This window comes from Kitasatospora sp. NPDC029367 (genome assembly GCF_055569135.1).
The window spans coordinates 1-52583 of record NZ_JBVHYH010000066.1; the positions used below are offsets into that span (position 1 = coordinate 1).

A 52583-nucleotide genomic window follows, 5' to 3' on the forward strand; every position below is an offset into this window, starting at 1 on the left:
GCAGGTACCGTGATGGGGAAGCACGGGTCGACGACCTGCTCTCGGAGAGGCCGCTCTAGACCGGGTGAGTCGTCGTGGGGGGGGGGGGGGCGGGGTCCCCCCCGCCCCCCCCCCCCCCCCAAAAGACCCCCCACCTCCCCACCCCCCCCCCCCCCCCCCCCCCCCCCCCCCCCCCCCCCCCCCCCCCCCCCCCCTCCCCCCCCTCCCCCCCCCCGCTACTTCGGGCTCTCCGTCGGCTTCATCTGGTAGATGTCCGAGGCCGGCGGCTCGGCCGCCTCGACCGGCTTGCCGAAGTCCGACAGGGCGGTGGTCGAGGTGACCTTCACCTGGTCCTTGGCCTCCTTCGAACCGGCCACCCCGGCGAAGGTGAACACCTCCACCACCTTGTGCAGCCGCCCCTGGTCGTCCAGCCAGGCGTCGTACGGGACCTCCTTGACGGTGAAGGTCTGCCCGCCCATCCGCAGGCCGTCCCCGCCCCGGCCACCGGTGGCGTCGGCCGCCTTGGCCAGGTCCAGGGTGCCGCGGTAGTGGTGCAGCGGGGTGCCGTCCACCGTCTCGGTGCCGACCAGGTCGGCCTTCTGCACCCCGCGCAGCGCACCCGCCGCCGTGGCCGGGTCGGTGGCGCCGCTGCTGACCAGGTTGCCGTCCGGCAGCTGGCGCACGTCCAGCTTCACCCACTTGCCCTCGGGCACCTTGGCGCCGCTGTTCTGCAGGTAGACGGTGCCCGGCAGGACCACCTCGACGATCTTTCCGGTGGTCGCCGCCCCCGGCGGCACCTGGACCTCCAGCCGGCCGATCCGCTTCACGTAGTCGTAACCACCGGTGCCGGAGAAGGACGCCTTCTTGTCCGCGGACTCCGTGACCAGCTCGGTGGCCGCGTGCGCGGAACCGGTGCGCCCGGTGATGTCCGCCGCGTTGCGCACCGCCGTCACCGGGTCGGTGGCCAGCTGGTCGGGCGCGTTCGACTGCTGGTCGGAGGAGCCGCCACCGGAGTGGGCCGAGCACCCGGCCGCCCCCGCGGCCAGCGCGGCGGCGAGCACGGCGGCGCCGGCCGCCGAGCGCAGGCGCGGCCCCGGACGGCGCGCCGGCCGCCCGGTTCGCTGCTGGTCGGTCATCTTCATCCTCGCGACAACCCCCTCGGGACCGACTGCCCCGCCGACTGCGGCACCGGCTGGGGTGCCGGGAGGGCAGAGCTCTTTCCGGGCAAACGAGTTGGATCGCGAAGGGTTACGGGTCCGGCGGGAACCGGCGGGTGTCGCGTGCCGGTCGCCCGGCGCGTTACGGTGAATCCCGTGCACAGTGAGCTGCCGGTCGCCCCCGGCACCACCCCGATGCCCGAGCACCGCGTCGCGCTCAGCGAACGCGGTTCCTTCGCCTTCGCGACCTGCAGCTGCGGCTGGTACTCCGCCGCCCGCCGCTCCCGGGACCTCGCCCGCCGCGAGGGGGCCGACCACCTCGCCGAGTACGGAGCCGACGCGTCGGCCTAGCCGGCGCCCGGACCGACCGTTCGGTGCGTTCGGTGCGTGTTCGGTGCGGCCTATGGCCCCCGGGCCTCAGGCCGCGAGGTCGGACTCCGGCGGCCGCTCCTCCCGGCGCGCCGCTCCCCGTCCGCTCCGGCGGCCGCGCCGCTCGGCGCCCCGGCCGGCGGCGGCGCCGCGCTCCGGCGCCCGGACCAGCGGGGCCACCGCCGTCCGGGTCAGCGCGTGGCAGAACGGGACCAGCACCGCCATCGCGATCGGCGCCAGCAGCAGCACCACGGCGACCGCCAGCGCGAAGCCACCGATCACGTCCGTCGGGTAGTGGACGCCCATGAACATCCGGCAGAAGCCCTGGAGCAGGGCCAGGCCCCCGGCGATCCAGCCCAGCCTCCGGTTCACCAGGAACAGCGACACCGCCACGGCCATCGTCATGGTCGAGTGGTCGCTGACGAAGGAGTGGGTGCCGGCCTTGCCGTCCACCAGCACCAGCAGCCCCGGGTGGTCGACGAAGGGCCGGGGCCGGTCCACGATCGCGGCGATCGGCAGGTTGGCCAGCTCGGCGACGGCCACCGAGAGCGGCACCCAGAGCAGCCCGGCGATCGCCACCGGCGCGTCCGGCCGGCGTCTGGCCTGCAGCCAGCCCACCAGCCCGAGCAGCGCGAGGCCGATCAGGATGCCGTACTCGCCGATCCACGACACCGCGTGGTCGAGCCACTGCGGGGAGCGCTTGGCCAGGCCGTTGACGGCGTAGAGCAGACCGAGGTCGGGGTTGGTCGTGTCGGCAAGCGGCGTCGACACGCCGCACCTCCTTCTGGTCCGCTGCACCTGTTCGATCCCGCCGGGGCCCGCCCGGCGCGCGAAGCTGACGAGGGGCCACCGGACCCAACGTCATCGCCGGGACCCAGCGTTCCACGGAAACGCGCGGTTATGGAAACTTGACTCAGCGTCCACAGGCCGCACACAGATCGGTGGACGACTCAGCCGGTCCCACCGGTTCCGGCGGCCCCGTTGACCCGCCCCGCGGCCGTCGGGGCGGGCGGGGCGGCGGCCGCGGGCCGGCTACCGGGGGCGGTCGGGGTCGGCGCCGTCGTGCCCGGGCGGCTCGGGGCGTTGACCGCGCCGTTGCCGCCGCCACCGCGCGTCGGCAGGGCCTGGGCGCCGTCCGAGGTGACCCGGGTCGCCCCGATGTACTCCCTGGTGTCGATCTTGTCGTAGCGGATCACCGCCCCGGTGTGCGGCGCGTTGAGCATGTAGCCGCCGCCGACGTAGATCCCCACGTGGTGGATGGTGCGCGGGTCGCCCAGGTCCGTCGCGAAGAACACCAGGTCCCCCGGCCGCAACTGATCGCGCGACGGGTGCGGACCGGCGTACCACTGGTCGTTGGCCACCCGGGGGAGTTCGATCCCCACGGTCTCGAACGCGGCCTTGGTCAGCCCGGAGCAGTCGAACTGCCCGTTCTGCGAGGCCAGCCCCTCGCCGCCCCACAGGTACGGCGTGCCGAGCTTGGTCTGCGCGAAGTAGATCGCGGCGGCCGACTGCGCGGACACCTCCACCGGCGCGGTCGGCGCCGCGAAGCTCCGGGCCATCGCCTGGATGTTCCGCACGTACCCCTGGGTCTCGCGGTACGGCGGGATGCCCCGGTTCGTCGTCACCGCGTACGGGCCGGCGTTGTAGGCGGCCAGCATGTTGGCCTGCGGATCGCCCGGCACACCGGCCACGTCCTTGGCGAGCGCGCAGTCGTAGGCCGCCGCGGTGGCGATCGCGTCGTACGGGTTCCAGACGTCCTTCCTGCCGTCCCCGTCGCCGTCCGTGGCGTACATCGGCCAGGTGCCCGGCATGAACTGCGCCATTCCCTGTGCCCCGACGCCGGATTGGGCCTTGGGGTCGAAACCGCTTTCCTGGTACAGCTGCGCCGCGAGCATCGGCGGGGAGATCTCCGAGCAGAGCGAGCCCCACTTCTGGATCGCGTCCTGGTAGGCCGCCGGAACGGTGCCGGGGGAGAGGGCGGAACGATTCGCCGCCAGTTGTGGTGTCCCACCCGCCGCATACGTCCCCATCGTCACCAGACCGAGGAACCCGAACGCGACAACTCCCGCCGCAGCGGCGGCCGTACCGGCCTTCCGGAGTACCATCAGCACCATCCCGACGAATCGTCAGTCGAAGTGTCCCGGAAGGCGTTGCTCACCGCAATCATCAGAGATACAAAGAGTGAGCGCTATCCTTCGTACGGTGGACATCCTCGCGTACGTGTCCGATGCCTCACGACCAATCCGCGAGAAGTAGCCAAGTCGACATCAGATCTGGCCAAGAATAGGCACCGACCCTTCGCGCGGGCGGGGTCCGGGCCCTTGAATTTGCCTGATCGGGCGGTGAGATGGAAATGAACGTGAGCAGCGTGCACACCTATGCGGTCGGCCACCTGGCCGAGGACCCTCCCAAGAAGCCGAACATCGACACCATCATCGGCGGGATCGCCCCCGACTGGGGCCCCTTCGCCAGCCTCGGGTCGGAGGCCCGGGTGATGGTCGAGGTCATCATGGCCGTCGCCATCCTCGTCTGCCTCGGCATCGCGGTGTGGGGTGCGGCCAAACAGCGGATCGGCGCGACCGCGATGCGGGACAGCTTCGGCGCCGAACAGGGCAAGGGGCTGATCATCGCCGGGCTGACCGGCGTGTTCATCATTGGATCACTCGGCACTCTGTTCACCATTGTCTACGGCATGGCTATCTGACGATCGGACAGCAGTGACCCGGCCCGCCTGAGGACAGGTTCCCGCCCGGACCTCCCCAGCGGGCCGACCCGCCAGGAGTCCACCCCCGTTCCCACCCCCCGTCCGCGCCCGCCCCCGGACGGAGGGCCCCCGGAGCCGCCCGGCTCCCCGCACCAGGAGGGCCGCCGTGCCGTTGTCCGACGACCAGCCGCACACCCGTACGCGGCTGCCGGTCGACGAACAGCCCTCCGCACTGCCGACCTCCCGTCAGTCCAGGCCGCTGCGCACCCTGCTGACCGTGCTCGTCGTCGTCACCCTGCTCGTCGTCGCCATCTCCGTCGCCAACCGCGGCAAACCGGGCTCCGGCAGCGGCGGCAGCTCCGCCGACCGGGCGGCCCCCAGCGCCGGCTCCGGCGCCGGCCCCGCCCCCAGCGGCGACCAGCCCGTCGGCACCACCGTCAACGGCATCGCCTCCGGCTACCCGCACAGCGACCAGGGCGCCCAGTCCGCCGCCGCCAACTACGCGGTGGCGATCGGCTCCGCGGACATGTTCCGCGCCGACAGCCGCCACACCATCGTCGCAACCATCGCCGACCCGGGCTCCGCCGCGGCCCTGCAGAGCCGGCTGGACCAGGGGTTCACGCCGGAAACGGCGGCTCGGTTCGGAGTGGACGCCCAGGGCAGGCCGCCCAAGGGTTTGACCTTCGTCAGCCGGACGATCCCGGTCGGGACCAGGAGCGTTGGGTACAACTCGGACAGCGTCAAGGTCGACGTCTGGTGCACGGGCCTGTTCGGCCTGGCCGGCGAGCGGTCGACCAAGCCGGTTTCCGATGAGTGGTTCACGCTCAACCTCAGTCTGCGCTGGACCGGGAGCGACTGGAAGCTCACCGACTTCAGCCGAGCATCGGGCCCGGCTCCGGTCCCGCAGGACCAGCAAGCCGCGACCGCGGAGGAGATCACTGGTGCCGTCGAGCAGTTCGGAGGCTTCCGCTATGCCCGCTGACGGTAACTCGGGTCTTGTCCGGAGGATAGTCGGCCGGGTGGCCGGGGCAGCGCTGCTCGGGGCCTCCTCGGTCGTGCTGGCGGCCGGTCGCGCGATGGCCGAGCCGTCGCCCACCCCCAGCACCGGGACGACCAACTCCGCCTGCCCCGGAGTTCCGCTCCCGGGCAACGACGTCTACTGTGCGCCACCCGGCGGTGGCGCCCTCCCCGGGAGCGGTGCCGTCAACAACGTGACCGATCCGCTCGGGTCGCTCGCCAAGGGGTGTGCCCAGGCGGCGGCGTGGGTGGTGCGGAACCTGTCGGGGGCGATCGACGGGACGACGTCGGTGGACTTCACCAACCAGTCGTTCCTGCAGCAGTACGCCGTGGTGTTCGCCGTGTCGACGGTGATCACGCTGGTGCTGTGGCTGCTGGCGGTGACCAAGCGGGCGGTGCGCGGGGCGCCGTTGACGACGGCGATCTCGGAGGCGGTCGGCTTCCTGTGGCTGACGGTGGTGGCCTCCGCGTTCACGCCGTTGATCCTGTTCACCGTGGTGAGCGTGACGGACGGGCTGACGAAGGCGATCGCGGTCGGGACGAAGTCGGACACCGGGACGTACCTGGGCGGGTTCGCCGACACCCTGGAGAAGGGGAACGTCGGCGGCGGCCCGCTGATCCTGGTGCTCGTGTCGCTGGTCGCGGTGCTGGCGGCGGCGGTGCTCTGGATCGAGCTGGTGATCCGGGCGGCGATGCTCTACGTGGGGGCACTGCTGGGGACGGCGGTGTACGCGGGGCTGGTGGACCGGCAGTTGTGGAAGCACGTCCGCCGGTGGGCCGGGATGATGCTGGCGGTGGACCTGGCGAAGCCGATCATCGTGATCATCCTGGGGCTGGCGGGCGCGGTGGCGACCGGCGCCGGGGCCAACGACGACTTCGCCCGGGTGCTGTCCGGGCTGGCGATCCTGTTCCTGTCGATCTTCGCGAGCGCCGCGGTGTACCGCTTCGTCCCGACCTTCGGCGACGAGATGCTGAACATGCGCCGGGCCCGGGCCAGCGCGGTGCAGGCCGGTTCGGCGATGATCAACGGGACGGCGAACCTGATGAAGCAGGGCATCTCCACCCACGGCGACCGCGGTCCGCAGGCGGCCGGGGGCGGCGGGGGCGCGGGCGGCGGCTCGGTCGCGCCCGGCATCGCCGCGCACGCCGGCCGGACGCCGACCCCGCCGCCGCAGGCCGGGCCGCCGCCGCAGGCCTCGGTTCCGAACCGCGACAGCAATCCAGCGAAGGGAGGGTGACGGGAAGTGAGCAGCGAACCGCTCGGCCGGTACGGGGCCCAGTACGCCCAGCCGTATGTGCACCAGCGCCGCACCTACCTGATCGGCAAGGCCCGCCCGAACGCGGTGATCGGCCGCAACCGGGAGTCCGGGGAGATCCTGCTGATCATCTTCGGGGCGTTCCTCGGGATGCTCTGGGGTCTGCTGATGCCTGTCCTGGCGCTGCGGATCGCCGGTCTGATCGGCCTGCCGCTGCTGGCCATCGCGGCGGTCTACGTGCCGTACCGCAAGCGGACGTTCTACCGGTGGGTGGAGATCAACCGCACCTACCGGCGGACGGTCCGCAGCGGGCGCGGGCTGTGGCGTTCGGACGCGATGGACGCGGGCACCCGGATGGACGGCCGGGAGGTGGAGGTCGGTCCGCCGCCCGGGGTGGGGCGGCTGCGCTGGCTGACCGCGCCGTTCGGGCCGGACGAGGTCGGGGTGCTGATGCACCTGGAGCGGCGGACGGTGACGGCCGCGATCGAGATCGAGGGCCCGGGCGTCGGGCTGCGCGACTCGGAGGACCAGGAGGCGCTGGTCGACCGCTTCGGCACGCTGTTGAAGCACGTCGCCAACGGGGACGGCTTCGTGACCCGGCTGCAGATCCTGGCCCGCACCCTGCCGGCCGACCCGGACGCCCATGCCAAGGACGTCGAGCGCCGCGGTGACCACGACGCGCCGCGCTGGCTGCAGGACTCGTACGACCAGTTGCAGTCGATGGTGTCGACCTCCTCGGAGCAGCACCGGGCGTACCTGGTGGCCTGCATGCACTACACCCGGGACCTGGCCGCCGAGGCGCACGCGATGGGCCGCACCGCGACCGGCGGGCGGGCCCGGGACGACGACGGGCTGGCGGCCGTGATGGCCCGCGAGCTGACCGACATCTGCGCCCGGCTGGCCGAGGCGGATATCCGGGTGCGCCAGCCGCTGGGCCAGGCCCGGCTGTCCTCGCTGCTGCATTCGATGTACGACCCGGACCACCCGATCGACCACATCCAGGCGATGTCCCGGCGCAACGCCTGGCCGGCCGAGCTGGACGCGACCCACCCGCAGTACCTGACGGCGAAGACCAGGGAGTCGGCGACCCGGGAGCCGTGGTGCCACGCCACCGCCTGGATCAAGGAGTGGCCGCTCACCCCGGTGGGCGTCAACTTCCTGGCGCCGCTGCTGGTGCACACCCCGGACGTGATCCGGACGGTGGCGGTGACGATGGACCTGGAACCCACCGACGTCGCGATCGAGCGGATGCTGACCGAGAAGACCAACGACGAGGCGGAGGCCAGTCGTGCGGCCAAGATGAACCGCACGGTCGACCCGCGCGACCTGGCCCACACCGGCCGGGTGGACCAGCGCGGTGACGACCTGGCCTCCGGTGCGGCCGGGGTGAACCTGGTCGGCTACATCACGGTCTCCTCGCGCAACCCCGAGGCGCTGGCCCGCGACAAGCGGACCATCCGGGCCTCGGCCGGCAAGAGCTACCTCAAGCTGGAGTGGTGCGACCGCGAGCACCACCGGGCCTTCGTCAACACCCTGCCGTTCGCCACCGGCATCCGCCGCTGACCCCCGCCCCGGTCCTCCGGGACCGGGCCCGTCCGCCTACCCCGCCCGACCACCCACCGCGCCCGACCACCCCTAGCCGGCACCAGGAGGCCACCCATGGCGATCGGCAACCTCACCGACGCGTTCACCAGCCTGATGTTCGGCAAGGTGGAGACCACCCGGCTGCCGGTGCGCACCTCCACCGGCCAGGCGCAGGCGGTCTACCTGCCGACCGCCGCACCGGGCCTGGGCGACTCGGGCGTGATCATCGGGCGCGAGGTGTACAGCGGCAAGGGGTACGTCTACGACCCCTTCCAGCTGTACGGGCAGCAGCTGCCCGCCCCGCACTGGCTGGTGCTGGGGGAGTCCGGCAACGGCAAGTCGGCGCTGGAGAAGACGTACGTGCTGCGGCAGTTGAGGTTCCGGGACCGGCAGGTCGTGGTACTGGACGCGCAGGGCGAGGACGGCGTCGGCGAGTGGAACCTGATCGCCAACGCGCTGGGCATAAAGTCGATCCGGCTGGACCCGATGGCGGCCCGGGACGGCGGGGTGAAGCTCAACCCGCTGGATCCGGCGATCACCCAGACCGGCCAGCTGTCGTTGCTGCGCACCATCATCGAGGTGGCGATGGGGCGCGGCCTGGAGGAGCGGGCGGGCTTCGCGTTGAAGGCGGCGCACGCCCATGTGGTCGCCTCGGTGACGGACCGCCAGCCGGTGCTGGACGACATCATCGACACCCTGCGCAGCCCCGAGCTGTCCTCGGTGGAGTCGCTGGGCGTGGCGGTGGACGAGGTGCAGTCCTGGGGCCTGGACGTGGCGCTGGTGCTGGACCGGCTGGTCGACGGCGACCTGCGCGGCATGTTCGACGGACCGACCACCGACGGCATCGACCTGGACGCGCCGCTGATCGTCTTCGACCTCTCGCACATCGACCGCAACTCGATCGCGATGCCGATCCTGATGGCGATCGTCGGTGTGTGGTTGGAGCACACCTGGATCCGGCCGGACCGGAAGAAGCGCATCTTCCTGGTCGAGGAGGCCTGGCACATCATCAACAGCCCGTTCGTGGCCCAGCTGTTCCAGCGGCTGTTGAAGTTCGGCCGCCGGCTCGGGCTCTCCTTCGTGGCGGTGGTGCACCACCTGTCGGACGTGGTGGACGGCGCGGCGGCCAAGGAGGCGTCGGCGATCCTCAAGATGGCCTCCACCCGGACGATCTACATGCAGAAGGCCGAGGAGGCGCGGGCCACCGGCCGGGTGCTGGGCCTGCCGCGCTGGGCGGTGGAGATCATCCCGACCCTGTCGCCGGGCATCGCGGTCTGGGACGTCAACGGCAATGTGCAGGTGGTGAAGCACATCATCACCGACACCGAGCGGCCGCTGGTGTACACCGACCGCGCGATGACCGAGGACGCGGTGGCCGAACGGGTGCGGGCCGAGCGGCAGTTGGCGTCCGAACCGGGGGTCTGAACGCCCGGCCCCGCCTGAGGCCGAGGGATCGTCCGCAGGCGGTCCGTCCTGGTCCGACGGTGGTGGTTCGTCAGCAGGTAATCCTCTCGTTACGTTCGACATCCTGACAGCTACGCGCGTTGACCCTAGGCTGCACTCGCGCAACACATTGCGCACGCGCCGGCGCGCTCCGCCGCCCGCGTGCTCCTCCGAGGTGCAGGGGATCCCTCATGCTCACCGTCAGATCCCGACGGGCGGCGTTCGCCGTCGTCGCCGCCGCAGGTCTGTTCGGCACGGTGGTCGTGCCGACGGCCGCTCAGGCCGCCGACGCCAACGCCAAGCGTCACAAGACCGTCAACCTCCAGCTGCTGGCGATCAACGACTTCCACGGCAACCTGGAGCCCCCGGCGGGCTCCTCCGGCACGGTCAAGGAGATCGACCCGGCCACCGGCAAGGAGGTCTCGACCCCGGCCGGCGGCATCGAGTACCTGGCCACCGAGCTGCGCAAGGCGCGGATCCCGGCCGACGACTCGATCACCGTCGCGGCCGGCGACATCGTCGGTGCCAGCCCCCTCACCTCGGCGCTGTTCCACGACGAGCCGACCATCGAGGCGATGGACAAGCTCGGACTGGACGTCACCTCGGTCGGCAACCACGAGTTCGACCAGGGCGCAGCGGAGCTGCTGCGCAAGCAGGAGGGCGGCTGCCACCCGACCGACGGCTGCTACGAGCCCGGCCGGACCTTCAAGGGCGCCAACTTCAACTACCTGTCGGCCAACGTCACCGACGAGAAGTCCGGCAAGCCGCTGCTGCCACCGTACTGGGTGACCAAGTCGCAGGGCGTCAAGATCGGCTTCATCGGCGTCACCCTGGAGGGCACGCCGAACATCGTCACCGCCGAGGGCGTCAAGGGCCTCAAGTTCGCCAACGAGGTCACCACGATCAACAAGTACGCCGCGGAGCTCAAGGCCAAGGGCGTCAACTCGATCGTCGCGCTGGTCCACGAGGGCGGCTACCCGGCCAGCGGCGTCTACAACTACGACTGCGGAGCGGCCGGCCAGGGCATCTCCGGCCCGATCGTCGACATAGCGAAGAAGATCGACCCGGCGGTCGGCGCCATCGTCACCGGCCACACCCACAACGCGTACGCCTGCAGCATCCCCGACCCCAACGGCGTGCCGCGCTCGGTGACCAGTGCCGCCTCCTTCGGCCGGCTGTTCACCGAGATCGACATGAAGCTGGACAAGACCACCGGCGAGATCGTCCGCCCGTCGGTCAAGGCCGAGAACCACGTGGTGCGGCGCACGGTCGAGAAGGCCCCGGACATGACGGCGCTGATCGACCACTACGCCAAGCTGGCCGCCCCGAAGGCCAACCGGCCGATCGGCTACATCTCCGCGGACATCAACGGCCGCGGCAGCAGCGACCTGGAGAAGCCGCTCGGCGACGTGATCGCCGACGGGCAGCTGGAGGGCCTCGCCCCGGCCGACAAGGGCGGCGCCCAGGTGGCCTTCATGAACCCGGGCGGGCTGCGCTCCGACCTGGTCCACAAGGCCTCGGGCAGTGAGGGCGACGGCGTGGTGACCTACGGCGAGGCGTTCACCGTCCAGCCGTTCACCAACATGATGCAGGTCAAGACGCTGACCGGCGCCCAGCTGGTCCAGCTGCTGCAGCAGCAGGTGAGCGGCCCCAACGACGCGGCGCCGAAGATCCTCCAGGTGTCCTCGAACCTCCACTACACCCTGGACATGCGCAGGACCGGCGCGGACCGGGTGGTCCTGGACTCGATCCGGCTGAACGGCGCACCGGTCGACCCGGCCGCCAAGTACCGGGTCGCCGCCAACGAGTTCCTGGCCGGTGGCGGCGACGGCTTCCCGGCCTTCGCCGCCGGTACCGACAAGCTCGTCGGCGCCTCCGACCTGGACGTCTTCACGGTCTACCTGGCGGCCCACAGCTCGGCGGCCTCGCCGTTGAAGCCGCCGGCGCAGGACCGGATCAAGGTCCTCGGCCCGGGCAGCGACATCGACTGACCGAGAGCCGGACACCGGCCCCGGTGACGGGGCCCTCGGACGGGCGGGGCGCTGTCGGGGCGCCCCGCCCGTCCTGCTGTTCCGGGCGGCTACTCGGGGGCGGGGCCGCCGGGAAGTCGTACGGTCGCCAGCGCGCCCGGTCCGCCGTCCTGGGCCGGGCCCAGGGTGACCTCGCCGCCGGCCTCCCGGACGCTCTGCGCGACGATCGACAACCCCAGGCCGGAGCCGGGCAGTTGGCGCGAGGACGGGGAGCGCCAGAACCGGTCGAAGACGTACTGGAGCTCGTCCGGCGGAATGCCGGGGCCGTGGTCGCGGACGGTCAGCACGCCGTGCTGGAGCCGGACCTCGATGGTCCCGCCGGGCGGGCTGTACTTCACCGCGTTGTCCAGCAGGTTGATCACGGCCCGTTCCAGGCCCGCCGCGTCGCCGTGCGCGTACCAGGGCTCGACGGTCGTCTCGAAGACCAGTCCGGGACCACGGAGCTTCGCCCGCTCGACCGCCCGTCCGGCGATCTCGTGCAGGGCGACCACCGTCAGGTTCGGGCCGGTCTTGGGGGTGTCGGGACGGGAGAGCTGGAGCAGGTCGCCGATCAGCACGGTGAGTTCCTGCATCTGGGCCTTCATGTTGCCCAGCAGCTTGGTCTTGGTCGCCGGGGGCAGCGGGCGGCCGGTGTCGTTGCTGCGGATCAGCAGGTCGACGTTGGTGCGCAGCGAGGTGAGCGGCGTGCGCAGCTCGTGGCCCGCGTCGGCGATCAGCCGGGTCTGGCGCTCGCGGGAGTTGGCGAGGGCGGTGCTCATCGAGTTGAAGGACGTGGACAGCCGGGCGATCTCGTCGTCGCCGTGCACCGGGATGGTGGTGCCGACCTCCTCGGTGCGGGCGATGTGCTCGACGGCGTCGGTGAGTTGGTCGACCGGCTTGAGGGAGGAGTGGGCGACGAGGCGGCCGGCGACGGCGGCGAGCAGGATGCCGCCGAGGGAGACGGCGCCGAGGAGGATGGCGAGGCCCTGGAGGGATTCCTCGATGGACTTGGTGGGGGTTGCCACCATCGCCAGGACCGGGCCGAGGTTGTGGCTCTGGAGGGCGGAGATGCGGATGACCGCCGGATCGCCGTTGGCGTAGGTGCCGTCACGGATGATCGACTGGCCGGGCTTGAGGTGGTAGGCCTGGGTGTCCTTCGGTTCGGCCAGGACCGCTCGGCCGGTGCGTTCGAGGAAGCAGACCTGTCCGGTGTCGGCGATGACGAACTGGACGTCCCGGAGCGGATTGCTGCCCTCGGACGGCGGGTTTCCCTGTGATGTCGGCGTCTCCTGCGGGGAGGAGGCGCAGTACAGGACGGACGGGACACCGCGGGGCTGCGGCGCGTTGAGCAGTTCCGTCCGGACCTGGCCGTACAGCTGCTTCTCCACGATGAACCAGCAGGCCAGTGCCGACAGGGCGATGGCCACGGCCACCGCGGCCGCGCTCAGGAAGGTGAGACGGCCGCGCAGCGAGCGGGAGCGGTACCACTGGACGACGCGCCGGCGCCTGCTGGGCACCACGCGCGGTGGGGCCAGCGGCGGGGGCGGAACAGCGCTCACGCGTTGGTGCCGGCGGCCGGGCGCAGGGCGTAGCCGACGCCTCGGACGGTCTGGATGAGGCGCGGCATGCCGCCCTGCTCGGTCTTGCGGCGCAGGTACATCACGTACACGTCCAGGGAGTTGGAGGAGGGCTCGAAGTCGAAGCCCCAGACCGCCTTGAGGATCTGCTCGCGGGTGAGGACCTGGCGGGGGTGGGAGAGGAACATCTCCAGCAGCATGAACTCGGTGCGGGTGAGTTCGACCGGCTTGCCGGCCCGGGTGACCTCGCGGGTGGCGGTGTTCATCCGCAGGTCGGCGAAGGCGAGGACCTCGCTGTCGTCCTCGGCGGCGGCGCGGGCGGCGGCCTCGGTGGCGAGGGCGTTGCGGCGCAGCAGGGCGCGGACGCGGGCGAGGAGTTCGTCGAGTTCGAAGGGCTTGGCGAGGTAGTCGTCGGCGCCGACGTCGAGCCCGGTGACGCGGTCGCCGACGGCGTCGCGGGCGGTGAGCATCAGGACGGGGACGGTGTCGCCGCGGGAGCGCATCCGGCGGACGGCGGTGAGGCCGTCCATCCGGGGCATCATGATGTCCAGCAGGACGAGATCGGGCTTGTCGCGCTCGACGGACTCCAGGGCCTCGTAGCCGTCGGTGGCGGTGGCGACCTCGTAGCCCTCGAAGGCGAGGCTGCTCTCCAGGGCGTCCCGGAGGGCGGGTTCGTCGTCGACCACGAGGAGCCGGGCGGAGGGGTGGCCGGCCTCGGCGGGGGTGCGGTCGTCGGCGGACGGGGTCATGGGCTGCTGCCCTTTCTCGTCGGGTGGAGGGCTCGCTGTCGGGTCTGCTGGGTCTGCTGCTGGTGGCAATTGTCCGCCTCGCGGACGTTCACCGGTTGCTACGGATTGTGGCTCACAGGCTCTGGCCGGATTCCAGCTTCGGCAGGACCTGCTTGATGTCGTTGATCGGGATGGCGAAGCCGAGGCCGACGCTGCCGGCGCTGCTGCTGCCCGAGGAGCCGGAGCCGCTGGGCGCGTACATCGCGGAGTTGATGGCGATGACCTGGCCGTTGGCGTTGATCAGCGGGCCGCCGGAGTTGCCGGGGTTGAGGGCGGCGTCGGTCTGGAAGGCCTTGTAGGTGGTGCTGCTGCCGCTGTTCTGCTGCTGCTGGGCCGCGCCGCCGCGCAGGCCGGGCACGCCGGGCAGGAACGGGAGGCCGAAGCCGCCGTTGCCGCTGGTGGAGCCCTCGTCGAGCTGGACGGTGACGTCGCGGTTCTCGGCGCTGATGATGCCGGAGGTGACGGTGCCGGTGAGGCCGTCGGGGTTGCCGATGGCGACGACCGGGTCGCCGATGGCGACGGTGGAGGAGTCGCCGAGGACGGCGGGGGTGAGGTTCTTGGCGCCGCTCGCGGTGATCACGGCGACGTCCAGGTTCTTGTCGGTGCCGGTCACGGTGGCGGGGGCGGTGGAGCCGTCCTTGAAGGTGACGGTGATCCGGCCGCCGTTCGACGCGCCGTCGATCACGTGGTAGTTGGTGAGGATCCGACCGTCGGCGTCCAGGACGACGCCGGTGCCGGTGGCGGTGCCGTTGCTCTCCTTGACGGTGATCTGGACGACGCTGGGCGCGACGGCGGCGGCGATGGCGGGCACGTTGGCGGTGCCGTCGGTGCGGGCGGAGACGGGGCTGGCGATCGTTCCGACCCGGGTGTCGGAGGACTGCCGGTCGGCGGCGATGACCCCGCCGGTGACCCCGCCGATGACGGCGGCGATCGCGGCGACGGCGGTCACCAGGGCGAGCCGTCCGCGCAGCAGTCCGCGCCGGGCCCGGCCGCCGTGGTGGCCCGGGCCCTCGGGGCCGGAGGGGTGGCCGAGCAGCGTGGGCGGCTCGGGCGGCATCAGCGGGGGAGGCGGCGTCGCGCCGAAGGCGGCACCGTGGTGGTCCTCGTGGTGGCCGTACCCGGAGTACGGGTCGGTGCCGTCCTCGTGGTGGCCGTACCCGGTGCGCGGGTCGGTGCGCGGGTCGGTGCCGCCGGTGTCGGAGCCCAGCACGGTGCCCTCGATGACGCGGGGCTCGTACGGACCGTACTGCTCGCTGGGGTTGTGCCGCTGTTCGCTCATGCCGACCAAGCTCCGCCCGGTGGATGAGGACCGGATGAGAAGCGGCTCAGAACGGGGCGAGAAGCCCGTTGACTTCTCATAAAGCCTGGTCAGGCAGCTCTTGGGGCGGAACGGGAAGTTCCGCTCCGGCTAGTCCAGCGGGGCCCGGTCGGGCGCGGCCCCGTCGCAGCCGCAGGAACGGCGGATGACCAGGCGGGACGGGAACTTGCGGACCCGCTCGGTGTCCGAGCCGGGCACCATCAGCGAGTCGTCCAGCACCAGGTCCACGGCGGCCCGGGCCATCGCGTCGCGGTCGGAGGCGACGGTGGTCAGCGGCGGGTCGGCGAGCGCGGCCTCGGGCACGTCGTCGAAGCCGGCCACCGCGAGGTCCTCGGGGACCCGCAGGCCGACCTCGCGGGCGGCCCGCAGCACGCCGATCGCCTGGTCGTCGGTGGAGCAGAAGACGGCCCGCGGCCGGTCGGGCGAGCGCAGCAGCCGGAGCGCGACGTCGTACGCGCCGTAGCGGTGGAAGGGGGCGTCGATCAGGTGCGGCTCGGTGGGGATGCCGTGGGCGTCCATGGCGCGCTGCCAGCCCTCGACGTGGTCGATGACCGGGTCGCCGGGGGCGGGGGACTCCACCGGGCCGCCGAAGCACGCCACGTACGGGTGCCCGTGCACCTCCAGCAGGTGGCGGACGACGGCCTCGGCGCCGCCCACGTCGTCGGTGACCACCGCGACGTCGTCGATCGCCTCGGGGCGGCGGTGCAGCAGCACCACCTTCGCGCCCTCCATCGCGGCGAACTCCTCGGCGGCGCGCTGCGAGGGGCCCTGGCTGACCAGGATCAGGCCGGAGACCCGCATGCCGAGGAAGGCGCGGACGTAGTGGACCTCGCGGTCGTCGACGTAGTCGGAGTTGCCGATCAGGACGAGCTTGCCGCGCTCGGAGGCGGCCCGTTCGACGGCGTGGGCCATCTCGGCGAAGAAGGGCTGGCGGGCGTCCGGGACGACCATGCCGATCAGGTTGGTCCGGCGGGAGGCCATCGCCTGGGCGACGCTGTTCGGCCGGTAGCCGAGCTGTTCGATCGCCGCGAGGACCTTCTCCCGGGTCGCGGGCGCGACCGGGCGCGGACCGTTGTTGATCACGTAGCTGACGACCGCGGTCGAGGTCCCAGCCAGTCGGGCTACATCGTCGCGCGTCACCTTGGCCACGGATGGAGTCTACGCGTGTGGTCCCCGGGACGGCAGTGGGAGCCGGGGCCGCTCCCGGGCGGGACCGGGAGCAATCCGGACGAGCCGGACGGGCCGACGGCCCGCCCGACCCGCCCGGCTCCTCCGGGCGGGCCCGTCAGGCCTCCAGCGGGGCCGAGGGGCGCTGGGCGAGGTCCGGGCGCTCGCTCTTGTCGGTCTTCTCCGGGACGACGAAGCGGTAGCCGACGTTGCGCACGGTGCCGATCAGCTGCTCGTTCTCCACGCCGAGCTTGGCGCGCAGCCGCCGGACGTGCACGTCCACCGTGCGGGTGCCGCCGAAGTAGTCGTAGCCCCAGACCTCCTGGAGCAGCTGGGCCCGGGTGAAGACCCGGCCGGGGTGCTGGGCGAGGTACTTGAGCAGCTCGAACTCCTTGAAGGTGAGGTCGAGCGCCCGGCCCTTGAGCTTGGCGGAGTAGGTGGCCTCGTCGACCGAGAGGTCGCCGTTGCGGATCTCCATCGGGCTGTCGTCGGTGGCGACCTGGAGGCGGCCGAGCGCGAGCCGCAGCCGGGCCTCGACCTCGGCCGGGCCGGCGGTGTCCAGCAGGACGTCGTCGATGCCCCACTCGGCGGTCACGGCGGCCAGGCCGCCCTCGGTGACCACCAGGATCAGCGGGGAGCCGATGCCCGTGGAGCGCAGCAGCTGGCACAGGCTGCGGACCTGCGGCAGGTCGCGGCGCCCGTCGACCAGGATGACGTCCGCGCTGGGGGTGTCGACCAGGGCCGACCCCTCGGCGGGGGCCACCCGGACGTTGTGCAGCAGCAGGCCGAGGGCCGGTAGCACTTCGGCGGACGGCTGCAGTGCGTTGGTGAGGAGGAGGAGTGAACTCATACCCGGGGGTCCCCTTTCCGGGTCGTCGCGGTCGCGCCCCGGCTGCCGCCGCAGTCGGTGGGCGCAGGTGCTGAGGGCAGGGGGGAGGACGCCCGGGGGGTGCCGCGGGAGCACTCGGCGCACCGGGGGTCCCGCAACCCGCGGCGCACCGTTTCTGCCCTGTTCATCCCGCGAACCCTCCGGTCTGGTCCGGTCCCGGGTGGCGGCCCGGCGCCGGGGTGGCGACACCCCGTCGGCCCGGCACGTCCTTGTGCCGAGAGAGCGGGGCGGTTCCCACGAAGCGTCGGGGGTGGGCCGACGAATCGCACGAACGTCCGTACTGGCGTCCTGAAAGCACAAAAGGACCCGGGGGCGACTCTGCCCGGATCCCTCTTGGAGGTCGAGGATAGCCGACCGCTCTGCGCGCCGGGAGTGCGTGAATCCGACGGTTCGCCCAATCCGGGCGTGCGCCGGGTGAGCCTGGCCACAGCTTCGAGCCCCGCTCCGGGCCGGTCGGGCCAGGGCGATTGCCGCTCGCACCGGCGGACACGCCATCATGGGACGCACATCGGCGGCGCTGCCCGGGTCCATCGTTCGGGTGGTCGGGGCACGCTCCGGTGGCGAGCCGGACCGGGTCACCGGGGCCGGGCGAGGACGAACGGAATGGGGTGGCCCGATGGGCGCGACCACCGAGCCCGCGAGCGGCGCCCGGGCGCGCGGGACGATCCGCTACTGGGCGGCGGCGAAGTCCGAGGCCGGGCTGGCCGAGGAGCCGTACGAGGCGGCGACCCTGGCGGAGGCGCTGGCGGCGGCCAGGGCGCGGCACGCCGACCGGCCGAAGCTCGTCCAGCTGCTCGGGCACTGCTCGTACCTGGTCGACGGCGCGCAGGTCGGCGGCCGGGACCACGCGACGGTGGCCCTGACCGAGGGCGGGACGGTCGAGGTCCTCCCGCCGTTCGCGGGAGGCTGAGCGGCGTGACGGACATGAACGACCCGAACAACCCGAACCACGGCGGCGGCTACGGCAACTGGCCGCAGCACCAGCCGCAGCAGCCCTATCCGCAGCCGCAGCAGTACCGGCCGCAGCACGCGCCGCAACCGCCGCAGCACCCGTACGGCTATCCGGTGGACGACGCCGACGCCACTGCCGTGCTGCCGCCGGTGCCCGCGCTGGACGACGCGGCCGCCACCACCCTGCTGCCGCCGGTGCCCCCGATGGACGACGCGGCGACCACGCTGCTCCCGCCCGTCCCGCCGCTGGACGACGCGGCGGCCACCACGCTGCTGCCGCCGGTGACGGTCTCCGGCGCGATGCCGGTCGCCCCGCCGCCGCAGCACGGCCGACCGCCGCAGCACGGCCGGCCGCCGGTGCACCAGCCGCCGGCGGCGCAGCCGTACCCGCCGCAGGGGCCGGCCCAGTCGTACCCGCAGCAGCCTCCGGCGGCGCAGCCGTACCCGCCGCAGGCGCCGCAGCAGGCCCCGCCGCCGCCCTCCCGGGCGCGGCACGCGGCCCCGGCCGGGGCGCCCGCTCCGGCGCCGCGGACCGCCCCGCAGCAGGGCGCCCCGCAGCAGGGCGCCCCGCAGCAGGGCGCCCCGCTCGGGCACCCCGCGGCCGCGGTGCCGCCCGTGGGCACGCCGCCCGTGGGCACGCCGCCCGTGGGGGCGCCCGGTGCCGGGCCCGGCCTCGACCAGCCGACCATGACGCTCAAGCGCCCGGACGCGCCCGCGGCCCCGCCGTACGGCGCCGTCCCGGTGCAGCCGGTGCCGGGCGGCGGCCCATTCCCGGGGGCCCCGTCCCCGGCTGCGGCCCCGGCTGCGGCCCCGTCCCCGGGCGGCCGGACCGGTTCGCCGATCATCGACCCGGGCCTCCAGCCCGCCCTGATCACCGCCGCCGTGGCCGCGCTGCTGGCCGGCGGTGCCGCGCTGGGGCAGGTGGCGCTGGCCCTGGTGGTGGCGGCGCTGCAGCTGCTCACGGCGGCCGGCTGGTTCCGGCTGAACGGCATGTGGCCGGCCCGGCAGGGCATCCTGCTGGCCGCGCTGGCCGGGCTCACCGCCGACGTGGCGGTGCTGCTGGCGGGCGCCGGCAACGGCGTGGCGGCCGTGGTGGGCGCCCTGGGCGGGTTCTTCCTGCTGGTGCTGGTGCTCCAGACGTTCCGTCCGTCGGACCCGAAGGAGCGGTTCTACGCGCTGACCGTGCTGGGTTCGGCCACCGTGGTGACGGCGCTGTGCACCACGCTGCTGCTGGCCGACTGGGTGCCGGCGGGGGTGGGCGCGGTCGCGCTGGCGACCCTGCTGGCGGCGGCTCCGCTGCCCGGGCCCAAGCAGCTGGGCCCGGTGCTGGGTCTGGTCGCTGCGGTGCTGCTGGGCCTGCTGGTGGGCGCGCCGGTGGCGCTGGGTGCGCTGGCCGGGCTGGGTGCGCTGGTCGGCCGCCGGGTCGCGGCGTACGACTTCCCGTCCCGCTTCGTGCACATGACGGCGGGCGTGGCGCTGCCGCTGGCGGTGGCCGCACCGCTGATCTGGATGGCCACCGGCCTGCTGGCCGGCTGAGTCGGGTACGTCACGACCGCGTCCCGCCCCGGAACCACCTTCCGGGGCGGGACGTCGTACGGTCGTGCGGGAGGGCCGCGCCCGGCGCGGCTCCGGGACGGACGACGGCGACCGGCGACGACGGGGGACACGATGCGCGGATGGCTGAAGGCGACGATCGGCCTGGTGGTGCTCTCCGGGCTGCTGGTGGGCGCGGACCGGATCGCGGTCGGCGTGGCCGAGGACGAGGCCGCCGACCAGTTGGTGAAGAACGGCCGGATGGGCCAGCGCCCGGACGTCACGATCGAGGGCTTCCCGTTCCTCACCCAGGTGGTCTCGAAGAAGCTGGACGACGTCCGGATCTCCTCGGACGGACTGACCGTCCAGAACAACGGGCAGCAGGTGGCGCTGCACTCCTTCAAGGCGAAGCTGTCCGGGGTCGAGGTGAGCGACAGCCTGAACAGCGCGACCGTGGACAGCGGCGCCGGCAGCGGCGTGATCAGCTACCAGGACCTCGCCCAGCTGCTGCCCCCGGCCTCCCAGCTGATGGGCGGCCCGCTGCCGGTCGGCGGCAACGCCCGGCTGAGCCTGTCGTACGGCGGCCCGGGCAAGGTCAAGGCCTCGCTGGGGCCGGTCTCGGTGGGTGAGGCCACCGTGCACAACACGGGCAACACCATCACCGTGGACGGCCTCAAGCTGAGCTCGCTGGCCGAGATGGTCGCCGGGCTGGGCAACCGGAAGATCGAGCCGGCCGCCTTCACCCTGGACTCGATGCCGGCCGGCCTCCAGCTGGCCGCCAAGGACGGCGTGGCGCCGCTGCCGGAGGGCCTCCAGCTGTCCTTCGAGGGCAAGGGCGTCAAGCTGCTGGGCTGACCGCCCTCCTCCTCCGGCCGCCGCCGGCCGGTCCGAAAGGGCACCCTCCGTTCCGCTCCGCGAGACGCGCTGTCCAGCGCGGCCCGCGGAGCGGTGTCGTTTCCGCCCGTTGTGCGCCGTCGGCGGGGGCCCGCCCGCCGCCCGGCGGGCCGCACCGAGGGCGAATCCCAGCATCCGGTCGTTCTGGTCTCGGCATTCGATACGCTGATGACAGCGGGCCTCCGGTGTCCCTAGCATCGTCGGCATGAAGCGACAGACGGATCTCACGAAGCGGCGGGCGGTCGACCTGTGCCGCGTGGCCGCCTGTCTGTGTCGAATGCGCTGAGTCGGCATTCCGGCAGGGCAGTTCGTGCCCGCCGCCGACCTTCCGGTGACCTCGTCCGGCCCTCGGGGCCGATGGTCCTCCGTACTCCGCAGTTCCCCGCCCGATCGCCCCGGCTTCCCTCCCCCGTCCCATCATTCGGACAGGATTTCGGACCGCCTCCGTTCGGGTACCCCGGCACCACCCCGGCAGCACCCCCGCTGAGCAGCTGAGCAGCACCTTCCGCAAACCGCCCTCGGATGGAGAACACCACCATGAGCCGCAGCGACGTCCTGGTCGACGCCGACTGGGTCCAGGCCCACCTGGACGACCCGAAGGTCGTCATCGTCGAGGTCGACGAGGACACCTCCGCGTACGACAAGAACCACATCCGCAACGCCGTCCGGATCGACTGGAAGCAGGACCTCCAGGACCCGGTCCGCCGCGACTTCATCGACCGGGCCGGCTTCGAGGCGCTGCTCAGCGCCAAGGGCATCGCCAACGACGACACCGTCGTCCTGTACGGCGGCAACAACAACTGGTTCGCCTCGTACGCCTACTGGTACTTCAAGCTGTACGGCCACGGCGACGTCCGCCTGCTGGACGGCGGCCGCAAGAAGTGGGAGCTGGACTCCCGCGACCTGGTCGCCGAGGTCCCGGCCCGCCCGGCCACCGAGTACAAGGCGCAGGCCGCCGACTCCTCGATCCGCGCCTTCCGCGACGACGTGATCGCCGCCATCGGCAGCCTCAACCTGGTCGACGTCCGCTCGCCCGACGAGTTCTCCGGCAAGCTGCTCGCCCCGGCCCACCTCCCGCAGGAGCAGTCGCAGCGCCCCGGCCACGTGCCGAGCGCCCGCAACATCCCGTGGGCGAAGAACGCCAACGACGACGGCACCTTCAAGAGCGACGACGAGCTCAAGGCCCTCTACGAGGCCGAGGGCATCGACCTGGCGAAGGACACCATCGCCTACTGCCGGATCGGCGAGCGCTCCGCGCTCACCTGGTTCGTGCTGCACGAGCTGCTCGGCCAGGAGAACGTGAAGAACTACGACGGCTCGTGGACCGAGTACGGCAGCCTGGTCGGCGTGCCGATCGAGCTCGGCAGCAACTGAGCCCCCGGCTCGACCCGTAAGTCAGAAGGAGACAGACATGTGCGGTGCGAAGGCCGGCGGGCCGGACCTGGCAGGAGTTGACGTGGCGAACGAGACGATCATCCAGGGTTCGGTGACCCGCGACGGTGAGCCGGTCAACGGCTACGTCCGGCTGCTGGACGAGAACAACGAGTTCACGGCCGAGGTGCCCACCTCGGCGACCGGCCAGTTCCGGTTCTTCGCCCGCCCGGGCAAGTGGACCCTGCGGGCGCTGGTCCCGGGCCAGACCGTGGACCGTCAGGTGGTGGCCTCCCAGGGCGCCGCCGTCGAGGTCGCGATCGCGGTCTGACCGGCACGGACGATCACGCCGAGGGCCCCTGCCGTGCGGGGGCCCTCGGTCGTACCGTGGAAGACGTGCAGACGAGGCGCCGGCGGCGCTACTACTACGCCATGATGGGCGTGTGCCTGGGCCTGTTCGTCCTGGCCTGGGGCGTGGTGCGGTTCTTCTCGGTGGGAGCCGCGGTCGGCCTGTGCGTGGTCGCGATGGTCATCCCGCCGGCCGCCGCGGTGTTCGCCAACAAGCGGGACCCGGACGACGACTGGTGGAACGACCCGCGCTGGGAGGACCCGAAGTGGGACGAGCCCGGCCACGACCGGGACCGCCCCGACCACGAGGAACGCCCGTAGGGCGTCAGTAGACCAGCGCCTGGACGCCGTCCGCCATGATCTCGCTGACGAAGACCTGCGCGCCCGCGATCCGGACGCCCTCGACGGTGTCCTTCTGCTCGATCCCGCGCCGGGCCGCGCACTGGGTGCACAGCGTCACCGAGCCGGCCGCCAGGATCGACTCCAGCAGGTCCGGCAGCGGTGCGGCGTGCGGCAGCTCGAACTCCGCCGCCTTCCCCGGCAGGGCGAACCAGGAGGACTCCCCGGTCAGCCACAGCGAGACCTCGATCCCGCTGGCGACGGCCACGGCCGCCACCGTGAAGGCCTGCGAGCACCGCTCCGGCGCGTCCGCACCGGCGGTCACCTTGATGACGAGCTTCTTCGACATGGCGCCACCTTAGAGGTCCCGCCGCCCCCGTCCGCCGTCATCGTGGAATCCCATGGGCAAACCTTGAACGGCGCCCCGGGGAGGCGGTGCGGCGGCTGCGCTGCGGCGCGGAAGCCGACGTGGTGGGGCTCACCGCGACCGACCGTAGCCCTCCGGATAGAGTGAGCGCGAGCAAAATCCACCACACTGTCGCCGCCTGGGAGCCCCCCGTGTCCGGTCTGGAAATCTTCTTCGACGGTCTGCTGGCCCTGATGGCCGTGCTGATCACCTGGTTCGCCATCTTCTCGGTGATGAAGCTGTACCAGGGCCAGCGCTGACCCTGCCGTACGGTTGAGGCAGACCGCACCGACCACGACAGCGACCAGGAACATGATCGAGATCCCTTCTGACCTCCACAGGGACGTCGTCCCGCTCGCCTTCCTCCTCGGTACCTGGGAGGGCGCGGGCGTGTACGACTTCCCCGGCACGGAGAAGTGCAACTTCGGCCAGGAGATCGTGATCCGCCACGACGGCCGTCCCTTCCTGGAGTTCCGCTCCCGCACCTGGGTGCTGAACGAGGAGGGTGAGAAGGTCCGCCCGCTGGAGAACGAGCACGCCTTCTGGCGCATCACCAGCAACCACGACGGCACCAGCGGTGTCCGCGGGATCGAGATCTCCTCCGTCCGCGACGACGGCACGGTCGAGATCTGGTACGGCGAGCTGGCCGACGGCAAGCCGCAGGTCGACGTCTCCACCGACGCGGTGGCCCGGATCGAGGGCTCCCCGGAGTACACCGGCGGCAAGCGGCTGTTCGGCTTCGTCAACGGCGAGCTGCTCTGGGTCGGCGAGAAGGCCGCCCCGAACGTGCCGCTGCGCCCGTACATGTCCGCGCAGCTCAAGAAGGTGCTCAGCCCGGCCCAGCTGATCAAGGACATCAACGACCTGCCGGACGACGGCATCGCCTTCTTCAAGTAGGCACGGCCCGGGCTGGCACAGTCCGAGCGGCCGCGGCGAGCAGCCACGGTTCAAGACGTTCCGTGCACGAGTAGGGACCGGCCCGCGGCCGGTCCCTACACTTGCCACAGGACCCCCGACCTTGGCAGGGACAGAAACCGTGGCGGACACCGGCACCACCGACTGGCAGCTCTCCGGCGACTGGAAGGCCGACCTGCGCGAGCGCGGCTACCGCCTCACGCCGCAGCGGCAGCTCGTGCTGGAGGCCGTGGACGCCCTCGACCACGCCACCCCCGACGACATCCTCTGCCACGTCCGCAAGACCGCCAGCGGCGTCAACATCTCCACCGTCTACCGGACCCTGGAGCTGCTGGAGGAGCTGGGCCTGGTCTCGCACGCCCACCTCGGCCACGGCGCCCCGACCTACCACCTGGCCGGCCGCCACCACCACCTCCACCTGGTCTGCCGGGACTGCGAGAAGGTCACCGAGACCGACACCGAGATCGCCCAGCCGCTGATCGACCGGCTGCGCGAGCAGCACGGCTTCGACACCGACCTCAAGCATTTCGCCATCTTCGGCCGCTGCGCCGACTGCGCCGCCGGGCCGGCCGCCGAGCGGTCGTAAGCTGGCCGGTATGACCGGTGTGAAGAGCCCGCTGCTTGCCCTGCCCGGAGCCGTCCCCGCCGAGGGGGCCGACGAGGGCGTCGCCGCCCACTACGGCGACATCTTCCGCGAGCAACGGAACCTGTCCCGGGGCACCGGCTTCGTCGACCTCTCGCACCGCGGGGTGGTCACCGTCACCGGCGCGGACCGGCTCGCCTGGCTGCACCTGCTGCTCACCCAGCACGTCAGCGGGCTGGAGCCGCAGCACGCCACCGAGGCGCTGGTGCTCTCCCCGAACGGGCATGTCGAGCACGCCCTCTACCTGGTCGACGACGGCACCACCACCTGGGCGCACGTCGAGCCCGGCACCCAGGAGGCGCTGGTCGGCTACCTGGAGAGCATGAAGTTCTTCTACCGGGTGGAGGTCGCCGACGCGACCGCCGACTACGCCGTGGTCCACCTGCCGGCCGGCTCCACCGGCTCCGTCGAGGGCGCCGCCGCCGTCCGCGAACTCCCGTACGGCCGCGACCTGTTCGTGCCGCGCGCCGAGCTGGCGGAGCGCACCGCCGGGTACGGCCCGGCGGCCGGCGTCTGGGCCTACGAGGCGCTGCGGATCGAGGGCCACCGGCCCCGGCTCGGCTTCGAGACCGACCACCGGACCATCCCGCACGAGGTGGACTGGCTGCGCACCGCCGTCCACCTGCAGAAGGGCTGCTACCGCGGCCAGGAGACCGTCGCCCGGGTGCACAACCTGGGCCGCCCGCCGCGCCGGCTGGTCTTCCTGCACCTGGACGGCACCGAGGAGACGCTGCCCCCGCACGGCACCGAGGTGCGGCTGGCCTCCGACCCGGACGGGCGGGCGCTGGGCGTCGTGACCTCCTCGGCCCGGCACCACGAGCTGGGGCCGATCGCGCTGGCGGTCGTCAAGCGGAACGTCCCGGTGGACGCGGTGCTGCTGGCCGGCACGGTGCCGGGCACCCAGGACGTGATCGTCCCGCAGTAGGCGCCGGGCAGAGGGCCAGGGCCGGGCCGGGCCTCAGGGGTCCGGCCCTCGGGCCCGCCGGGGCCTCAGACCTCGACCAGGACGGTGAACGGGCCGTCGTTCACCAGCGCCACCTGCATGTCGGCGCCGAACCGGCCGGTCTCCACCTTGGCGCCCAGCGCGCGCAGTTGGGCCACCACCTCGTCCACCAGCGGCTCGGCGACCGGCCCGGGGGCGGCGGCGGTCCAGGTGGGCCGACGGCCCTTGCGGGCGTCGCCGTAGAGGGTGAACTGGCTGATCACCAGCAGCGGGCCGCCGATGTCCGAGCAACTCTGCTCCACGCCCTCGCCGTTGACCGGCAGGATCCGCAGCGTCCAGAGCTTGCGGGCCAGTTGGGCCGCCTTGGCCGGGGTGTCCTCGTGGGTCACGCCGACCAGGACGCAGAGCCCGGGCCCCTCGATCGCGCCGACGGTCTCTCCGGCCACGGTCACCCGGGCCTCGGTCACTCGCTGCACCACTGCTCGCATGCCGCCATTGTGCCGGAGCGCACGAGCGCCCCGTGGGGTCTCGGGGGAATCCGGGGGCGTACACCCGGGGCGCGCGCAAGGGTGGCGCACGCCGTGCAGTGCGCGCCTGCGCAGGTTCGGGCGCTGCTCCTGCTGCGGAAAGGCCCGGTCATATCAGCCACCCCCGTTCGCCAGGGGGCCGTTCGGGTGCACGGGCGGTGCGCGCGCGCCGGGTGGGGTGGCACGCTGGGGGACCGTACGAAGGGCCCGGCGCGCCTGGAGGTCCGCCGCACCGGGCCGGGGTTCGGCCGGGCGGTCGAGCCGGTAGGTCAGGCGTTCTGTCGGGGTCGCCCCGGCGGGTGGTCCCGGCCGGGGAGTGGAACCCTTCGGGGCCCCCGGGCGTGCCAACGGACGGGACGCACGAGCCCGTCGGGGGACGGGCCGGGCCGGCGGCAGGGACGGAGTGCCGCGAGCGGGCGGGATCGGACGACGGCAGGTGGGTTGGATGATGGACGCGAGCAGCGCGGCGTGGAGCCGTTCCGGACCGGTGGCGCAGGCCTCCGGGGACCGGCCCTGGACGGCCGTCCAGGACGGTGAGCCCGACCTGGAGGCGCTGGGCCTGGACCAGCTGCGGATCCTGCGCCGGGAGACCCTGGCCCAGGAGGCCGACCTGTCCTACCTGCGGCGGCTGCTGCACGGGCGGATGGACATCCTGCGCGCCGAGCTCGACCGGCGCCCCGGCGGCGGCCCCGCCCACCCGGCCCCGGCGGCCGGCGAGGGGCCCGGCGGCGACCTGCTGGACCGGCTGCCGGCCATCCTGACCGACGCGCCCTCCACGGTGCGGCGCTCGGCCCGGCACGTCACCCTCGGCCCGCCGCGCACCCAGGAGTCCCAGCTGGAGGCGGACGCGCTGATGGGCGACGTCCAGCTCGCCGACCTGGCGGCCCACCCGGCGGAGGAACTGCTGGCCGCCCTGGAGCGGCTGCGCGCCCACGAGCGCGAGGTGTCCGGCCGGCGCCAGCGGCTGCTGCGGACGGCGGACGGTTGCAATGCCGAGATCACCCGCAGGTACCGTGATGGGGAAGCACGGGTCGACGACCTGCTCTCGGAGAGGCCGCTCTAGACCGGGTGAGTCGTCGTGGGGCGGGTGGGTCCGGCTTCCTCCCGGCCCACCCTCGCCCCCGGAAGGCTCCGCGATGTCCCAGTCCGCCACCCCGCCCGTGCTCGCCGAGGTCATACGCTCGGGCTTCACCGAGGGCAGGCACCACGGCTCCCTGGTTCTGCTGGCCGCCGACGGTTCGGTGGAGTTCGCGCTCGGCGATCCCGAGGCGCCGGTCTTCCCGCGCTCGACGGCCAAGCCGTTCCAGGCGATGGCGACCCTGCGGGCCGGGCTGGCGATCGAGGGCGAGCTGCTGGCCCTGGCGGCCTCCAGCCACTCCGCAGAATCGTTCCACCTCGAGGGCGTACGGGCCATCCTGGGCTCCGCCGGCCTCGACGAGTCGGCCCTGCGCACCCCGGCCGACCTGCCCCTGGACGAGACCGAGGCGGAGCTGCTGCTCGCCGCCGGCGGACGGCGCGCCCCGATCCTGATGGACTGCTCCGGCAAGCACGCCGGCTGGCTGGCCGCCTGCGTCGCCAACGGCTGGGACACCGAGGCGTACCTCGACCCGGCGCACCCGATCCAGGGGCTCGCCCGCGAGGCCCTGGCCGAGGGCACCGGTGAGACCCCGGTGCACACCGGGGTGGACGGCTGCGGTGCCCCGCTGCTCGCCGTCACGCTGACCGGCCTGGCCCGCGGCTACCGCAGCCTGGTGCTCGCCGGGGAGGGCACCGCGCAGCGGCGGGTGGCCGACGCGATGCGCGCCCACCCCGAGTACGTGGCCGGCACCCGCCGGGCCGACACCCTGCTGATGCGGGCCGTTCCGGGCGCGCTGTCCAAGATGGGCGCCGAGGCCGTCCAGGTGGTCGCGCTGGCGGACGGCCGGGCGCTCGCCTTCAAGATCGACGACGGCTCCGAGCGGGCCCGCGGCCCGGTGCTGGCGGCGGCGCTGCGCCGGCTCGGGGTGGCCGGCGCGGACGACGTGGTCGAGCGGATCGGCGCGGCCCCGCTGTTCGGCGGCGGCGTCCCGGTCGGCGAGGTCCGCGCGGCGTTCTAGGACTCCTGGCCTGCGGTCGGCCTTCGGTCGGCCGTCGTCGGGGTGCGGGCGGGGCGGGGGCGGTGCACGGTGGACGGGGGCCGTCGTACAGCTGAGGGAGTCCGCCATGACCGACCACGTGTACCGGGTGACCGAGATCGTCGGGTCCTCGACCGAGAGCGTCGCCTCGGCCATCCGCAACGGGGTGGAGCGGGCCTCCCGGACGCTGCGCAACCTCGACTGGTTCGAGGTCACGGAGATCCGCGGCCACATCGAGGACGGCCAGGTGAAGCACTACCAGGTCGGGTTGAAGGTCGGCTTCCGGCTGGAGGACTGAGCCCTTCGGAGCGCCTCCCGGCACGCCTCCCGGAACGGCAGGGGCCGGGGCCCGCGGATCGGTCCGCGGGCCCCGGCCCCCTGGCTGTCCCGACCTAGATCGGAACGACGGATCAGTGGCCGCCCTGCTCCGCGAGACGCTTGATCGAGGCGGTGACCTCGGCCTCGGCCTCGACCCGGCCGACCCAGTTGGCGCCCTCGACCGACTTGCCCGGCTCCAGGTCCTTGTAGACCTCGAAGAAGTGCTGGATCTCCAGTCGGTCGAACTCCGACACGTGGTGGATGTCGCGCAGGTGCTCCCAGCGCGGGTCGGTCGCCGGGACGCACAGCAGCTTGTCGTCGCCACCGGCCTCGTCGGTCATGTGGAACATGCCGATGGCGCGGCACTTGATGAGGCAGCCGGGGAAGGTCGGCTCGTCCAGGATGACCAGGGCGTCCAGCGGGTCGCCGTCCTCGCCGAGCGTGCCCTCGACGTAGCCGTAGTCGGCCGGGTAACGGGTCGACGTGAAGAGCATCCGGTCGAGCCGCAGACGGCCGGTCTCGTGGTCGACCTCGTACTTGTTACGAGAGCCCTTCGGGATTTCGATAAGGACGTCGAATTCCAACGGTTCCTCCAAGGTAGGGACTGACAGAATCCAAGTGTCTCCTACGGGAGTGAGTGCTGGGGAAAGGGGCCGGTCGGTGGGAGCTGGGGCGGGGGCGGCGCGGCGTCGCGGGGGTAGGGCCGCAGGGCTGTTCGGAGCGGCCCTCCTGGTCGCCGGGACGGTGCTGGGAGCGGGCGGTGCGTACGCGCAGCCGTCCCCGTCGCCGGGCGGGCACAGCGCGGGGCGGGGCGAGGACGACAACGGCCGTGGCGACCAGGGCGAGCAGGGTGACCAGGGCGGCCGCGACGGGCGCAAGGGCGAGCAGGGGAGGAGCGGGCCGACGCCGGACCGGAGCCCCGCCCGCCGGGCCGAGCCGCCCGCCGCCACGCCCGGTGGCAGCGGTGCCGGCGGCGGCAGCGGATCGCCGGTCGCGCGCCCGGTGCCCGCGGCGGGCGCCGTCCTGGCCGTCGCCGGGGACGGCCAGGAGGCGGCCGTCCCCACCACCCAGGGCCTCCAGCAGGCGCTGGCCGCCGCCCTCGCCGACAAGAGCCTGGGCACCGTGAGCCTCGCCGTCGCGGACGCGGCCGGCGGTCAACTCCTGTACGGCTCCAACGAGAACACCCCGGCCACTCCGGCCTCCACCACCAAGCTGGCCACCTCGATCGCGGCCCTGTCGCTGATCCCCGCCGACACCCGGCTCAGCACCCGGGTGGTCCGCGGCGCGGACCCGGGCAGCGTCACCCTGGTCGGCGGCGGGGACCCGACCCTCACCGTGCTGCCCGCCGACCAGGTGCAGATCGGCGGTCAGCCCGCCGACGCCGACACCGCGCCGGCCTCGCTGGAGTCGCTGGCCCGGCAGACCGCCACCGCCCTCAAGGCGGCCGGCACCACGACCGTCCGGCTGGACTACGACCTGTCGCTGTACCCCGACAGCACCCAGCAGCGGAAGCCCGACAACGAGAACCTCGCCCTGGTCGTCCCGCTGATGGTGGACGAGGGCAGGGTCGACCCGAAGAGCAAGGACGAGGCCCCGGCCCGGGTCGCCGACCCGGCCGGCGCGGCCGCCACGGCCTTCGCCACGATGCTGGCCGCCCAGGGCGTCACCGTGGAGGGCAGGCCCAAGCCGGCCGCGGCTCCGGCCGCCGCCGACGCCCCCGTCCTCGGCAGGGTCGACTCGCCGACCCTCGCCCGGCTGGTCGAGCGCCTGCTCACCACCTCGGACAACCAGCTCGCCGAGGCGGTCGCCCGCCAGGTCGCCCTCGCCGGGCACCAGCCGGCCACTTACGAGGGCGCGGCGACCGCCGTCACCAAGGAACTCGGCAGGCTCGGCGTGCCGATGACCGGCGTGGTCCTCAACGACGGCAGCGGCCTGAACACGGACAACCGGATCCCGCCCGCCGTCCTGGTCCGGCTGCTCGCGCTGGCCGCCTCCGACCAGCACCCCGCGCTGCGCCCGGTCCTCACCGGCCTCCCGGTGGCCGGTTTCACCGGCACCCTCGCCAAGCGCTACGGCTCGGGCTCCGGCGCCGCCGACGCGGCCGGCCTGATCCGCGCCAAGACCGGCACCATCAGCGGGGTCAACACCCTCGCGGGCACCGTGGTGGACGCCGACGGCCGCCTGCTGGCCTTCGCCGTGATGACCCGCACCACCGCGTCGGCGGACACCGCCCGCGCCGCCGTGGACCGGATCGCCGCCCGCCTCGCCTCCTGCGGCTGCCACTGACCCCGCTCCCCGCCGCCCGCCGCTGCGCCGACCGCCGCGGTGTCCGCCGCGGTGTCCGGCCCCGGCGGGATCAGGGGGCGTCGGGATCCGGGGGCGGTGGCCGGGTTCGAGCGGGCGGGCCCACGGGCAGGCTGCCCGGAGAGCGGGCGGCCCTCGCGTCGACCTCGCCCGAGCCGGTGCCGGCGGCCCACGCCGCGGCCCGGACGGGGCGCGGCGGGCGGGGGGAACGGACCGTCCCCGGCCGCCGCCACGGCCGCCCCGGAGGGGGCGGAGGTGTTCGTGGCGGGTGGCTGCCGTTGACGGTGGGGAGCACGTACGGTGAGGGCATGACGAGCGCGAGCGGCGGGGCTGACATGGTCGACTGGAATCTCGCGGTCGCTACTGCGACCAGGTTGGTGCGGCCGGGGCCGGAGGTGAGCCGGGCCGAGGCGGCGGCGGTCGTCGCCGAGCTGCGCCGGCACGCGCTGGAGGCCGAGGAGCACGTGCGGGCGTTCACCGGGATGCGGTCGAGCAGTCTGGCCGCGGCCGCCGCGACGCCGGTGCTGGTGGTGGACCGCCCGGGCTGGGTCCGGGCGAACGTGGCGGGCTTCCGCACGGTGGTCCAGCCGCTGGTGGAGAAGCTCCAGGCGCGGCGGGCCAACAGTGCGGCGGCGGGCGTCTTCGGGTCGGTGGGGGAGAAGGCCACCGGGATCGAGGTCGGCGCGCTGCTGGCGTTCCTGGCCACCAAGGTGCTGGGCCAGTACGAGACCTTCGCCCCGGCCGAGCCCTCGCTGGAGGCGCCGGACAGCCCGGCGGCGCTGTTCGACAAGCCGCGGCTGGGCCCGGAGGGCGCGGGGCCGGGCCGGCTGCTGCTGGTGGCGCCGAACATCGTGCACGTCGAGCGCGAGCTGGACGTCGACCCGTCCGACTTCCGGCTCTGGGTCTGCCTGCACGAGGAGACCCACCGCACCCAGTTCACCGCGGTGCCGTGGCTGCGCGACCACATCCAGTCCGAGGTGCAGTCCTTCCTGGCCGAGACGGACGTGGACCCGGGCGCGCTGCTGGAGCGGCTGCGCGACGCGGCGGGCTCGCTCGGCGCCGGACTGCCGGGCACCGGCACCCGGGAGGGCCGGGACAGCGCCCCCGGCGGGAACCTGCTGGAGATCGTCCAGTCGCCCGCCCAGCGCGAGATCCTCGGCCGGCTGACGGCGGTGATGTCGCTGCTGGAGGGCCACGCGGACGTGGTGATGGACGGCGTCGGCCCGGCCGTGGTGCCGACGGTGGCGGAGATCCGGGAGAAGTTCCAGCAGCGCCGCGACCGCGGGGCGAACCGGCTGGACCTGATGCTGCGCCGACTGCTGGGCATGGACGCCAAGCTGCGGCAGTACCAGGACGGCGCGGTGTTCGTCCGGGCCGTGGTGGAGCAGGTCGGCATGGAGGGCTTCAACCGGGTGTGGACGTCCCCGAACACCCTGCCGACCAAGGACGAGATCCACGACCCGGCCGCCTGGGTCGCCCGGGTCGGCCGCTGAGGCTCCTGGGAAGAGCCCGGAAGGGCCCGGGGAGGGCCCCGGGAAGGGCTCTGGGGAGGCCCCTGGGGAGGCCCGGATCGGGCATTCCCGGAGTGCCGGGGGACCGCCGGCGGTCGGCGGCGGTCAAACCCGCTCGTACGAGTGGTCCAATCGGGCAGGTGATGGGTGAAGATACGTTTCTCCATTCACCCGTACGTGGGACGGTGGTCGTACTGGTGGCGCGGGTGGCGTAGCGGCCCGCCACTTTCTGCCACCATCTGTGAGCGCCCGGTAACGCGGCGCTATCCAGGTGCGCGGCTCCGGCCGCCCGCCGCAGTCCTGTCCCCTCCGTCGAGGAGTCGTCCGCCGTGGGCCCTCACCCCGCCGTCGCCGCGATACGCCTGGCCGTTCGCCGTACGCTCACCGACCTCGCCGCCGAGGCCGGTACCACCTTCACCGCGCCCGTGCGCGAACCCCGTGAGCGCCCTGCCGGGGCGCCGCTGGTCGGTGCCGCCGTCGGCACCACCCTGATCGGCAACGCCGCCCGCCACCCCTCCGGGCTGCCGCGCACCCCGGCAGCCCCCGGCTCGCCGCTGGTCCTGGTCGCCGTCAGCGGCGGCGCGGACTCGATGGCGCTGGCCATCGCCGCCGCCTTCGAGGCCCCCAAGATCGGCCTGCGGGTCGGCGCCGTCACCGTCGACCACGGCCTCCAGGACGGCTCCGCCGACCGCGCCGCCCAGGTCGCCGAGCGCCTGCGCTCGCTGGGCCTGGACCCGGTCGAGGCCGTCCCGGTGCGGGTCGGCCGGGCCGGCGGCCCCGAGGCCGCCGCCCGGGACGCCCGCTACGCCGCCCTGGACGAGGCCGCCGAGCGCCACGGCGCGATCGCCGTGCTGCTCGGCCACACCCGGGACGACCAGGCCGAGACCGTGCTGCTGGGCCTGGCCCGCGGCTCCGGCTCCCGCTCGCTGGCCGGGATGCCGGCCCAGAAGGGCCGCTACCGCCGCCCGCTGCTGGAGCTGGACCGGGCGGCCACCCGGCAGGCCTGCTCCGCCCAGGCGATCCCGGTCTGGGACGACCCGCACAACTGTGATCCCGCCTACACCCGCTCCCGGGTCCGCCACGAGGTGCTGCCGGTGCTGGAGAAGCACCTGGGCGGCGGCGTGGTCGAGGCGCTGGCCCGCACCGCCCGGCTGTTCCGGGACGACGCCGACGCCCTCGACCAGTGGGCCTCGCTGGCCGAGCGCGACCTCCGTACGGGCGAGGGCACCCTGGACGCCGTGAAACTGGCCGAACTGCCGTCCGCCGTCCGGCGCCGGGTGCTGCGGCGGGCGGCGCTGCGGGCGGGCTGCCCGGCCGGGGACCTCTTCGCCCGGCACCTGGAGACGGTGGACCTGCTGGTCACCGGATGGCGCGGCCAGGGGCCGCTGCACCTACCCGGGGGCGTCGAGGCCACCCGTAGGTGTGGCACGCTGGTCTTTCGGCGGCAGGGCGACTGAGGGCGAGGCACGTCCCGGGGGAGCCGGCCGCCGGCCACACAGACCCCGAACGTTTGAGGACGTATCCCCGGTGGACCAGAACGACATGGGCGCTGACCTCGCGAAGGTGCTCATCAGCAAGGACGAGATCGACGCCAAGCTCCAGGAGCTGGCCGAGCGGATCGACCGGGACTACGCAGGCAAGGACCTGCTGATCGTCGGTGTCCTCAAGGGGGCCGTCATGGTGATGGCCGACCTGGCCCGGGCCCTGCACTCGCAGGTCACGATGGACTGGATGGCCGTCTCCTCCTACGGCATGGGGACCAAGTCCTCCGGTGTGGTGCGCATCCTGAAGGACCTGGACACCGACATCGCCGGTCGGGACGTCCTGATCGTCGAGGACATCATCGACTCCGGTCTGACGCTGTCCTGGCTGCTGGGCAACCTGGGCTCGCGCGGCCCGGCCTCGCTGGAGGTCTGCACCCTGCTGCGCAAGCCGGACGCGGCCAAGGTCGAGATCGACGTGAAGTACGTCGGTTTCGACATCCCCAACGAGTTCGTGGTCGGCTACGGCCTGGACTACGCGGAGAAGCTGCGTAACCTCCCCTTCATCGGGACCCTCGCCCCGCACGTTTACGGCGGCTGAGGGCTCCGTTCGGGCTATGGGCGGGAACAGAGGGTTGTTCCCGCCCGTTGGACCGGGGGACAAAGAAGCTAAGCCGTGTCGCCGTGCTCCCGCCATGGGTGGGTCGGACTGCGGTACGGTCCAATAAACCGCTCTTCACATGAGCATCGATTCGGATTGCGCCGCGGCCCAAAGCCTCCCGGCGCCGCTGAGTGGCAGGAGGGACGGGGCGGCAACGCCCCGCATGGATGGACGTCAAGCGATACTTCCGTGCGCCGATCATGTGGATCGTGCTGGCCGTCCTCGCCGTCATCGTACTGATGCAGGTCGTTTCGGACTCGAACGGCTACAAGACGGTGGACACCGGGCAGGTCGTCGCAGCGATCGATGCGCACAACGTCAAGTCGGCGCAGATCACCACCGGTGACTCGAACACGATCAAGATCCAGTTGAAGGACGGCGCCACGCTGTCCAACGCCGGCACGGGCAAGGTCCCGTCCGGCAACAAGTTCCAGGCCTCGTACATCGGCGACCAGGGTGTCGCCCTGGCCGACAAGCTGCAGGCCCAGATCAACGACAAGGACCCGGGCACCCTCGCCGAGGGCTACACGGTCAGTCCCGAGAAGCAGAGCACCTTCGTCAGCCTGCTGCTGTCGATGCTGCCGATCGTGATCATCGTCCTGGTCTTCCTGTTCCTGATGAACCAGATGCAGGGCGGCGGCTCGCGCGTCATGCAGTTCGGCAAGTCCAAGGCCAAGCTGCTCACCAAGGACACCCCGAAGACCACCTTCGCGGACGTCGCCGGTGCCGACGAGGCGGTCGAGGAGCTCCACGAGATCAAGGAGTTCCTCCAGGAGCCGGCCAAGTTCCAGGCCGTCGGCGCCAAGATCCCCAAGGGTGTGCTGCTCTACGGCCCGCCCGGGACCGGCAAGACCCTGCTGGCGCGTGCCGTCGCGGGCGAGGCCGGGGTGCCGTTCTACTCGATCTCCGGCTCCGACTTCGTCGAGATGTTCGTGGGTGTCGGCGCCAGCCGCGTCCGCGACCTCTTCGAGCAGGCCAAGGCGAACGCCCCGGCGATCATCTTCGTCGACGAGATCGACGCCGTCGGCCGGCACCGCGGTGCGGGCCTCGGCGGTGGCCACGACGAGCGCGAGCAGACCCTCAACCAGCTGCTGGTCGAGATGGACGGCTTCGACGTCAAGGGCGGCGTGATCCTGATCGCGGCGACCAACCGCCCCGACATCCTGGACCCGGCGCTGCTGCGCCCGGGCCGCTTCGACCGCCAGATCGCGGTCGAGCGCCCCGACCTCCAGGGCCGTCTGGACATCCTCAAGGTGCACCAGAAGGGCAAGCCGATCGCGCCCGACGTCGACATGTCGGCCGTCGCCAAGCGCACCCCCGGCTTCACCGGCGCCGACCTCTCGAACGTGCTCAACGAGGCCGCGCTGCTGACCGCCCGCTCGGACAAGAAGCTGATCGACAACGGCATCCTGGACGAGGCGATCGACCGCGTCGTGGCCGGTCCGCAGAAGCGCACGCGGATCATGTCCGACAAGGAGAAGAAGATCACCGCGTACCACGAGGGCGGTCACGCCCTGGTCGCGGCGGCCTGCCAGTACAGCGACCCGGTGCACAAGATCACCATCCTGTCCCGCGGTCGGGCCCTCGGCTACACCATGGTGCTGCCGGAGGAGGACAAGTACTCCACCACCCGCAACGAGATGCTCGACCAGCTGGCCTACATGCTGGGCGGGCGCGCGGCGGAGGAGCTGGTCTTCCACGACCCGACCACCGGCGCCTCGAACGACATCGAGAAGGCCACCGCCACGGCGCGGGCCATGGTCACCCAGTACGGCATGACCGAGCGCCTGGGCGCGATCAAGTTCGGCAACGACAACTCGGAGCCCTTCCTGGGCCGCGAGATGGGCCACCAGCGCGACTACTCGGAAGAGGTCGCCGGGCTGGTCGACGAAGAGGTCAAGAAGCTCATCGAGAGCGCGCACAACGAGGCCTGGGAGATCCTGGTCGAGAACCGTGACGTGCTCGACAACCTGGTCCTGGAGCTCCTGGAGAAGGAGACCCTGAACAAGGAGCAGATCGCCGAGATCTTCGCCCCGATCGTCAAGCGCCCGGCCCGGCCGGCCTGGACGGGCTCCGCCCGTCGCACGCCGTCCACCCGGCCGCCGGTGCAGTCGCCGAAGGAGCTGGCGCTCACCAACGGCGCCGCCGCCTCCGACACCGCTCCGGTCGACATCGTGAAGCTCCCGCCGCTGCCGGCGGCCGAGCCGCCGACCGAGGGCTGAGCCGGACTCCGGTCGGAATGGATGCCGCGTCACCAGGGTTTGTACCCTGGAGGCGCGGCATCCGTGCTGTTCAGCCACAGTCTTCCCACGAGTAAGCGAGGCCCGCATGATCGACCCGGTGACGCTCGACGGTCCGCCCGCCGTCGGTGTTTTCGACCAGAAGCGGGCCGAGAACGCGATCCGCGAGCTGCTGCTCGCCGTGGGGGAGGACCCCGACCGCGAGGGCCTGCTGGAGACTCCGGCCCGGGTCGCGCGGGCCTACAAGGAGATATTCGCGGGCCTGTGGCAGGAGCCCGAGGACGTCCTGACCACCACCTTCGACCTCGGCCACGACGAGATGGTGCTGGTCAAGGACATCGAGCTGACCTCGGTCTGCGAGCACCACCTGGTGCCGTTCCGCGGCGTCGCGCACGTCGGGTACATCCCGTCCGCCAGCGGCAAGATCACCGGGCTGTCCAAGCTGGCCCGGCTGGTCGACGTCTACGCCCGCCGGCCCCAGGTGCAGGAGCGGCTGACCAGCCAGGTGGCCGACGCGCTGATGCGGATCCTGGAGCCGCGCGGGGCGATCGTGGTGGTCGAGTGCGAGCACATGTGCATGTCGATGCGCGGGATCCGCAAGCCCGGCGCCAAGACCATCACCTCCTGCGTGCGCGGCCAGCTGCGCGACCCGGCCACCCGGGCCGAGGCGATGAGCCTCATCATCGGCCGCTAGCCGGCGAAGGGCTCCGGCTCAGGGCTCAGACTCAGGGCACCTCGTGCTCCGCGTGCGGCGGAGCCGGGGTGCCCAGTGCGTTGCGGCGCTCCGGCATCCGCAGCGTGACCATCCGGCGCCAGCCGAAGGCCCGGTCGTACAGGTAGAGGGCGTGCACCCCGAGGGTGACCACGGCCAGCTGCCAGCGGGGCCAGCGCAGGATCCGCGCCATCCGGGCGGTGACGGCGAGGCCGACGTCCCGGTGGGTGCGGATCTCGCCGCGGGCGCAGGTCTCCAGGGTGTGCCGGACGTACGGCCCGTGGCCCTCGGCGACCAGCCGCAGCAGCTCCTCGTGGCAGTAGGCGAGGTGGTCGTCCTCGTCGGCGGAGATCATCCGCATCGCCCGGCCGAGCTCGGGGTTGTCCCCGTACACCTTGACCAGCTGGCGCATCTGCTCGGAGGCGCGCTGCTCGGTGACCCGGCTGTGCGCGAGGTAGGTGATGATCTCGCGCTCGGTCAGCGGGGTGTCGCCGCGCAGCCGCTCGTGGGACAGGCCGACGCCCTGGCACTCCAGCAGCATGCAGTAGTCGGCCTCGTCCGGGACGGGCACCTTGGGCAGTCCGCGCTTGTTCAGCAGCTGGGTGAAGATCCGGCCGTGCTTGCGCTCGTCGGCGCCGTGCCGGGCGATCTTCGGGGCGAGCACCGGGTCCGGGGTGAGGGCGGTGATCCGCTCGTTCTCCCAGCCGCCCTGGTCCTCGCCGCCGGCCGCGATGCTGCAGAACAGCTGGTAGGCCTGGTCGTTCCGGTAGATCTCGTTGAAGAGCGATCTGGTGCTCAGCACGGCGCCTCCTGCGCGGATCCGGGGCGGCGCCCGCCGGTGGTCGGGCGGGCGGCCGCGATACGTCCCCCCGGACCGCCGGCCGGACGGCCCGACCGGCGGGTAATCACCCGCACGCCTCAGCCCAGGTGGGAGCCCAGCCACTCCAGCGAGGCGGGCAGCTCCCTCGTCCAGCTGTCGAAGTTGTGGCCGCCGTCGTCCAGGTACAGCGACTCCACCTTGAACTGCGGATTGGCCGCCGCGACCTGGGTGGCCTGGTCGACGAACTGGACGGTCTGCGGGTAGTCCGACTCCTTTCGGGTGGAGACCACCAGCAGGTTGAGCGGCGGGGCCGGGAGGTTCTGCAGCCGCCAGCCGAGGTCGTGCTGCTGGGTCAGGGCCTTGTCGCCGTTGAAGAGGTCGCCGCCGGTGTACTGGTCCTGGCGCACCGAGAAGTCGCCGTGCAGGCCCGCGGCGCTGCCGTAGACGTTCGGGAAGCGCATCGACAGCCGCATCGCGCAGCTGCCGCCGGTGGAGTAGCCGAACAGGCCCCAGGAGGCGGCGGAGCGCCCGAGCCGGTAGGCGCTCTGCAGGGCCCCGGGCACGTCCTTGACGAACCAGGTCTCGCTGCGCGGTCCGCCGGGGACGTCCACGCACTCGGTGTCCCGGGCCGGGACCACCGACGGGCGGGCCAGCACCAGCACGGTCGGCGGCATCTTGCCGGAGCGCTGCAGCTCCACCGCGGACTGCACCAGCGGCAGCTCCTTGAGCAGGTTCAGGGTGGTGCCCGGGAAGCCGGACAGGGCCAGCAGGACGGGGAAGCGGACCAGGGCGAACTTCGGGTCGAAGTACTCGGGCGGCAGGTAGACGAACATCTGGTCGGAGAAACCGGTCTCCTTGCCGTTGACCCGGACCGACTCGATCTTCCCGACCTCCTCCGGCGGGCCCTTGGGGAGGTTGGGGGCGCTCTCCATGCCGCCCTCGTTGGTCGGCTGGACCAGCTGGTCGGAGACCGGGGTGCCGCCCTTGTGGTTCTCGTTGCTGGTCAGCGCGAGCTTGGCGCCGCCGGGGTTCAGCAGGTCGTCCCAGGAGGTGTAGAAGCCGAAGGAGTTGTTCACCGACAGCGCCAGCACCGCCAGGATCGAGACCTGAACGACGGTCAGCAGCCCGATCCTGCCGAGCACCGGGAGCGGGCGCTGCCGGGCCAGCCGGGGCCAGATCCACAAGGTGGTGACCAGGGCCGCGGCCCCGAGTGCGAGCAGCGCGTTCACCAGCACGTCGCTGGTCAGTTCCATGCCGTCGGCCTTCCGGTGGGACACTGTCGATGCAGGCTTCATCGTCTGGCGGGCCGTCAGGCCGGGCCACCGCAGCTAGGCTGTCCGGACGTCCCGGCGCGGTCGGGAGGGTGGGGGGAGGTCCGGGGCAACCGGCGCCCTAGAATGCGGCGTCCACCGTACGTACGAGGTACCGGACGGTCGTGCCCCGCCACGCGGCGGCGGACCCACGGCTCCCACCCCCGGCTCAACCCGCAGCGCGCCCACGGCACCGGATTACCGTCCGTTTCCGGATCCTTGGTATGCGCATTGCCCGATGAAGGAATACGCATGAAGGTCCATCACACGTGCTCCCCCGGAGTGGACGGACACCGCACCGCAGCCTCTACGCTGAGCTTCCATGAGCGTTCCCGTGTCCGTTGAGCCGAGCCCCGAGCAGCCGCCGCGCCGTCCGCGCGGCCTGCAGACGCTGCGCAACCAGGCTGCTGCCGTCCCGAGGGCCTGGCTCCCCGGTGCCGTCGGCTACGCCTGTCTGCTGATCGGGCTGGTGGACATCGCCAGCGCGGTGTTCCCCAAGCTCCGGCACACCAAGATGCACACCTTCGCCGGGCAGCTGCCGGGCGGCACCACCAGCCTGGCCGCGGTCGGCACGCTGATGGTCGGCATCCTGCTGGTGCCGTTGGCGCACGCGCTGCGCCGGCGCAAGCGGCGGGCCTGGCGGGCGGTCTGCGTGCTGCTGCCGGTCAGCGCCGCGCTGCACATCGTGCGCTGGCACCAGATCGGCCCGGCGGTCGTCTCGCTGCTGGTCCTCGCCGTGATGCTGGTGCACCAGCGCGAGTTCTACGCCAAGGCCGACCCGCGCACCCGCTGGGGCGCGGTGGTCAACCTGGTCGTCATGGGCGTCCTCAGCGTGCTGCTCGGCCTGCTGATCGTGAGCACCCGCACCAAGTACGAGGTCGGGCACCCGGCCCTGGTGGAACGGCTGCAGCACGTCGGGTACGGGCTGTTCGGCTTCGAGGGCCCGGTCCGCTACAACAACGAGCGGATGTCCGACCTGGTCGCCTACCTGCTCGGCGGACTCGGCCTGCTGACCGCCTTCACCACCGCCTACCTGGCGCTGCGCCCGGGCAAGCCCAAGCCGGAGCTCACCGCCGAGGACGAGGAGAAGGTCCGCGAGCTGCTCAAGCGGCACGGCGAGCGCGACTCGCTCGGCTACTTCGCGCTGCGTCGCGACAAGAGCGTGCTGTTCTCGCCCACCGGCAAGGCCGCGATCTCCTACCGGGTGGTCTCCGGCGTGATGCTCGCCTCCGGCGACCCGGTCGGTGACGTCGAGGCCTGGCCGGGCGCGATCAAGGTGTTCATGGCCGAGGCCCGCGAGCACGCCTGGGTGCCGGCCGTGATGGGCTGCAGCGAGGTCGGCGGCGAGGTCTGGACCCGCGAGGCGGGCCTGGACGCGCTGGAGCTGGGCGACGAGGCGATCGTCGACACCGCCACCTTCTCGCTCTCCGGCCGGGCCATGCGCAACGTCCGCCAGATGGTCAAGCGGATCGAGCGCAACGGCTACTCCTGCAAGGTGCGCAGGGTCTCCGACCTGACCGTCGAGGAGAAGTACCGGATCGCCGACGCCGCCGCCCGCTGGCGCGGCACCGACACCGAGCGCGGCTTCTCGATGGCCCTGGGCCGCTTCGGCGACCCGCTGGACGACGACTGCGTGGTGGTCACCGCCCACAAGGCCCCCGAGGAGGGCGAGAGCGGCGACGACCTCAAGGCCGTGCTGCACTTCGTGCCCTGGGGGCCGGACGGCATCTCGCTGGAGCTGATGCGCCGCGACCGCGCCGCCGACCCGGGCCTGAACGAACTGCTGATCGTCGCCGCCCTCCAGGAGGTGGGCGCCCTGGGCATCCGCCGGGTGTCGCTCAACTTCGCGATGTTCCGCTCCGCGCTCGCCCGCGGCGAGCGGATCGGCGCCGGCCCGGTGCTGCGCGCCTGGCGCGGACTGCTGGTGTTCCTGTCGCGCTGGTTCCAGATCGAGTCGCTGTACAAGTTCAACGCCAAGTTCCAGCCCGAGTGGGAGCCGCGCTTCCTGGTCTTCCCGAACACCCGGGACCTGCCGCGGATCGGCTTCGCCGCGATGCAGGCGGAGGCCTTCATCACCCTCGGGATGCCGCGCTTCGGCCGCAAGCGCCAGCGCGAGGGCCTGATGCCCGTTCCGTCGACCCGCGAGGTCGGCGAGGCGGCCTGAGGCAGCTCGCACCCTTCGGGGCCCCCGCCGGGAATCGCCGGCGGGGGCCCCGTTCGATAATGGGCACATGAGCGAGCGCAGCGAGCGAGTCATCGGAAGGCGCGCGTGGGCGAATGCCCTCGCCGAGCGGAGCGAGGCGGGCGCATGAGCGATTCGCCGTCCTTCTCGTTGCCGGCCGGACTGCCGCGGCTCGACCGCTGCGCCGTGATGGGCGTGGTCAACGTCACGCCCGACTCCTTCTCGGACGGCGGGCTCTGGTTCGACGCCGCCAAGGCGATCGCGCACGGGCTGGCCCTGCGGGCCCGCGGCGCGGACCTGGTGGACGTCGGCGGCGAGTCCACCCGGCCCGGCACCCAGCGGGTGCCCGAGGACGAGGAGCTGCGCCGGGTGCTGCCGGTGGTGCGCGAGCTGGCCGCCGCCGGGGTGGTGGTGTCGGTCGACACCATGCGGGCCTCGGTCGCCGAGCGGGCCGTGGAGGCCGGCGCCGCGATCGTCAACGACGTCTCCGGCGGGCTCGCCGACCCGGCGATGGCCCGGGTGGTCGCCGAGACCGGCGCGCCCTTCGTGGTCATGCACTGGCGCGGGCAGTCCGCCGACATGGACCGGCTGGCCGTCTACCAGGACGTCGTGCGGGACGTGGTCGAGGAACTGACCGGGCGGATGGACGCGCTGCTGGCCGCCGGGGTCAAGGAGGACCAGCTGATCCTCGACCCGGGGCTGGGCTTCGCCAAGACCACCGAGCACAACTGGGCGCTGCTCGGGAGGCTGGACGCCCTGACCGCGCTCGGCCGTCCCGTCCTCGTCGCGGCTTCACGCAAGCGGTTCCTGGGTACGCTGCTCGCCGACCCGGAAACCGGGGAACTGCGCCCGGCCCGCCAGCGGGACGACGCGACCGCCGCGGTGTCGGTGCTGTCGGCCCAGGCCGGGGCCTGGGCGGTCCGGGTGCACGACGTGTCCGGTACGGCGGACGCCGTCCGCGTGGTCGCGGCCTGGCAGCGCGCGGCGCGGCTGGGGTGAGGGAGGGTCTGTGACAGGTGACGGCAGGTTGAGCGGCGGGACGGCCGGGAAGGCCCGGGAGGTGGACCTGGAGGCGGTGCTCGCGGCGAACCGGGCGTTCTACGAGGCGCTGGAGCGGGGGGACGTCGAGGCGGTCGAGGAGGCCTGGCTGGGGCCCGAGCACGCCGACGACAAGGGCGGCGTGGTCTGCGTCCACCCCGGCTGGCCGGTGCTGCGCGGGCGGGCGCAGGTGACCCGCTCGTACATGCTGATCATGATGAACACGGAGTACATCCAGTTCTTCCTGACCGATGTCGAGGCCGAGGTGCACGGGGATGTGGCCCTTGTCACGTGCACCGAGAACATCCTCTCCGGCGGTGAGGCCGAGGAGGAGGGGGAACTCGGACCGCTGGTCGGCGGAAAGGTCGTGTCGAGCAATCTGTTCCGTCGTACCCCGGCCGGGTGGAAGCTCTGGTCGCACCACGGTTCACCCGTTCTGACCAGCGGTGACGAGGACGACGAGGACTGATTCCGGGGGGTGCGGGAATTCGGCGCCGGGCGGTCGCCGGGGAATTTCCGGGTGGTCACCGAACGTTCACGTCAATCGCCATTTCGGCGCGCGTGGCGACGGTTCGTGCCGGGTAGGACGGTCAGGCGTTGTCCGCGCTCGCGGGTAGATTCGAAACGGAGTGGCGGGCGTGATGCCCGTCTTCGCCCTGCCCTTCCATGCCTTCCTCCGGGCGGGGCCCGTCCGACTGGGAGCAGTGATTCGTTTGCTGGACCGCGTCACCCTGCGGGGGCTGCGAGCCCGGGGCCACCACGGCGTCTTCGAGCGCGAGCGCGTCGAGGGCCAGACCTTCGTGGTCGATCTCGTGCTGTACCTGGACACCCGCCCCGCCGCGTCCGGAGACGACCTCACCCGCACGGCGCACTACGGCATCGTGGCCGAGGAGGTCACCGCGATCATCGCCGGTGAACCCGTCGACCTGATCGAGACCCTGGCGCAGCGGATCGCCGACCAGTGCCTCAAGCACGACGCGGTCGAGGAGGTCGAGGTCACCGTGCACAAGCCGGACGCCCCGATCACCGTGCCGTTCGACGACGTGACCGTGACCATCCACCGGGGCCGCGCATGACCCCCACCGCGCGCCTGGTTTCCGATGCAGAGGGATTTCTTCGATGAACAGCAGTGACCCGACCGCCGAGCCGAACGCGTTCGACCTGGAGAGCCGGGTGGACTCCGCCGACACCACGCTGCACAGCCAGCTGTGTGCGGTGATCGCGCTCGGCAGCAACCTGGGCAACCGGCTGGACACCCTCCAGGGTGCCGTCGACGCGCTCGCGGACACCCCCGGGCTGAGGATCAAGGCCGTTTCGGCGATCTACGAGACCGAGGCCGTCGGCGGCCCGGAGGAACAGCCCAACTACTACAACGCGGTCGTGGTGCTGCGCACCTCGCTGCCGCCGCGGGACCTGCTGGAGCGCGGCAACGCGATCGAGGACGCCTTCGGACGGGTCCGGGAGGTCCGCTGGGGGCCCCGCACCCTGGACGTCGACATCCTGGCCTACGAGGGCGTGGTCAGCGAGGACCCGCAGCTGCTGCTGCCGCACCCGCGCTCGCACGAGCGGGCCTTCGTGCTCGCCCCCTGGCTGGACGCCCAGCCCGAGGCCGAGGTGCCGGGGCACGGGCAGGTCGGTGCGCTGCTGGAGGCGCTGGGCGGCCCGGACGCGCAGGGCGTGAAGCGCCGCGACGACATCCGGCTGACGCTGCCGGAGTAGCACCGAGCAGGACCCGGCCCCCGCGGCCGGGTCGGCCGGGGCCGCCGGATCGGTCGGGGCCGACGGATCGGTCGGATCGGCCGGGAACTCGGCGACCGGGCCCGGCCGTACGAGTAGATGTCCGTCCGTCCGGTCCCGGTACGGTGGCCTGACGCCGCCGCACCGGGCCACCGGGCGGGCGGTCGGCTCCGCCAACCCCGGGAAGGACCACCTCCGAGTGAAGCTGCTTCGCCTCCGTCTGCTGATCGGCATCACCGCCGCGACGACGGCGCTGTCCTGGGCCGGCTCCAAGCTGTGGGCGTCCCTGGACACGCTGCCGGCCGTGCCGGCGGCGGCCCCGGCGGTGCTGGCGGCGGTGGCGGTGATCCTGCTGGCGACCGCGCTCTCGCTGCGGTCCCGGTTGAAGGCGGTGCGCGAGCGGCAGCCCGGTGCGAAGGGGGTCGACCCGCTGCTGGCGGCCCGGGCGGTGGTGCTCGGCCAGGCCAGCGCGCTGGTCTCCGCGGTGGTCACCGGCATCTACGCCGGGGCCGGGATCTACCTGCTCGGTGAACTGGACGTGTCGGCGCGCAAGGACCAGGCGGTGACCGCCGGGCTCGCGGTGCTGGCGGGCGCCGCGGTGATCGCGGCGGCGCTCTGGCTGCAGCACGTGTGCAAGCTGCCGGAGGACCACGACGACCCGGCCGGTCCGGCGGCCTCGCACCGCTGACGGATCGGCCGGATCCGGTCGGACGGCGCTGAGCAGGCCTTTTTTCGTGATCTTGAGTGAAAAGCCGGGCACGTGCGGTAAAAAATGCCCACTGTCAAGGGCGGAAGGGGACCCTGGGCTGACACGGCCCCAATTCGCACGCTAGTTTCTTGGCATGTCTCGCGGACGCCACCGTCATTCCTCCGTCCTCGGCCGGGTCTTTCCCCCCACCGCCGCCGGCGTACTGCTGGTCGCCGCACTGGCCGCTCTGGTCTTCAGTCAGGACACCGTCCTGGTGCGCTCGGTGGGTGTCGCCGCACTGATCGCCACGCTCGGCTTCGCGGTGCTGCTGCGTCAGCGCGACAAGGCGGCCCGGGCGGCCGCCGAGATGTCCGCGGCGCAGCGCCTGCGGGCCGAGGAGCGCTTCGAGGAGCAGCTCGCCGAGGCCGAGTACGCGGCCGAGGTCGCCGAGGAGCGGGCCACCCGCTTCGGTCGGCGGCTGACGGCGGAGAAGTCGCGGCTGGCGAAGGCCGAGACCGAGATCGCCCGGCTGCTCCGGGAGCGGGCCGTGGCGGTTGCCGAGCAGGCGCTCAAGGAGGCCGAGGCGGCCCAGCGGGCGCTCGCCGCGAGCCGCCCCAAGTACCCGGCCAGCCCGGCCGCGTTCGTGCGCGCCGCGTCCGTGCTGCGGCTGCTGGAGCGGCGCGCCGCCGAGCAGGAGGCCAAGCGGGAGCGCACGGCGGGCGCGGAGGTCGCGCTGCGGGCGCGGACGGCCCCGGCCGCTCCGGCTGCGCCGTCCTCTCAGGCCGCTCAGACTTCTCAGGCCCAGCCGGCCGCTCCGGCCCAGCAGTCCGCTCTGGCCCGTCCGGCCGTGGCGGCCGCTCCGGTGCCGGGTGCGGTGTCGGTGCCCGCCCCGGTGGCGCCCTCTGTGCCGACCCCGGCGCAGGCGCCGGCCGGGCGGACCCCGGTGCAGCCCACTCCGCTGCGCCCGGCGTTGACCGCGACGGTCGGTCAGCTGGGCGGCGGGGCGCCGGGTGCCCCGGCCGTGGTGCCGGCGCCGGCGGAGCGGCAGCGGCCGCGTCCGGCGCAGTCCGGCCAGGCGCGCGGGCAGGGGTTCAGCTTCTTCGGCCGCGGCCAGGGCACGGCGGTCCGGGCGGCCGTTCCGGCGCCGGCGGTGGGCAGCGTCGCCGAGCTGGGGGAGCGGATGGACCTGGCGGACGTGGTGGGCGACGAGGCGGTCGCCGCGAAGGCGAAGGCCGAGGCCCAGGAGGCCCAGGCGGCCGCGGCGGAGGTGGCGGCCGAGCACCCGGAGCAGCCGGTGCGCGCCGGGGACGCCGAGCCGGACGGGGCGACCGTGGTGGACCTGACGCCCGAGGACGAGACCGAGCTGATCGAGCTCCCGGAGCTGCGCGCCTCGCGCTGAGCGGCCCGCCGTCGCCCGAGGGCACCGTCGCCCGAGGGCACCGACGCCGAGGGGCGGGAAGTCGACCGACTTCCCGCCCCTCGGCGTTGCCGTTCCTGCTGCGTCAGATCTGGACGCCGAAGTCCTGGGCGATGCCGGCCAGGCCGGAGGCGTAGCCCTGGCCGACCGCGCGGAACTTCCACTCGCCGTTGTTGCGGTAGAGCTCGCCGAAGATCATCGCGGTCTCGGTGGCGGCGTCCTCGGAGAGGTCGTACCGGGCGATCTCGGCGCCGCCGGCCGCGTTCACCACGCGGATGTAGGCGTTCCGGACCTGGCCGAAGTTCTGGCCGCGGGCGGTGCCGTCGTAGATGGTGACCGGGAAGGTGATCTTGACGGCCTCGGCGGGCAGCCCGGCCAGGTTGACGTTGATCGACTCGTCGTCGCCCGCGCCCTCGCCGGTCCGGTTGTCACCGGTGTGCACGACGGTGTTGTCCGGCGTGCTGGTGTTGTTGAAGAAGACGAAGTGCGCGTTGGACAGCACCTTGCCGTCCGCGTTCAGGACGATCGCGCTGGCGTCGAGGTCGAATTCGGCGCCGGTGGTGGTGCGGGTGTCCCAGCCCAGGCCGATGCTGACCGCGGACAGGCCGGGGGCCTCCTTGGTCAGCGAGACGTTGCCACCCTTGGAGAGGCTCACTGGCATGGCGATTGCAGTCCCTTCGTTCGCTTTTCCCGGGACAACGCGGTACTCGGGCACCTTGGTTCCGGGGAACCAGTGAATTCTTCGTGGGGTGTCAATGCCGGGCAAAGGGTGGGCAAAGCCTTGGCAGGGTCGGTCCGGTCCGGGCGTCAGACCCGGGGGAACCGGCCCTGCAGCGTCCAGATGTTCGGGTTGTCGGCCAGGTCGGGGTGCATGTCGAAGAGGTCGGCGAGGGTGTCCTGGAGGAAGTCGCGGGCCTCGCGCCGCAGCTCGCTGTGCCGGACCACGGCCGCGGGCTCGTCCCGCAGCCAGGTCGCGGTGATCTCGACCCAGTTGAACCGGCGGGCGAAGCGCAGCAGCTCGGTGTTCTGGGTGAAGTCGAGGTCGGCGGTCTGCACCCGGGCGGCCCGGGAGCCGTCCGGGTCGCGGTCGAGCTCCTCGACGATGTCGCACAGCGCCCAGGCGAAGTCCAGCACCGGGACCCAGCCCCAGCGGGTGGAGAGTTCGGCGCCCTCGGCGTCCAGGTAGACGTCGCCGCAGAACAGGTCGTACCGCAGCGCGCGCACGGGGGCGGTGCGGTAGTCGGTCTGCGGGGGGTCGGGGAAGCGGTTGGAGAGGGAGTAGCCGAGCTCGATCACACAGGCCATTGTCGGGGGTGCGGGCGGGTGCGGGTGACCGCCCCGGGGGGCGAGCGGGCGAGTCACTGATAACCGGGTGACCTCGCGGGGGTCGCGCGGGATGATGGGCGCATGTCCGAGCCCATCCGCGTACGGGGGTCGGTGGTCGTCCCCGACGCCGAGCTCGTCTGGCGCTTCTCGCGTTCCTCCGGCCCCGGTGGCCAGCACGTCAACACCTCCGACTCCAAGGCGGAGCTGCGCTTCGACCTGGTCGCCTCGAAGGCGCTGCCCGAGGTGTGGCGCACGCGTGCCCTGGAGCGGCTGGCGCACCGTCTGGTGGACGGCCGGGTGCTGGTGATCCAGGCCTCGGAGTTCCGCTCGCAGTGGCGCAACCGGGAGGCGGCCGCGGTGCGGCTGGGGGTGGTGCTGAGCGAGGCGTGCGCGCCGCCGCCGAAGGCCCGCCGGGCGACCAGGCCCAGCCGGGGGATGGTGGAGCGGCGGCTGGAGAACAAGCGGCACCGTTCCGAGCTCAAGCAGGGTCGGCGCTCGCCGCGCGGCGAGTAGTGGCGAGGGGTACGGCCGGCCGGGTGGTGCCGCCCGCCGAACCGTTTCAGCCCAGCGTGCGGTAGCCGCCGCGGAAGTAGAGCAGCGGGCGGCCGCCGGGGTTGGGGACCACGGCTTCCAGTACGCGGCCGATCAGCAGGACGTGGTCGCCCGCGGGTATCCGCTGTTCGGTGCGGCACTCGACGGTGGCCAGCGCGCCCTCGATCAGCGGGGCCCCGGTGCGGGCGCCGCGGTGGTGCGGGGTCTCCGCGAACAGCAGCCGGTCGCTGAGCCGGCCCTTCATGGCGAAGCGGGAGCCGAGCGCCTTCTGTCCCTCGCTGAGCACCGAGACCGCCCAGGTGTCGTTCCGGGAGAGCACCTCGTCCATCCGGGAGTCCTCGCGGACCGAGACCAGCACCAGCGGCGGGTCCAGGGACACCGAGAGGAAGGACGTGGCGGTCATGCCGGCGTCCTCGCCGTCCTCCTCGTCGTGGACGGTCACCAGGCTCACACCGGCGGTGAGCTGGGAGAGGGCTGCCCGGAACTCGTCGGGCGTGGCGTGGGGGGCAGCTTCGGGCTGCGGGGACGGATACACGTACCGCACGGTAGTCGTCGCTCCCGGGTGACGGCATCGGGCCGTGGTCGTAGGACCTCGGCCGGGGCGCGCGCTCCGCTGCGGGCCGGGGTCACTCCCAGGGGTGAAGCGCGGGTACCGCCGGGCGCAGTCCGCTTCAGCCCGGGGCCGATGCGGTCGACCACCAGAAATGTTCCGATAGCGGTTTATGTCCTGCTATGGGGCGGATGAACTGATTAAGGGTGCATTAGTGTCGTGTGATTTAAGTCACAAGTGGTGGCCTATTGCTGACCGAGCGTGCCGAACGCTGTGCTCCCTGTGATTCAGTTCTTCTGGCAATCGGACGATAACCAATCAAGAACTATCCGAAGCAGCCGGGGAGCCCCCGCATGGAAGCCGAGTCGGAGCCGTACGTCCGTCTCGCGACCCTCCGCACCTTGCACCGGGTCGTGGCGGACCTCAACGCTGCCCGCAGCCTGGCGGGCACGCTGCAGGCCGTCGTCGAGGGCGCGGTGCACGGACTCGGCTTCGACGCCGCCGCGGTCAGCCTGGTCCGGCCGGACGGCGACCTGGTGGTGGCGGCCGTCTGGGAACTGGAGGAGAGCCCGATGGGCGGGCCCTCGGTGCTGCTGGGCCAGGTCGGCTCGCGGGAGTCCTGGGACCGGCTGCTCGGGGTCAGCGACCACTGGGGCACCCTGCGCTTCCTGCCGTACGACCGCGGCTGGGCCGTCGCCAGCGACATCCCGCGCTGGATCGGGGACGGCCCGCTGCCCGTCTACGCCAACGACTGGCACCCCGCCGACGGGCTGCTCGCCCCGATGTACAGCGCGGGCGGGGACCTGCTCGGCGTGCTCTCGGTGGACCGCCCGCGCAGCGGCAAGCGGCCCGGGGCGTGGACCCGCGAGGCCCTGGAGATGTTCTCGCTGCAGGCCTCCATCGCGATCGGCAACGCCCGGCTGCGGGCCGAGATGCAGCGCGCGCTGGCCCGGCTGGAGAAGGAGCAGCAGGCCCTGCGGGCCAGCGAGGAGAGCTTCCGGCAGGCCTTCGAGTACGCGCCCAGCGGGATGGCCATCACCGAACTCCACGGCGCCGGGCGCGGCCAGCTGACCAGGGTCAACGACGCGCTCTGTCGACTGCTCGGCCGCCCCCGCGCGGTGCTGCGCCAGCAGAGCTTCGCCGACCTCGTGCACCCCGAGGACCGGGCCCTGTTGGAACGCACCAGCGCCGAGAGCGGCCGGGCGGAACTGAGGCTGTCCCGGCGGGACGGCGGCTACCAGTGGGTCTGCCTGCGCAACTCGATCGTGGCGGACGCGGCCGAGGGCCCGAGTTTCCTGCTCACCCACGTCGAGGACATCGAGGACCGCAAGCGCCACGAACTCCAACTCGCCCACCGGGCCAGCCACGACGCGCTCACCGGCCTGCCCAACGGCGCCGAGCTCAAGGCCCGGCTGGCCCGCCGGCTCTGCGCCGAGCCGCAGCCGGTCGGCGCCGCCCCCGCGCTGACCGCCGAGGTCGGCTACCCGCAGCCGTACGCCTACCCGGCCGACAGCTACAGCGCGCACGCGGCGTACGAGGGACTGGAAGGCGTGGACCCGTACCCGGGGCCGGTGCACGGGTACGGCGCGCTGGAGGGCGGGCCGCCGCCCGGGCTCGGCGCGGGGTACGGGGAGCACGTGCACGCCGTGGTGCCGGCCGAGTACGGGCCCGGCGGCGAGGCCTGGTCCGTGCCGTTCCGCTCCGGCCCGGCCGCGCCGGTCGAGAAGGGGCTCGCGGTGCTCTTCTGCGACCTGGACGGCTTCAAGTCGATCAACGACCGGTTCGGCCACAACGCGGGCGACTCGGTGCTGGTCGAGGTCGCCCGGCGGCTGAGCGCGGCGGTCCGGGACGGCGACACGGTGGCCCGGCTGGGCGGCGACGAGTTCGTGGTGCTGGCCGACGGCATCGGCCGCGAGGAGGCCAAGGACCTGGCCCACCGGCTGCGCAACGCGATCATCCCGCCGATGCGGATCGACGGCCGGGCGATGCGGGTCGGGGTGAGCCTCGGGGTGGGCTGGGCCGGCTGCGGGATGAGCATTGAGGAGGTGCTGCACACCGCGGACGAGCGGATGTACGACGAGAAGCGGGCCCGGGGCGGGGCGGTGCGGGGCGCGCGCGGTGAGCGCTCGCACCGGCGCGCGGGCTGAGGACGGGGCTCGCGGCGGCCGTTCCGGGGCCGGCGGGAGGGGGCGGGCGCCGGGCGCCCGGGAACGCGCAGGTTACCCACGGGTTGTCAAGGGTTCTTTTCCTGCTGTCACGTACGGCAGGTAGGGTGCCCGGTACGACAGCGTCCATGATCTGCGCCGCCCGCGCGCGGCGCACACCGGATGGGGGAGCAGACCACCGTGACGACCGCCGGCGACAACGGATTGCCCGAGGGCCAGGGGGGCGGTGCCCCGCAGGACGACGACCCGTTCGGCTACCTCTACCGCCCGGCCGACGGCTCCACCGGACAGCCGGCCGAGCCGCAGCAGGGGGTTCCCCGGACGCCGTACAGCCGCCCGATGGAGGTCGGCCGGGCGCAGTACGGTGCGCCGCGCGCCCAGCAGCCGCCGTACGGCCAGCCCGGTCCGGCGCAGCCGCCCTACGGCCAGCCGGGCATGCCCCCGCAGGGCCAGTACGGCCAGCCCGGTGTGCCGCCGCAGGCCGAGTACGGCGCGCCCGCCCAGCAGGCCCGCTACGCCGAGCACTCCCGGCCGCAGCCGGGGGACGAGCGGCCGAGCAGCGGTCGGAGCAAGGGCGCCGTGATCGGCGCGGTCGCCGTGGTCGCGGCGATCGCGATCGGTGCCGGGATCGCGCTCTCCACCGGTGACCCGGACGCTGACAAGACCGCCAAGGGCGGCACCACCAGCGCCGCCCCGCCGGCGCCCAGCGGCGTCGCGACGCCGAGCGGGGGGACCGGCTCGGCCTCGCCCTCGGCGAGCGCCACGGTCTCGGCCGGCCCGGCGACCGTGGACGCCGGCCAGTTGCAGGGGCAGAACGCGCCGTCCGGAAACACCGTCAAGGGTGCCAAGTCCGCGGACGGCAGCTACCTGACGCTCCAGCAGGGCGGTTCGGTCACCTGGAACGGCCAGATCGCCGCGGCCGGCACGTACAAGCTCACCGTGCACTACAACAACGCCGGCGGGGACGTGAAGGGCGCGGCCTCGGTCAACGGCAAGGACTGGCCGAACGGGCTGACGTACCGGAACTACTCGCCCGGCAAGGACCCGGCGTCGTCCTGGTACACCACCTGGATACTGCCGCAGTTCCAGGCGGGGGCGAACTCGGTCAGCTTCACGGTGCCCTCCGGGCCGATCCTGATCGACCAGATCACCGTCGAGCCGAGCAGCTGAGGCCCGGCCGAGAACGCGGACGGCCGCCCTTTCCCACCGGGGGGGAGGGCGGCCGTCGCCGTTGTTCAGGCCGACCTGACGGTGGGGAAGCGGTCGCCGCCGACGGCCCAGCGGCCGCGGCGCATCACGGCGACCAGGTCGTAGCTGTCGGAGTCGAGCA

At 72.9% G+C, this 52583-nt stretch carries 52 protein-coding genes; 36 read left to right on the forward strand and 16 right to left on the reverse strand.

Going from position 1 to position 52583, the window contains the following annotated elements; genetic code table 11:
• Positions 1-215 precede the first annotated feature (215 nt).
• Positions 216-1115, reverse strand: a complete 900-nt coding sequence (locus tag ACZ4W5_RS28770; protein ID WP_360241589.1) for an SCO4651 family lipoprotein — start codon at positions 1113-1115, stop codon at positions 216-218.
• A gap of 177 nt (positions 1116-1292) precedes the next feature.
• Here ACZ4W5_RS28770 and ACZ4W5_RS28775 point away from each other — a divergent pair, with 177 nt between their 5' ends.
• A complete protein-coding gene (locus tag ACZ4W5_RS28775) occupies positions 1293-1487 on the forward strand; it encodes a hypothetical protein (protein WP_360241586.1) in 195 nt (64 codons plus the stop codon).
• Positions 1488-1553: 66 nt separating this feature from the next.
• On the opposite strand, the gene ACZ4W5_RS28780 is transcribed toward ACZ4W5_RS28775, so the two are convergent.
• Positions 1554-2276: a phosphatase PAP2 family protein gene (locus ACZ4W5_RS28780; RefSeq protein WP_465657809.1), complete on the reverse strand. Its 723-nt coding sequence runs from the start codon at positions 2274-2276 to the stop codon at positions 1554-1556.
• 179 nt (positions 2277-2455) lie between these two features.
• Positions 2456-3610, reverse strand: coding sequence for a C40 family peptidase (locus tag ACZ4W5_RS28785; protein ID WP_465657810.1), 1155 nt, complete (start codon positions 3608-3610; stop codon positions 2456-2458).
• Positions 3611-3858: 248 nt separating this feature from the next.
• On the opposite strand from ACZ4W5_RS28785, the gene ACZ4W5_RS28790 reads away from it, so the two are divergent.
• The 6 genes from ACZ4W5_RS28790 to ACZ4W5_RS28815 all read left to right on the forward strand — a co-directional run bounded on the left by ACZ4W5_RS28790 (position 3859) and on the right by ACZ4W5_RS28815 (position 11500).
• Positions 3859-4209, forward strand: coding sequence for a hypothetical protein (locus tag ACZ4W5_RS28790; protein WP_360241577.1), 351 nt, complete (start codon positions 3859-3861; stop codon positions 4207-4209).
• A gap of 166 nt (positions 4210-4375) precedes the next feature.
• Complete coding sequence (locus ACZ4W5_RS28795) at positions 4376-5191, forward strand: DUF8175 domain-containg protein (RefSeq protein WP_465657812.1); 816 nt, start codon at positions 4376-4378, stop codon at positions 5189-5191.
• Positions 5181-6464 carry a hypothetical protein gene (locus ACZ4W5_RS28800; RefSeq protein ID WP_465657814.1) on the forward strand — a complete coding sequence of 428 codons (1284 nt, stop codon included), beginning with the start codon at positions 5181-5183 and terminating at the stop codon, positions 6462-6464. Before ACZ4W5_RS28795 ends, ACZ4W5_RS28800 begins: the two co-directional genes overlap by 11 nt.
• Before the next feature lie 6 nt (positions 6465-6470).
• On the forward strand, positions 6471-8045 hold the full coding sequence (locus ACZ4W5_RS28805) for an SCO6880 family protein (RefSeq protein WP_465657816.1): 1575 nt from the start codon (positions 6471-6473) through the stop codon (positions 8043-8045).
• A 96-nt stretch (positions 8046-8141) separates the two neighbouring features.
• Entirely contained in the window at positions 8142-9491 is a 1350-nt protein-coding gene (locus ACZ4W5_RS28810) for an ATP-binding protein (RefSeq protein ID WP_360241565.1), read from the forward strand.
• A 209-nt stretch (positions 9492-9700) separates the two neighbouring features.
• Positions 9701-11500, forward strand: a complete 1800-nt coding sequence (locus tag ACZ4W5_RS28815) for a bifunctional metallophosphatase/5'-nucleotidase (RefSeq protein ID WP_465657818.1) — start codon at positions 9701-9703, stop codon at positions 11498-11500.
• 89 nt (positions 11501-11589) lie between these two features.
• Here the strand turns inward: ACZ4W5_RS28815 and ACZ4W5_RS28820 are convergent, their stop codons facing one another.
• The 5 genes from ACZ4W5_RS28820 to ACZ4W5_RS28840 all read right to left on the reverse strand — a co-directional run bounded on the left by ACZ4W5_RS28820 (position 11590) and on the right by ACZ4W5_RS28840 (position 17218).
• Complete coding sequence (locus ACZ4W5_RS28820) at positions 11590-13035, reverse strand: sensor histidine kinase (RefSeq protein WP_402490906.1); 1446 nt, start codon at positions 13033-13035, stop codon at positions 11590-11592.
• A gap of 38 nt (positions 13036-13073) precedes the next feature.
• On the reverse strand, positions 13074-13844 hold the full coding sequence (locus tag ACZ4W5_RS28825) for a response regulator transcription factor (RefSeq protein ID WP_360241557.1): 771 nt from the start codon (positions 13842-13844) through the stop codon (positions 13074-13076).
• A gap of 112 nt (positions 13845-13956) precedes the next feature.
• Positions 13957-15162, reverse strand: coding sequence for a S1C family serine protease (locus ACZ4W5_RS28830; protein WP_465657820.1), 1206 nt, complete (start codon positions 15160-15162; stop codon positions 13957-13959).
• 129 nt (positions 15163-15291) lie between these two features.
• Positions 15292-16350, reverse strand: a complete 1059-nt coding sequence (locus ACZ4W5_RS28835) for a LacI family DNA-binding transcriptional regulator (RefSeq protein WP_360241551.1) — start codon at positions 16348-16350, stop codon at positions 15292-15294.
• A 136-nt stretch (positions 16351-16486) separates the two neighbouring features.
• Positions 16487-17218 (reverse strand): winged helix-turn-helix transcriptional regulator, encoded by a 732-nt coding sequence (locus ACZ4W5_RS28840; protein ID WP_360241548.1) that lies wholly within the window; start codon positions 17216-17218, stop codon positions 16487-16489.
• A gap of 655 nt (positions 17219-17873) precedes the next feature.
• On the opposite strand from ACZ4W5_RS28840, the gene ACZ4W5_RS28845 reads away from it, so the two are divergent.
• The 7 genes from ACZ4W5_RS28845 to ACZ4W5_RS28875 all read left to right on the forward strand — a co-directional run bounded on the left by ACZ4W5_RS28845 (position 17874) and on the right by ACZ4W5_RS28875 (position 22675).
• Complete coding sequence (locus tag ACZ4W5_RS28845) at positions 17874-18167, forward strand: MoaD/ThiS family protein (protein WP_360241545.1); 294 nt, start codon at positions 17874-17876, stop codon at positions 18165-18167.
• A gap of 5 nt (positions 18168-18172) precedes the next feature.
• Positions 18173-19744, forward strand: a complete 1572-nt coding sequence (locus tag ACZ4W5_RS28850; protein ID WP_465657823.1) for a hypothetical protein — start codon at positions 18173-18175, stop codon at positions 19742-19744.
• Positions 19745-19876: 132 nt separating this feature from the next.
• Positions 19877-20596, forward strand: coding sequence for an LmeA family phospholipid-binding protein (locus ACZ4W5_RS28855; protein ID WP_360241540.1), 720 nt, complete (start codon positions 19877-19879; stop codon positions 20594-20596).
• Between the two features lie 244 nt (positions 20597-20840).
• Entirely contained in the window at positions 20841-20921 is an 81-nt protein-coding gene (locus ACZ4W5_RS28860) for an Ms5788A family Cys-rich leader peptide (protein ID WP_350517234.1), read from the forward strand.
• Between the two features lie 251 nt (positions 20922-21172).
• Positions 21173-22009 (forward strand): sulfurtransferase, encoded by an 837-nt coding sequence (locus ACZ4W5_RS28865; protein ID WP_465657825.1) that lies wholly within the window; start codon positions 21173-21175, stop codon positions 22007-22009.
• Positions 22010-22046: 37 nt separating this feature from the next.
• Positions 22047-22337: a DUF1416 domain-containing protein gene (locus ACZ4W5_RS28870; RefSeq protein ID WP_045692289.1), complete on the forward strand. Its 291-nt coding sequence runs from the start codon at positions 22047-22049 to the stop codon at positions 22335-22337.
• A gap of 101 nt (positions 22338-22438) precedes the next feature.
• Positions 22439-22675 carry a DUF3099 domain-containing protein gene (locus tag ACZ4W5_RS28875; RefSeq protein WP_465657842.1) on the forward strand — a complete coding sequence of 79 codons (237 nt, stop codon included), beginning with the start codon at positions 22439-22441 and terminating at the stop codon, positions 22673-22675.
• Between the two features lie 4 nt (positions 22676-22679).
• Here the strand turns inward: ACZ4W5_RS28875 and ACZ4W5_RS28880 are convergent, their stop codons facing one another.
• Positions 22680-23042: a DsrE family protein gene (locus ACZ4W5_RS28880; protein WP_360241533.1), complete on the reverse strand. Its 363-nt coding sequence runs from the start codon at positions 23040-23042 to the stop codon at positions 22680-22682.
• Positions 23043-23411: 369 nt separating this feature from the next.
• On the opposite strand from ACZ4W5_RS28880, the gene ACZ4W5_RS28885 reads away from it, so the two are divergent.
• The 3 genes from ACZ4W5_RS28885 (at position 23412) to ygfZ (ending at position 25582) form a co-directional block, all read left to right on the forward strand.
• The gene (locus ACZ4W5_RS28885) at positions 23412-23996 is read left to right on the forward strand and encodes a heme-binding beta-barrel domain-containing protein (RefSeq protein ID WP_360241531.1); all 585 of its coding nucleotides are present in this window, start codon (positions 23412-23414) and stop codon (positions 23994-23996) included.
• Positions 23997-24117: 121 nt separating this feature from the next.
• Positions 24118-24600: a Fur family transcriptional regulator gene (locus ACZ4W5_RS28890; protein ID WP_402490925.1), complete on the forward strand. Its 483-nt coding sequence runs from the start codon at positions 24118-24120 to the stop codon at positions 24598-24600.
• 19 nt (positions 24601-24619) lie between these two features.
• A complete protein-coding gene (gene ygfZ / locus ACZ4W5_RS28895; protein WP_360241619.1) occupies positions 24620-25582 on the forward strand; it encodes a CAF17-like 4Fe-4S cluster assembly/insertion protein YgfZ in 963 nt (320 codons plus the stop codon).
• A 65-nt stretch (positions 25583-25647) separates the two neighbouring features.
• Here the strand turns inward: ygfZ and dtd are convergent, their stop codons facing one another.
• Positions 25648-26088, reverse strand: a complete 441-nt coding sequence (gene dtd / locus ACZ4W5_RS28900; RefSeq protein WP_350509234.1) for a D-aminoacyl-tRNA deacylase — start codon at positions 26086-26088, stop codon at positions 25648-25650.
• Between the two features lie 484 nt (positions 26089-26572).
• On the opposite strand from dtd, the gene ACZ4W5_RS28905 reads away from it, so the two are divergent.
• The 3 genes from ACZ4W5_RS28905 (at position 26573) to ACZ4W5_RS28915 (ending at position 28539) form a co-directional block, all read left to right on the forward strand.
• On the forward strand, positions 26573-27190 hold the full coding sequence (locus ACZ4W5_RS28905) for an RsiG family protein (protein WP_465657828.1): 618 nt from the start codon (positions 26573-26575) through the stop codon (positions 27188-27190).
• 73 nt (positions 27191-27263) lie between these two features.
• On the forward strand, positions 27264-28223 hold the full coding sequence (locus ACZ4W5_RS28910) for an asparaginase (protein ID WP_360241522.1): 960 nt from the start codon (positions 27264-27266) through the stop codon (positions 28221-28223).
• A 106-nt stretch (positions 28224-28329) separates the two neighbouring features.
• Positions 28330-28539, forward strand: coding sequence for a dodecin (locus ACZ4W5_RS28915; RefSeq protein WP_360241519.1), 210 nt, complete (start codon positions 28330-28332; stop codon positions 28537-28539).
• A gap of 112 nt (positions 28540-28651) precedes the next feature.
• On the opposite strand, the gene ACZ4W5_RS28920 is transcribed toward ACZ4W5_RS28915, so the two are convergent.
• Positions 28652-29143: an inorganic diphosphatase gene (locus ACZ4W5_RS28920; protein ID WP_189924907.1), complete on the reverse strand. Its 492-nt coding sequence runs from the start codon at positions 29141-29143 to the stop codon at positions 28652-28654.
• A gap of 160 nt (positions 29144-29303) precedes the next feature.
• On the opposite strand from ACZ4W5_RS28920, the gene dacB reads away from it, so the two are divergent.
• The 6 genes from dacB (at position 29304) to folE (ending at position 37450) form a co-directional block, all read left to right on the forward strand.
• Positions 29304-30845: a D-alanyl-D-alanine carboxypeptidase/D-alanyl-D-alanine endopeptidase gene (gene dacB, locus ACZ4W5_RS28925; protein WP_465657830.1), complete on the forward strand. Its 1542-nt coding sequence runs from the start codon at positions 29304-29306 to the stop codon at positions 30843-30845.
• Between the two features lie 326 nt (positions 30846-31171).
• Complete coding sequence (locus ACZ4W5_RS28930; RefSeq protein WP_465657831.1) at positions 31172-32356, forward strand: zinc-dependent metalloprotease; 1185 nt, start codon at positions 31172-31174, stop codon at positions 32354-32356.
• Positions 32357-32703: 347 nt separating this feature from the next.
• Positions 32704-33831, forward strand: a complete 1128-nt coding sequence (gene tilS, locus ACZ4W5_RS28935) for a tRNA lysidine(34) synthetase TilS (protein WP_360241509.1) — start codon at positions 32704-32706, stop codon at positions 33829-33831.
• A gap of 70 nt (positions 33832-33901) precedes the next feature.
• Entirely contained in the window at positions 33902-34456 is a 555-nt protein-coding gene (gene hpt / locus ACZ4W5_RS28940) for a hypoxanthine phosphoribosyltransferase (protein WP_045692298.1), read from the forward strand.
• Positions 34457-34683: 227 nt separating this feature from the next.
• Positions 34684-36738 carry an ATP-dependent zinc metalloprotease FtsH gene (gene ftsH / locus ACZ4W5_RS28945; RefSeq protein ID WP_465657833.1) on the forward strand — a complete coding sequence of 685 codons (2055 nt, stop codon included), beginning with the start codon at positions 34684-34686 and terminating at the stop codon, positions 36736-36738.
• Positions 36739-36844: 106 nt separating this feature from the next.
• Positions 36845-37450, forward strand: coding sequence for a GTP cyclohydrolase I FolE (folE, locus tag ACZ4W5_RS28950; protein ID WP_360241502.1), 606 nt, complete (start codon positions 36845-36847; stop codon positions 37448-37450).
• Positions 37451-37481: 31 nt separating this feature from the next.
• On the opposite strand, the gene ACZ4W5_RS28955 is transcribed toward folE, so the two are convergent.
• Together ACZ4W5_RS28955 and ACZ4W5_RS28960 are read right to left on the reverse strand one after the other, a co-directional pair.
• Positions 37482-38270 carry a ferritin-like domain-containing protein gene (locus tag ACZ4W5_RS28955; protein ID WP_465657834.1) on the reverse strand — a complete coding sequence of 263 codons (789 nt, stop codon included), beginning with the start codon at positions 38268-38270 and terminating at the stop codon, positions 37482-37484.
• 116 nt (positions 38271-38386) lie between these two features.
• A complete protein-coding gene (locus ACZ4W5_RS28960; protein ID WP_360241496.1) occupies positions 38387-39541 on the reverse strand; it encodes an alpha/beta hydrolase in 1155 nt (384 codons plus the stop codon).
• A 379-nt stretch (positions 39542-39920) separates the two neighbouring features.
• On the opposite strand from ACZ4W5_RS28960, the gene ACZ4W5_RS28965 reads away from it, so the two are divergent.
• The 7 genes from ACZ4W5_RS28965 (at position 39921) to ACZ4W5_RS28995 (ending at position 46642) form a co-directional block, all read left to right on the forward strand.
• A complete protein-coding gene (locus ACZ4W5_RS28965; protein WP_465657835.1) occupies positions 39921-41762 on the forward strand; it encodes a phosphatidylglycerol lysyltransferase domain-containing protein in 1842 nt (613 codons plus the stop codon).
• 144 nt (positions 41763-41906) lie between these two features.
• On the forward strand, positions 41907-42779 hold the full coding sequence (gene folP, locus ACZ4W5_RS28970) for a dihydropteroate synthase (protein WP_360241491.1): 873 nt from the start codon (positions 41907-41909) through the stop codon (positions 42777-42779).
• A gap of 10 nt (positions 42780-42789) precedes the next feature.
• Positions 42790-43287 (forward strand): nuclear transport factor 2 family protein, encoded by a 498-nt coding sequence (locus tag ACZ4W5_RS28975; protein WP_350509220.1) that lies wholly within the window; start codon positions 42790-42792, stop codon positions 43285-43287.
• 247 nt (positions 43288-43534) lie between these two features.
• Complete coding sequence (gene folB / locus ACZ4W5_RS28980; RefSeq protein WP_030288941.1) at positions 43535-43894, forward strand: dihydroneopterin aldolase; 360 nt, start codon at positions 43535-43537, stop codon at positions 43892-43894.
• Positions 43895-43937: 43 nt separating this feature from the next.
• Positions 43938-44537 (forward strand): 2-amino-4-hydroxy-6-hydroxymethyldihydropteridine diphosphokinase, encoded by a 600-nt coding sequence (gene folK / locus ACZ4W5_RS28985; protein WP_465657838.1) that lies wholly within the window; start codon positions 43938-43940, stop codon positions 44535-44537.
• 217 nt (positions 44538-44754) lie between these two features.
• Positions 44755-45243, forward strand: a complete 489-nt coding sequence (locus ACZ4W5_RS28990; RefSeq protein ID WP_360241484.1) for a DUF3180 domain-containing protein — start codon at positions 44755-44757, stop codon at positions 45241-45243.
• 154 nt (positions 45244-45397) lie between these two features.
• Entirely contained in the window at positions 45398-46642 is a 1245-nt protein-coding gene (locus ACZ4W5_RS28995; RefSeq protein ID WP_465657840.1) for a hypothetical protein, read from the forward strand.
• A 103-nt stretch (positions 46643-46745) separates the two neighbouring features.
• On the opposite strand, the gene ACZ4W5_RS29000 is transcribed toward ACZ4W5_RS28995, so the two are convergent.
• Together ACZ4W5_RS29000 and ACZ4W5_RS29005 are read right to left on the reverse strand one after the other, a co-directional pair.
• Positions 46746-47321, reverse strand: coding sequence for a TerD family protein (locus tag ACZ4W5_RS29000; RefSeq protein WP_360241478.1), 576 nt, complete (start codon positions 47319-47321; stop codon positions 46746-46748).
• A gap of 146 nt (positions 47322-47467) precedes the next feature.
• On the reverse strand, positions 47468-47965 hold the full coding sequence (locus ACZ4W5_RS29005) for a hypothetical protein (RefSeq protein ID WP_402490950.1): 498 nt from the start codon (positions 47963-47965) through the stop codon (positions 47468-47470).
• Positions 47966-48067: 102 nt separating this feature from the next.
• On the opposite strand from ACZ4W5_RS29005, the gene arfB reads away from it, so the two are divergent.
• A complete protein-coding gene (gene arfB, locus ACZ4W5_RS29010) occupies positions 48068-48499 on the forward strand; it encodes an alternative ribosome rescue aminoacyl-tRNA hydrolase ArfB (RefSeq protein ID WP_360241472.1) in 432 nt (143 codons plus the stop codon).
• 46 nt (positions 48500-48545) lie between these two features.
• Here the strand turns inward: arfB and ACZ4W5_RS29015 are convergent, their stop codons facing one another.
• Positions 48546-49082 carry a flavin reductase family protein gene (locus ACZ4W5_RS29015; RefSeq protein ID WP_465657841.1) on the reverse strand — a complete coding sequence of 179 codons (537 nt, stop codon included), beginning with the start codon at positions 49080-49082 and terminating at the stop codon, positions 48546-48548.
• Positions 49083-49441: 359 nt separating this feature from the next.
• On the opposite strand from ACZ4W5_RS29015, the gene ACZ4W5_RS29020 reads away from it, so the two are divergent.
• Both ACZ4W5_RS29020 and ACZ4W5_RS29025 read left to right on the forward strand, forming a co-directional pair.
• The gene (locus tag ACZ4W5_RS29020) at positions 49442-51235 is read left to right on the forward strand and encodes a GGDEF domain-containing protein (protein WP_360241466.1); all 1794 of its coding nucleotides are present in this window, start codon (positions 49442-49444) and stop codon (positions 51233-51235) included.
• A 198-nt stretch (positions 51236-51433) separates the two neighbouring features.
• Positions 51434-52423, forward strand: a complete 990-nt coding sequence (locus tag ACZ4W5_RS29025; RefSeq protein WP_402490959.1) for a hypothetical protein — start codon at positions 51434-51436, stop codon at positions 52421-52423.
• Positions 52424-52583 lie beyond the last annotated feature (160 nt).

Bases quoted from the DNA above. Each gene is read 5' to 3' on its own strand.
- ACZ4W5_RS28770 (WP_360241589.1), bottom strand. From the start codon at position 1,115: ATGACCGACCAGCAGCGAACCGGGCGGCCGGCGCGCCGTCCGGGGCCG.
- ACZ4W5_RS28785 (WP_465657810.1), bottom strand. From the start codon at position 3,610: ATGGTACTCCGGAAGGCCGGTACGGCCGCCGCTGCGGCGGGAGTTGTC.
- ACZ4W5_RS28790 (WP_360241577.1), top strand. From the start codon at position 3,859: ATGAACGTGAGCAGCGTGCACACCTATGCGGTCGGCCACCTGGCCGAG.
- ACZ4W5_RS28800 (WP_465657814.1), top strand. From the start codon at position 5,181: ATGCCCGCTGACGGTAACTCGGGTCTTGTCCGGAGGATAGTCGGCCGG.
- ACZ4W5_RS28810 (WP_360241565.1), top strand. From the start codon at position 8,142: ATGGCGATCGGCAACCTCACCGACGCGTTCACCAGCCTGATGTTCGGC.
- ACZ4W5_RS28815 (WP_465657818.1), top strand. From the start codon at position 9,701: ATGCTCACCGTCAGATCCCGACGGGCGGCGTTCGCCGTCGTCGCCGCC.
- ACZ4W5_RS28825 (WP_360241557.1), bottom strand. From the start codon at position 13,844: ATGACCCCGTCCGCCGACGACCGCACCCCCGCCGAGGCCGGCCACCCC.
- ACZ4W5_RS28830 (WP_465657820.1), bottom strand. From the start codon at position 15,162: ATGAGCGAACAGCGGCACAACCCCAGCGAGCAGTACGGTCCGTACGAG.
- ACZ4W5_RS28840 (WP_360241548.1), bottom strand. From the start codon at position 17,218: ATGAGTTCACTCCTCCTCCTCACCAACGCACTGCAGCCGTCCGCCGAA.
- ACZ4W5_RS28845 (WP_360241545.1), top strand. From the start codon at position 17,874: ATGGGCGCGACCACCGAGCCCGCGAGCGGCGCCCGGGCGCGCGGGACG.
- ACZ4W5_RS28855 (WP_360241540.1), top strand. From the start codon at position 19,877: ATGCGCGGATGGCTGAAGGCGACGATCGGCCTGGTGGTGCTCTCCGGG.
- ACZ4W5_RS28860 (WP_350517234.1), top strand. From the start codon at position 20,841: ATGAAGCGACAGACGGATCTCACGAAGCGGCGGGCGGTCGACCTGTGC.
- ACZ4W5_RS28865 (WP_465657825.1), top strand. From the start codon at position 21,173: ATGAGCCGCAGCGACGTCCTGGTCGACGCCGACTGGGTCCAGGCCCAC.
- ACZ4W5_RS28870 (WP_045692289.1), top strand. From the start codon at position 22,047: ATGTGCGGTGCGAAGGCCGGCGGGCCGGACCTGGCAGGAGTTGACGTG.
- ACZ4W5_RS28875 (WP_465657842.1), top strand. From the start codon at position 22,439: ATGATGGGCGTGTGCCTGGGCCTGTTCGTCCTGGCCTGGGGCGTGGTG.
- ACZ4W5_RS28880 (WP_360241533.1), bottom strand. From the start codon at position 23,042: ATGTCGAAGAAGCTCGTCATCAAGGTGACCGCCGGTGCGGACGCGCCG.
- ACZ4W5_RS28885 (WP_360241531.1), top strand. From the start codon at position 23,412: ATGATCGAGATCCCTTCTGACCTCCACAGGGACGTCGTCCCGCTCGCC.
- dtd (WP_350509234.1), bottom strand. From the start codon at position 26,088: ATGCGAGCAGTGGTGCAGCGAGTGACCGAGGCCCGGGTGACCGTGGCC.
- ACZ4W5_RS28905 (WP_465657828.1), top strand. From the start codon at position 26,573: ATGATGGACGCGAGCAGCGCGGCGTGGAGCCGTTCCGGACCGGTGGCG.
- ACZ4W5_RS28910 (WP_360241522.1), top strand. From the start codon at position 27,264: ATGTCCCAGTCCGCCACCCCGCCCGTGCTCGCCGAGGTCATACGCTCG.
- ACZ4W5_RS28915 (WP_360241519.1), top strand. From the start codon at position 28,330: ATGACCGACCACGTGTACCGGGTGACCGAGATCGTCGGGTCCTCGACC.
- ACZ4W5_RS28930 (WP_465657831.1), top strand. From the start codon at position 31,172: ATGACGAGCGCGAGCGGCGGGGCTGACATGGTCGACTGGAATCTCGCG.
- ftsH (WP_465657833.1), top strand. From the start codon at position 34,684: ATGGACGTCAAGCGATACTTCCGTGCGCCGATCATGTGGATCGTGCTG.
- folE (WP_360241502.1), top strand. From the start codon at position 36,845: ATGATCGACCCGGTGACGCTCGACGGTCCGCCCGCCGTCGGTGTTTTC.
- ACZ4W5_RS28960 (WP_360241496.1), bottom strand. From the start codon at position 39,541: ATGGAACTGACCAGCGACGTGCTGGTGAACGCGCTGCTCGCACTCGGG.
- ACZ4W5_RS28965 (WP_465657835.1), top strand. From the start codon at position 39,921: ATGAGCGTTCCCGTGTCCGTTGAGCCGAGCCCCGAGCAGCCGCCGCGC.
- folP (WP_360241491.1), top strand. From the start codon at position 41,907: ATGAGCGATTCGCCGTCCTTCTCGTTGCCGGCCGGACTGCCGCGGCTC.
- folK (WP_465657838.1), top strand. From the start codon at position 43,938: ATGAACAGCAGTGACCCGACCGCCGAGCCGAACGCGTTCGACCTGGAG.
- ACZ4W5_RS28995 (WP_465657840.1), top strand. From the start codon at position 45,398: ATGTCTCGCGGACGCCACCGTCATTCCTCCGTCCTCGGCCGGGTCTTT.
- ACZ4W5_RS29000 (WP_360241478.1), bottom strand. From the start codon at position 47,321: ATGCCAGTGAGCCTCTCCAAGGGTGGCAACGTCTCGCTGACCAAGGAG.
- ACZ4W5_RS29005 (WP_402490950.1), bottom strand. From the start codon at position 47,965: ATGGCCTGTGTGATCGAGCTCGGCTACTCCCTCTCCAACCGCTTCCCC.
- arfB (WP_360241472.1), top strand. From the start codon at position 48,068: ATGTCCGAGCCCATCCGCGTACGGGGGTCGGTGGTCGTCCCCGACGCC.
- ACZ4W5_RS29020 (WP_360241466.1), top strand. From the start codon at position 49,442: ATGGAAGCCGAGTCGGAGCCGTACGTCCGTCTCGCGACCCTCCGCACC.